Annotated in this window: 55 protein-coding genes (2 of these 55 only partly in view); 18 read left to right on the top strand and 37 right to left on the bottom strand. The window is 43.1% G+C overall.

The genetic code is table 11. The features are described 5' to 3' along the window. Positions 1-15 carry the beginning of a DUF2938 domain-containing protein gene (locus R7Z47_RS06880; RefSeq protein ID WP_047101474.1) on the bottom strand. Its footprint begins 489 nt before the window's first position, so 15 of the gene's 504 nt are visible here — the first part of the coding sequence; its start codon is at positions 13-15; the stop codon falls past the left edge of the window. Between the two features lie 84 nt (positions 16-99). Here R7Z47_RS06880 and R7Z47_RS06875 point away from each other — a divergent pair, with 84 nt between their 5' ends. Beyond that, positions 100-507 carry a helix-turn-helix domain-containing protein gene (locus tag R7Z47_RS06875; protein ID WP_165439075.1) on the top strand — a complete coding sequence of 136 codons (408 nt, stop codon included), beginning with the start codon at positions 100-102 and terminating at the stop codon, positions 505-507. A 72-nt stretch (positions 508-579) separates the two neighbouring features. On the opposite strand, the gene def is transcribed toward R7Z47_RS06875, so the two are convergent. The 8 genes from def to R7Z47_RS06835 all read right to left on the bottom strand — a co-directional run bounded on the left by def (position 580) and on the right by R7Z47_RS06835 (position 7,899). Next, positions 580-1,086 (bottom strand): peptide deformylase, encoded by a 507-nt coding sequence (gene def, locus R7Z47_RS06870; protein WP_262606757.1) that lies wholly within the window; start codon positions 1,084-1,086, stop codon positions 580-582. Between the two features lie 234 nt (positions 1,087-1,320). Further along, positions 1,321-1,785 carry an ABZJ_00895 family protein gene (locus R7Z47_RS06865; RefSeq protein WP_017635325.1) on the bottom strand — a complete coding sequence of 155 codons (465 nt, stop codon included), beginning with the start codon at positions 1,783-1,785 and terminating at the stop codon, positions 1,321-1,323. Positions 1,786-1,817: 32 nt separating this feature from the next. Next, positions 1,818-2,147: a YceK/YidQ family lipoprotein gene (locus tag R7Z47_RS06860; RefSeq protein WP_017820979.1), complete on the bottom strand. Its 330-nt coding sequence runs from the start codon at positions 2,145-2,147 to the stop codon at positions 1,818-1,820. Between the two features lie 392 nt (positions 2,148-2,539). Further along, entirely contained in the window at positions 2,540-3,079 is a 540-nt protein-coding gene (locus R7Z47_RS06855) for a tetratricopeptide repeat protein (RefSeq protein ID WP_064354738.1), read from the bottom strand. 1 nt (position 3,080) lies between these two features. Next, positions 3,081-3,851 carry a hypothetical protein gene (locus R7Z47_RS06850; RefSeq protein ID WP_154204326.1) on the bottom strand — a complete coding sequence of 257 codons (771 nt, stop codon included), beginning with the start codon at positions 3,849-3,851 and terminating at the stop codon, positions 3,081-3,083. Between the two features lie 296 nt (positions 3,852-4,147). Then, positions 4,148-5,593, bottom strand: coding sequence for an AGE family epimerase/isomerase (locus tag R7Z47_RS06845; RefSeq protein WP_262606758.1), 1,446 nt, complete (start codon positions 5,591-5,593; stop codon positions 4,148-4,150). 107 nt (positions 5,594-5,700) lie between these two features. After that, on the bottom strand, positions 5,701-6,243 hold the full coding sequence (locus tag R7Z47_RS06840; protein ID WP_213971532.1) for an AAA family ATPase: 543 nt from the start codon (positions 6,241-6,243) through the stop codon (positions 5,701-5,703). Between the two features lie 312 nt (positions 6,244-6,555). After that, positions 6,556-7,899, bottom strand: a complete 1,344-nt coding sequence (locus tag R7Z47_RS06835; protein ID WP_033906508.1) for a magnesium transporter — start codon at positions 7,897-7,899, stop codon at positions 6,556-6,558. A gap of 215 nt (positions 7,900-8,114) precedes the next feature. On the opposite strand from R7Z47_RS06835, the gene R7Z47_RS06830 reads away from it, so the two are divergent. Next, the gene (locus tag R7Z47_RS06830) at positions 8,115-8,990 is read left to right on the top strand and encodes a universal stress protein (protein ID WP_025767825.1); all 876 of its coding nucleotides are present in this window, start codon (positions 8,115-8,117) and stop codon (positions 8,988-8,990) included. 43 nt (positions 8,991-9,033) lie between these two features. Here the strand turns inward: R7Z47_RS06830 and R7Z47_RS06825 are convergent, their stop codons facing one another. Beyond that, on the bottom strand, positions 9,034-9,423 hold the full coding sequence (locus R7Z47_RS06825) for a MazG nucleotide pyrophosphohydrolase domain-containing protein (RefSeq protein WP_005376487.1): 390 nt from the start codon (positions 9,421-9,423) through the stop codon (positions 9,034-9,036). 26 nt (positions 9,424-9,449) lie between these two features. Beyond that, positions 9,450-9,878, bottom strand: a complete 429-nt coding sequence (locus R7Z47_RS06820; RefSeq protein ID WP_031781242.1) for a PaaI family thioesterase — start codon at positions 9,876-9,878, stop codon at positions 9,450-9,452. Between the two features lie 211 nt (positions 9,879-10,089). On the opposite strand from R7Z47_RS06820, the gene gloA reads away from it, so the two are divergent. Both gloA and R7Z47_RS06810 read left to right on the top strand, forming a co-directional pair. Continuing rightward, a complete protein-coding gene (gloA, locus tag R7Z47_RS06815) occupies positions 10,090-10,476 on the top strand; it encodes a lactoylglutathione lyase (protein WP_053303545.1) in 387 nt (128 codons plus the stop codon). A gap of 11 nt (positions 10,477-10,487) precedes the next feature. Continuing rightward, the gene (locus R7Z47_RS06810) at positions 10,488-11,588 is read left to right on the top strand and encodes an alkene reductase (RefSeq protein ID WP_054866340.1); all 1,101 of its coding nucleotides are present in this window, start codon (positions 10,488-10,490) and stop codon (positions 11,586-11,588) included. A 117-nt stretch (positions 11,589-11,705) separates the two neighbouring features. On the opposite strand, the gene R7Z47_RS06805 is transcribed toward R7Z47_RS06810, so the two are convergent. Next, the gene (locus R7Z47_RS06805) at positions 11,706-11,981 is read right to left on the bottom strand and encodes a nitrogenase-stabilizing/protective protein NifW (RefSeq protein WP_053349151.1); all 276 of its coding nucleotides are present in this window, start codon (positions 11,979-11,981) and stop codon (positions 11,706-11,708) included. A 241-nt stretch (positions 11,982-12,222) separates the two neighbouring features. On the opposite strand from R7Z47_RS06805, the gene R7Z47_RS06800 reads away from it, so the two are divergent. Beyond that, positions 12,223-14,073, top strand: a complete 1,851-nt coding sequence (locus R7Z47_RS06800) for an acyltransferase family protein (RefSeq protein WP_047101455.1) — start codon at positions 12,223-12,225, stop codon at positions 14,071-14,073. Positions 14,074-14,152: 79 nt separating this feature from the next. Here the strand turns inward: R7Z47_RS06800 and R7Z47_RS06795 are convergent, their stop codons facing one another. From R7Z47_RS06795 to R7Z47_RS06780, 4 genes are all read right to left on the bottom strand, one after another. Beyond that, the gene (locus R7Z47_RS06795; RefSeq protein WP_005376497.1) at positions 14,153-14,623 is read right to left on the bottom strand and encodes an RES family NAD+ phosphorylase; all 471 of its coding nucleotides are present in this window, start codon (positions 14,621-14,623) and stop codon (positions 14,153-14,155) included. A gap of 1 nt (position 14,624) precedes the next feature. After that, complete coding sequence (locus tag R7Z47_RS06790; RefSeq protein ID WP_047101449.1) at positions 14,625-15,077, bottom strand: antitoxin Xre/MbcA/ParS toxin-binding domain-containing protein; 453 nt, start codon at positions 15,075-15,077, stop codon at positions 14,625-14,627. A gap of 165 nt (positions 15,078-15,242) precedes the next feature. Next, positions 15,243-17,417 (bottom strand): catalase/peroxidase HPI, encoded by a 2,175-nt coding sequence (katG, locus tag R7Z47_RS06785; protein WP_047101448.1) that lies wholly within the window; start codon positions 17,415-17,417, stop codon positions 15,243-15,245. 186 nt (positions 17,418-17,603) lie between these two features. After that, complete coding sequence (locus R7Z47_RS06780; protein ID WP_025767832.1) at positions 17,604-19,145, bottom strand: glutamate synthase-related protein; 1,542 nt, start codon at positions 19,143-19,145, stop codon at positions 17,604-17,606. 156 nt (positions 19,146-19,301) lie between these two features. On the opposite strand from R7Z47_RS06780, the gene R7Z47_RS06775 reads away from it, so the two are divergent. Next, positions 19,302-19,781: an aminoacyl-tRNA deacylase gene (locus R7Z47_RS06775; protein ID WP_262606759.1), complete on the top strand. Its 480-nt coding sequence runs from the start codon at positions 19,302-19,304 to the stop codon at positions 19,779-19,781. Positions 19,782-19,956: 175 nt separating this feature from the next. Here the strand turns inward: R7Z47_RS06775 and R7Z47_RS06770 are convergent, their stop codons facing one another. The 3 genes from R7Z47_RS06770 to R7Z47_RS06760 form a co-directional block, all read right to left on the bottom strand. Further along, complete coding sequence (locus R7Z47_RS06770) at positions 19,957-21,369, bottom strand: coniferyl aldehyde dehydrogenase (RefSeq protein WP_262606760.1); 1,413 nt, start codon at positions 21,367-21,369, stop codon at positions 19,957-19,959. Positions 21,370-21,494: 125 nt separating this feature from the next. Further along, the gene (locus R7Z47_RS06765; protein ID WP_017635338.1) at positions 21,495-22,067 is read right to left on the bottom strand and encodes a GNAT family N-acetyltransferase; all 573 of its coding nucleotides are present in this window, start codon (positions 22,065-22,067) and stop codon (positions 21,495-21,497) included. Between the two features lie 104 nt (positions 22,068-22,171). Beyond that, entirely contained in the window at positions 22,172-22,630 is a 459-nt protein-coding gene (locus R7Z47_RS06760; RefSeq protein WP_017635339.1) for an NUDIX hydrolase, read from the bottom strand. A 169-nt stretch (positions 22,631-22,799) separates the two neighbouring features. Between R7Z47_RS06760 and R7Z47_RS06755 the strand changes: the two genes are divergently transcribed. After that, complete coding sequence (locus R7Z47_RS06755) at positions 22,800-23,705, top strand: DMT family transporter (RefSeq protein WP_005376505.1); 906 nt, start codon at positions 22,800-22,802, stop codon at positions 23,703-23,705. A 79-nt stretch (positions 23,706-23,784) separates the two neighbouring features. Here the strand turns inward: R7Z47_RS06755 and R7Z47_RS06750 are convergent, their stop codons facing one another. Then, entirely contained in the window at positions 23,785-24,099 is a 315-nt protein-coding gene (locus tag R7Z47_RS06750) for a DMT family transporter (RefSeq protein ID WP_005376506.1), read from the bottom strand. A 394-nt stretch (positions 24,100-24,493) separates the two neighbouring features. On the opposite strand from R7Z47_RS06750, the gene R7Z47_RS06745 reads away from it, so the two are divergent. Then, positions 24,494-25,858 carry an endonuclease/exonuclease/phosphatase family protein gene (locus tag R7Z47_RS06745; RefSeq protein WP_017635340.1) on the top strand — a complete coding sequence of 455 codons (1,365 nt, stop codon included), beginning with the start codon at positions 24,494-24,496 and terminating at the stop codon, positions 25,856-25,858. A 285-nt stretch (positions 25,859-26,143) separates the two neighbouring features. Here the strand turns inward: R7Z47_RS06745 and R7Z47_RS06740 are convergent, their stop codons facing one another. The 5 genes from R7Z47_RS06740 to R7Z47_RS06720 all read right to left on the bottom strand — a co-directional run bounded on the left by R7Z47_RS06740 (position 26,144) and on the right by R7Z47_RS06720 (position 30,333). Beyond that, on the bottom strand, positions 26,144-26,677 hold the full coding sequence (locus tag R7Z47_RS06740; protein ID WP_318129913.1) for a DNA mismatch repair protein: 534 nt from the start codon (positions 26,675-26,677) through the stop codon (positions 26,144-26,146). Further along, entirely contained in the window at positions 26,671-27,057 is a 387-nt protein-coding gene (locus R7Z47_RS06735; RefSeq protein ID WP_005376510.1) for an MAPEG family protein, read from the bottom strand. The genes R7Z47_RS06740 and R7Z47_RS06735 overlap by 7 nt, the downstream gene beginning before the upstream one ends. 209 nt (positions 27,058-27,266) lie before the next feature. Further along, positions 27,267-28,172, bottom strand: a complete 906-nt coding sequence (gene rarD, locus R7Z47_RS06730) for an EamA family transporter RarD (protein WP_025998671.1) — start codon at positions 28,170-28,172, stop codon at positions 27,267-27,269. Positions 28,173-28,274: 102 nt separating this feature from the next. Beyond that, positions 28,275-28,997: a sulfite exporter TauE/SafE family protein gene (locus R7Z47_RS06725; RefSeq protein ID WP_005390054.1), complete on the bottom strand. Its 723-nt coding sequence runs from the start codon at positions 28,995-28,997 to the stop codon at positions 28,275-28,277. 355 nt (positions 28,998-29,352) lie between these two features. Continuing rightward, entirely contained in the window at positions 29,353-30,333 is a 981-nt protein-coding gene (locus tag R7Z47_RS06720; protein WP_025998672.1) for a chemotaxis protein, read from the bottom strand. A 683-nt stretch (positions 30,334-31,016) separates the two neighbouring features. On the opposite strand from R7Z47_RS06720, the gene R7Z47_RS06715 reads away from it, so the two are divergent. After that, positions 31,017-31,625: a response regulator transcription factor gene (locus tag R7Z47_RS06715; protein WP_017821556.1), complete on the top strand. Its 609-nt coding sequence runs from the start codon at positions 31,017-31,019 to the stop codon at positions 31,623-31,625. On the opposite strand, the gene R7Z47_RS06710 is transcribed toward R7Z47_RS06715, so the two are convergent. The 5 genes from R7Z47_RS06710 to R7Z47_RS06690 all read right to left on the bottom strand — a co-directional run bounded on the left by R7Z47_RS06710 (position 31,622) and on the right by R7Z47_RS06690 (position 39,451). Beyond that, positions 31,622-32,509 (bottom strand): LysR family transcriptional regulator, encoded by an 888-nt coding sequence (locus R7Z47_RS06710; RefSeq protein WP_033906494.1) that lies wholly within the window; start codon positions 32,507-32,509, stop codon positions 31,622-31,624. The genes R7Z47_RS06715 and R7Z47_RS06710 overlap by 4 nt on opposite strands. A 157-nt stretch (positions 32,510-32,666) precedes the next feature. Continuing rightward, positions 32,667-34,037 (bottom strand): GGDEF domain-containing protein, encoded by a 1,371-nt coding sequence (locus tag R7Z47_RS06705; RefSeq protein ID WP_213965852.1) that lies wholly within the window; start codon positions 34,035-34,037, stop codon positions 32,667-32,669. 9 nt (positions 34,038-34,046) lie between these two features. Continuing rightward, positions 34,047-34,643: a response regulator transcription factor gene (locus R7Z47_RS06700; RefSeq protein ID WP_017635347.1), complete on the bottom strand. Its 597-nt coding sequence runs from the start codon at positions 34,641-34,643 to the stop codon at positions 34,047-34,049. Further along, positions 34,636-35,802: an EAL domain-containing protein gene (locus R7Z47_RS06695; RefSeq protein WP_017821555.1), complete on the bottom strand. Its 1,167-nt coding sequence runs from the start codon at positions 35,800-35,802 to the stop codon at positions 34,636-34,638. The genes R7Z47_RS06700 and R7Z47_RS06695 overlap by 8 nt, the downstream gene beginning before the upstream one ends. Continuing rightward, positions 35,786-39,451: an ATP-binding protein gene (locus R7Z47_RS06690; RefSeq protein WP_318129911.1), complete on the bottom strand. Its 3,666-nt coding sequence runs from the start codon at positions 39,449-39,451 to the stop codon at positions 35,786-35,788. Before R7Z47_RS06690 ends, R7Z47_RS06695 begins: the two co-directional genes overlap by 17 nt. Before the next feature lie 447 nt (positions 39,452-39,898). On the opposite strand from R7Z47_RS06690, the gene ylqF reads away from it, so the two are divergent. Together ylqF and cqsA are read left to right on the top strand one after the other, a co-directional pair. Next, positions 39,899-40,843, top strand: coding sequence for a ribosome biogenesis GTPase YlqF (gene ylqF / locus R7Z47_RS06685; protein WP_262606764.1), 945 nt, complete (start codon positions 39,899-39,901; stop codon positions 40,841-40,843). Positions 40,844-41,180: 337 nt separating this feature from the next. Next, on the top strand, positions 41,181-42,362 hold the full coding sequence (gene cqsA / locus R7Z47_RS06680; protein WP_262606765.1) for an alpha-hydroxyketone-type quorum-sensing autoinducer synthase: 1,182 nt from the start codon (positions 41,181-41,183) through the stop codon (positions 42,360-42,362). Between the two features lie 103 nt (positions 42,363-42,465). On the opposite strand, the gene R7Z47_RS06675 is transcribed toward cqsA, so the two are convergent. Then, a complete protein-coding gene (locus tag R7Z47_RS06675) occupies positions 42,466-44,511 on the bottom strand; it encodes a response regulator (protein ID WP_262606766.1) in 2,046 nt (681 codons plus the stop codon). A gap of 363 nt (positions 44,512-44,874) precedes the next feature. Here R7Z47_RS06675 and R7Z47_RS06670 point away from each other — a divergent pair, with 363 nt between their 5' ends. Then, positions 44,875-45,492, top strand: a complete 618-nt coding sequence (locus tag R7Z47_RS06670) for an HAD family hydrolase (protein WP_005388227.1) — start codon at positions 44,875-44,877, stop codon at positions 45,490-45,492. 89 nt (positions 45,493-45,581) lie between these two features. Here R7Z47_RS06670 and R7Z47_RS06665 read toward each other — a convergent pair whose 3' ends face one another. After that, a complete protein-coding gene (locus R7Z47_RS06665) occupies positions 45,582-46,130 on the bottom strand; it encodes a GNAT family N-acetyltransferase (protein ID WP_005376525.1) in 549 nt (182 codons plus the stop codon). Positions 46,131-46,401: 271 nt separating this feature from the next. On the opposite strand from R7Z47_RS06665, the gene R7Z47_RS06660 reads away from it, so the two are divergent. Together R7Z47_RS06660 and dcuC are read left to right on the top strand one after the other, a co-directional pair. After that, on the top strand, positions 46,402-47,526 hold the full coding sequence (locus R7Z47_RS06660) for an acyl-CoA desaturase (RefSeq protein ID WP_017821552.1): 1,125 nt from the start codon (positions 46,402-46,404) through the stop codon (positions 47,524-47,526). Positions 47,527-47,885: 359 nt separating this feature from the next. Next, the gene (gene dcuC, locus R7Z47_RS06655) at positions 47,886-49,253 is read left to right on the top strand and encodes an anaerobic C4-dicarboxylate transporter DcuC (RefSeq protein WP_005376528.1); all 1,368 of its coding nucleotides are present in this window, start codon (positions 47,886-47,888) and stop codon (positions 49,251-49,253) included. A gap of 102 nt (positions 49,254-49,355) precedes the next feature. On the opposite strand, the gene R7Z47_RS06650 is transcribed toward dcuC, so the two are convergent. Continuing rightward, a complete protein-coding gene (locus tag R7Z47_RS06650) occupies positions 49,356-49,712 on the bottom strand; it encodes a hypothetical protein (RefSeq protein WP_005376535.1) in 357 nt (118 codons plus the stop codon). A gap of 576 nt (positions 49,713-50,288) precedes the next feature. On the opposite strand from R7Z47_RS06650, the gene R7Z47_RS06645 reads away from it, so the two are divergent. The 4 genes from R7Z47_RS06645 to R7Z47_RS06630 all read left to right on the top strand — a co-directional run bounded on the left by R7Z47_RS06645 (position 50,289) and on the right by R7Z47_RS06630 (position 54,366). Further along, the gene (locus R7Z47_RS06645; protein WP_005388232.1) at positions 50,289-51,521 is read left to right on the top strand and encodes an OFA family MFS transporter; all 1,233 of its coding nucleotides are present in this window, start codon (positions 50,289-50,291) and stop codon (positions 51,519-51,521) included. A 67-nt stretch (positions 51,522-51,588) separates the two neighbouring features. Beyond that, entirely contained in the window at positions 51,589-53,202 is a 1,614-nt protein-coding gene (locus R7Z47_RS06640; RefSeq protein ID WP_318129909.1) for a VRR-NUC domain-containing protein, read from the top strand. Positions 53,203-53,367: 165 nt separating this feature from the next. Beyond that, positions 53,368-54,015, top strand: coding sequence for an AcfA family outer membrane beta-barrel protein (locus R7Z47_RS06635; protein ID WP_005376538.1), 648 nt, complete (start codon positions 53,368-53,370; stop codon positions 54,013-54,015). Positions 54,016-54,030: 15 nt separating this feature from the next. Continuing rightward, positions 54,031-54,366, top strand: a complete 336-nt coding sequence (locus tag R7Z47_RS06630) for a YgiW/YdeI family stress tolerance OB fold protein (protein WP_042520734.1) — start codon at positions 54,031-54,033, stop codon at positions 54,364-54,366. Between the two features lie 81 nt (positions 54,367-54,447). Here the strand turns inward: R7Z47_RS06630 and yegS are convergent, their stop codons facing one another. The 4 genes from yegS to R7Z47_RS06610 all read right to left on the bottom strand — a co-directional run. After that, positions 54,448-55,350, bottom strand: a complete 903-nt coding sequence (yegS, locus tag R7Z47_RS06625; protein ID WP_318118958.1) for a lipid kinase YegS — start codon at positions 55,348-55,350, stop codon at positions 54,448-54,450. A gap of 8 nt (positions 55,351-55,358) precedes the next feature. After that, positions 55,359-56,264, bottom strand: a complete 906-nt coding sequence (locus R7Z47_RS06620; protein WP_005376541.1) for a LysR family transcriptional regulator — start codon at positions 56,262-56,264, stop codon at positions 55,359-55,361. A gap of 172 nt (positions 56,265-56,436) precedes the next feature. Next, complete coding sequence (locus tag R7Z47_RS06615) at positions 56,437-56,862, bottom strand: bifunctional diaminohydroxyphosphoribosylaminopyrimidine deaminase/5-amino-6-(5-phosphoribosylamino)uracil reductase RibD (RefSeq protein ID WP_318118956.1); 426 nt, start codon at positions 56,860-56,862, stop codon at positions 56,437-56,439. Between the two features lie 49 nt (positions 56,863-56,911). Next, positions 56,912-57,671 carry the 3' portion of a BatD family protein gene (locus tag R7Z47_RS06610; protein WP_318118955.1) on the bottom strand. Its footprint extends 542 nt past the window's final position, so the window shows 760 of its 1,302 coding nt (coding positions 543-1,302); its start codon lies off the right edge, out of view; it ends in the stop codon at positions 56,912-56,914.

The raw sequence follows: 57,671 nt of genomic DNA, 5'->3' as shown, positions 1-57,671 counted from the left end.
CATTAAAAGCAGCATTTTTCTCTCCTCAAGTTTTTGATTTGTTAAGGTCTTAGTTGCATGCTACAACTTAAAGCCAACTTGAAGTCAATGGGGAATAATATGGATATTGCAGAAGTGGTTAGAAAATCAGGATTGCCGACTTCAACGCTCAGGTACTACGAACAGCTGGGGTTAATTCGCTCGATAGGAAGGAATGGATTGAGACGCCAATATTCACCAGAGGTACTCAATACACTCAATTTAATTAGTTTGGGGCGTATCGCTGGAATATCGCTTAACGAAATGGCAGAAATGTTGAATCAATCAGAAGTTTCAAAGCCATATATCGATCGTGACTTACTAACGAAAAAGGCACTTGAGATTGATGAGCAAATAAAACGTTTGAAAGCGGTGCGAGACAGCCTAAACCATGTCGCCTCCTGCCCTCATGAATCGCATATGGACTGCTCTTCATTTCAAAGGCTTATGAAAGTCGTAAAGCGTTATGTCCCCCAAAAGCAGAGATGAACCGCTCTCCCTACCGTCCTATTCTTGATTTACAAGGAAGTAACTCGCGGTTGTGAGTTACTTCCTTTCATATTACTTAGCTTGCGATTTTACGTACTTCTTCACTTTTTTCATCGCCATTTTTTGCTTTAACGGTGAAAGGTAATCAATGAACAAGTTACCAGATAGGTGATCAATTTCGTGCTGCATCACAATCGCCAAGAACTCATCGCTCTCGATTGTAATCGGGTTGCCATCACGGTCTAGTGCAGAAACAACAACTGACGTGTAACGCTCTACATCTGCGTAGTACTCAGGAACAGATAGGCACCCTTCTTGACCAAGTGCTTTGTTTTCTCCGCTCACCACTTCTGGGTTAACCAAGATTAAAGGATCATTGCGTTCGTCAGAGATATCGATGACAACAACCGCCTCTTTTCTGCCTACTTGGGTTGAAGCTAAACCGATACCATTGCCCGTTGCGTAAAGTGTTTCTAGCATATCGTCTATCAGCGTTTGTACTGTCGATACATCAGTGACTTTTTCTGCTTTTACTCTAAGCCTTGGGTCTGGAATGGAGAGAATTTCGAGGACTGCCATACTTACCTTTCATATCTATAAATCGTAATTCGTGGCGAATTATACACACGTTTCTCGATACATAAACCTGCTAAGCTATCTTGCGCACAAGGCATAAACCATTAACTCAAACTACAACACAATAAATGGGTTTGCCTTTTAGACAAAAAATCCTACAAACAGGAAACTAAAACGCCAGCACATTATGGCTGACGTCTTGTCATGATCCTAATTGAATCGTTTGTTGTATTTTATCTACTGACTTTCCTTGGCTTTGAGTAATACTCTAATCGCCATTTTCTCACCACTTTTTAAAATTAAGTAGGCGATGCCAATCGTTATTAGCATTATGATAGCAATAAAAATACTTACCCCACCGAGCTCAGATAATAAATAAAACGGAGAAATATCTAACGACATTAAGATAAGAGAGAACACTACCAAACTTGCTAAAGTCCACAGTAAAACAGCATACCATCTTGTTTTTGATGGCATTACATCTCCAGTCTTGTAGCCGAAGTAATAACCAACACTCATGGCTGGGATTAACGTGCTAAGAAAGCCTGTACCACTCATTTCTATCCCAACAATATATTCAATGGCCAACAGCAATGCAGCCCAACAAACGGACGCCAGACACAACAGAGACGTAACAAGAAGTACCGATGGTGGCTGGTTTATTTCTGATTCTGAATAGTTATTTTTTAATTCCACTTTCATTTCCTTCCATTTATTTGAATAAAATAAGCGTTTTAGATCATGCTTCCGCTTGGACAACCTAGAGAAACAACACCGCCATAACTCGTTGTTGGCGTAACTACCATGACTAAATCAACAGGAAGAAACACAACGTCCGTTGCTAACGACAAAGGAATGTCAATCAATGATAGTGGGTATAACGCGATAGAAGTAATATCAGCTCTTAAATAGCAAGGTTGTCGTGCGACTGATAACGCGGTGCCTGAAAACGGCTTTCCGTATCCGCCACCAGCATGCGCATCTATAGACGAACACCCCACCATTAAAGATGCTGACACCACAAGAAATACAACTTGTAGCTTTTTAAATAGTTTTATTTTCATTTAACCTAGATTCCAACTAACTATTATTTTTACAACTAAACCCTCTCTCAAATTGTATGTTCAATGAATTTACTCATATGGGCCAAGTGCAACCATGTTAATACGTTCTATGTATTAGAAACAATTCATTTATTTCCAATGACACTAGTGAGATCATGCGACGTGATTGGAATCTCACTTAAGTTTTCATGGACCTATCGCGCTGAAAATTGAATCCTCTACCTGTCATAGAATAAAAAGCCGTCAAAACCAGTTGGTTCTGACGGCTTTTTATTTTCTATTACACACTCGATTATTGTTGCAGCTTCGCTGTGGCTTCTACTGCTTTGTAGAAGTCCAGCACTCTCTGTTTGAGGTTCGATTAAAACCCTATAAAACATTAAGCCGCAATATTAATTGAGTTGTTCTATATAGCGATTCAGCTCTACCGCATATGTTTTTTGATCAATCGCAGTGTCACCTATTTCTTCATCTAGAAATCCAAGTAGCATTTGTGCACCACCTTCACCATTATTTAACGCTTGCGTCAAGTAATAGGCTGAAAGCACCTTATTTTCAGGTAAACCACAGCCATCATCATACAAACATGATCCTAAATAAAATTGTGCACTAGCCAACCCATCATCAGCAGCCTCTGAGATTAAAGAAAAGCCCCGCTTAACATCCATGACTTTTGGCTCTTTCAGAAGGATTACCCCTAAAAGCTCTTTACTATGAACATCATCCACTTCGATAGCTTTGATCAATAAAGACTTTGCTCCTTGCACATCACCTTGTTCATAAAATTTATTTGCTTCGCTGTACAACTGCTCTGGAGCTTCTCGGTTCTTAGTTAGGAGGCTTTCTGTCGTTTTAGTTGCCTCAAACTTTGACGTAGTATCGTTACATGCCGTAACAAGGAGCACTACGAATAAAACGTTAACAATTCTCATGTTATTCCCATGTACATTTGATAAACAAGACTGCTGTCGAGTATGAATCGTCATACTGACCGCTTACAATTTGAAACTTTGTATTGATCGGAGCTTTAGCACTAGCTTCACACATATTGGCAATTTGACCACGAACATAAGCACTCGAATCAAAGTTATACTTGTCTTCTTGAGAAATTATACTTGCTAATGAAACTCTAGATAGTTGAGGAGCTTTCCCATATTCCCTTTCGACTTTCAAATACTTCACATTAACAATCAAAATGCAGCCAGATGATTCTAGATTTGCATTGTGTACTCGATTAGCTAGTACTCTAACGTTTTGTCGGATAATATCAAAGAGAAGCATAGCTCTGCCTTTCTGTAATACCATCCCTAAGGCCATGGCCCTTCCACTATTTGCTTTCATTGCAGTAGAAGCTAGAGTTGACGACTGTATTGGAGCTAGAGACGAAAATTTACGTGAAGGAATAACAGCTTTATTTTTCCAGTGCATTCGATCTGTTAACATACCAGACTTAACCGCCATGTTGCGATCTATCTGTTCCTTAAGCTTTTGTAACCTTTTCTCACCTGTAATATCATTTGGAAGCTTACGTAATGGTCCCGCAAGAGAAGTATCTTTTATGGTATTAACGGGAATTTTCTCATTATCTAATTTACTTCTTAGTTCGACACAAGAGCTAAATAGTTTGTCAGCTGGATACATGTAATTAATGTAGTTGATTGATAACGGCGTATCTCTCTCGTGCGTTAGTATAGAAATGTACATAATGATTCTCTCAAAACCATTATTATGAACAGGATTGCATAAAGTTCCAAGCTCTAAGTTGTCCTAGTTGTGAGATATACCCTAATCAATGAAAGTTAATTTATAGTTAGATATTTGTTAGAAACACTCAGCGGTCATTACAAATAAACATTCGTTAACTATATGTGTTATCACCATTACATGTAAGATTATTAAAAATAAAGGCTAACCAGTTGGTTAGCCTTTATTTTTATTACTGCTACAATTTTGCTTTGGCTTTTACGCGGACTTTAACTAACACATCACCATCGACCAACCTAAGGTCGAATATTGGTGAATGTCGCGATGGTGACTCCATCACTTTGTGACGACAACGATTTTACGTCTGCGCTAAAGTAATATGGATTAAGTGGCATTTTACTCTCGGCTAGTCGCGCGTAGTAAAGCTTGGCGGGCTGTTTTGCCATTTGTTGCGCGTACAAATACCCGACCAACGCATGTTCAAACTGGTGGTAACCATTTCCCCAATGGAACGCTTTGGTTGACTTAGGACTCAGACCGACGCCTCCATATTGATGATCCACCCATACGTCCATAAAAGTGGGTAACGTGTATTGAAGCGTTTCTTTCATCGAACCATCGACAAGAGAAACTGTCATTGCCGCTTGATCGAGCTCTGCCCATTCCCAAGACGAGCTATAGTGCTTGTATGGTCTTGATTGCCAAGCAGGAATGCTCTCTTGCGTCCATTTACTCTGCCATTCTGGTGAGAAAAGCGCTTTGACTTGCTCAAAGTTTTGCTGGTATTGCGCTTGCTTAAGCGTGTGTTTCATTCCTTTGAAACCAAACTCTGTCCACTTTGAATTTTCCAACAACTGACCTGTCAGATACGTCATCCAATACGCCTTGATGGTGTGTCCAAAATCATTGTGTTTCGCATCTGGCATCATTACTGCTTTGTGGTGTATCGCGCCATAAAAGCGCTGCTCTTTGACGGAATGGTAGTTATCTATCATCACTTGCGTCAGCCATTGCAGATCTTGCTTCCACTTGGCTTGCGCTGGCGGTGGTAAAAGTGGCGCCGTTAACAACAGATAGCCATTGATCTGGTCAAGTTGAGCGACTAGCTCTTGCTGCTTCGCACTTTCCCCATCACCGTCTTTCAAAACCCAAGCCAGACCGCGATCATCGCTTCGTCGGTATTGTTTAAATATAAACGCTTGCTGGTCGATGAGCGCTTGTTCGACCTTTGGATCTTGAGTCAAGTAGTAGTACATCGCCAAACCCACCAAGGCGTAAGCTTGGTCTTGAGAAGTTCGTTGTTGCCACTCCATCCCCGGTTTCCCACTACGCGTAAAGCTCACAAAGCCGCCGTTTTTCTCATCTTGTAGGTGATCAATCAGGTAATAAGCCCCTTTCTTTGCCAGCTCTAATGCTTGCTTGTCACCCGTAAGATGAAAAAGCACGCCATAAGCGTAAGTTTGGCGCGATTTCATGCGGGTGTATTCGCGATCGAAGTGCGGGCTAATCCACCCTTTGTTTAATTCTTCACACGGCTTTTGTGGGTCGAGAATGACACCGTTATCACAACGAAAAGTCGGAAAATTCCCCGCAGGTTGCCCATGCGCGCTTTCCATCACCCAATATGGGGCTAGGCCATTCGTCACATGGTTTAACCAATCATCTCCCGAAGGCAGGCCTACATCAGCAAAGCTGCTCATGCTCGTCGTTGCGAGCAATAAGGTAAGATATTTAAAAGACATAACACTCAGTTAAGTTATTGAATTTTATCCACTATAGATAACTCCCTTTACGCATATTGTTGTCGTGCTCACAATCGCCTTACGCATTTGTTTGCATCAATCATCTTTTAGCCTTGTTCGATAACTGAGCCGAGAATAAACGCTACTCTGTCTTCGACTGACATTTTGGGCACTTCGATCAATTGATAACCAAATTTGTGATAAGCGTTGACCATCTGTTGATACGTAGCCACCGCTTCAGAAAAATCTTGCTTTCGCTCTTCGTCATTGCTGAATATCGATGCCCAAGGTGGAAAAATGAACACTTGAGAATGATAACGAAGCGTCTGGCAATGCGTGATGAGCTCATGCGAGATTGGCAGTTGTTCCAACTTACTGTAGCCATATACGTCCACAATACTGCGATCAAAAAACACATTCCCTTGGTGGACATTGAAAGCTCGGTAATTGCTCACTTCTGCCTTCATCATTTCGTCTCGAAAAGCTTGTTTGTCATTCCAAGGTAATGCTGAACCGTGATTGGCAACCTGCGTTTGTATCACGTGACGGCCGGTTTCTGGCGCGCAGATAAAACCTTGTGTTTTTAGCTGTTCGATTACCGAAGTTTTCCCTGCACCGGGACCACCAGAGAATACGATGAGTTTATTCAAAATTGTTTCCTTATTTTTTGTTTGAGTGAAGTAATGCGTGTACAGCCAAGAAAATGGGCATCATCTGGCGTTTGAAATTGGAATTTGGCACGCCAGCGTTAAGCGAGATCGGTAGTGGGAAATTTGGGGGAATAGAGTGGGAAATTTGGGGGAATAGAACTGAGCAGTGAAGAGATTTACAAAGTAAGAACCGAAACGACGTGTTCATCGGTTATGGAAAACGGAGGAATGCTGAGCGAAGCAAGCTCGCCCAAAATACTGGGTTGGGAAGTGGTGCGATTGGTTCTGATGGTTAACGCGTCAATTGGATATCTATATCAAGAAAATGGCACCTAAGCCTAAGAACGCAAAGAAACCGACGACATCGGTAACGGTCGTCAATACTACCGAGCCAGCCACGGCGGGGTCAATGTTAAACTTCTTCAACGTGAATGGTATCAACGTCCCCGATGCCGCGGCCGCCAAACTATTGAGGAAAATTGCACAACAGATAATAAGCGCCAATGGCCAAGAGTCAAACACCATGTAGACGACACCCGCGATGACTAATCCCATGATCAAGCCATTAATGGTGGCGATTTTTAATTCCTTATTCACCAATAGCTTCAAGTTACTTTGGTGCAAGTGGTTTAGTGCGATACCTCGAATGGCCACCGCTAAGGTTTGGCTACCCGCGATGCCGCCCATACTCGCCACAACGGGCATTAAGATCGCAAGCGCAACGACTTGCTCGACCACATTATCAAAAAGCCCAATGATGGCGGAGGCTACGAAAGCGGTCAGCAAGTTAATCACCAACCAAAGTGCTCTTAGCCTTGTCGCCACGCTTAATGGTGTGAACAAATCTTCTTCGCTTCGTACGTTTTCTGCCACTACAGCTTGTAGGCTGAGTTCACGCAAGGTAATCGCGATGGTCGCCATCGACAAGACGCCCATAATTTTGCCACCAGCCATGATAGGAAACCAATGTGCTCCACCATCAATCGAGACTTGTTTGCTGACGCTTTGAATCGTTTGAATATCTTCTAGAATTGGCGTAACTACGGTCAAGTCGGTAAGTTTGATATGATTTTCGTGCAGCAACAGGGTTTGCGGCTCTATCGTACCAATCACACCACTTGCATCACGCACAATAATCAACCGCACTGGACTTTGCCCACGTTTTAGCAGCTCGGTTTTGATGCCTCCTACGCTGTTTTTAGGGTTTGCGACCAGAAAGTGAGGCTCGGCATAACGTCCAACTTTGTTGTCTTCATACGACAATGCTTGTTGGATATGCGCGACAGACTCTTCACTTTGATCAATAAGGTATTCATCTACAAATTCGGTCGGTAGAAAGTCCGCAAAGATGATCAGTTCTGAATCCGTTATGTACGCCAAGCGTTCATGTTGTAAGTCTTTATTGAGTGATTGATGAATGTGCTTGGCGGTGTCGTATCGGAGCAAATTTAATACCGTCCAATACTTCTCAGGCGGCACTGCTTCTATGACACGCTTACGGTAAGCAATGTTGACCGATTCCAAAATGTTCGCAATCTGTGCTTCTTGATAGTCTTTCAAAAAGCTCAAGTCTTCGGTCGATTCTATCGCTTTAATGATCTCAGCAAGCAAATGTGGCACTTTGCGGTTAATTTGCAATTGGTTGGAATCTATCATTACTTTTACCTATAGCTTTCACTACCACATTCGCCGCATTGACGATATGTGCTATCCGAATGCATGAATTCTTGATGTTAAAATTCTAGGCGATAGTTGACTTAATTGCGGAATTTATATTTCGCTCGCAGAAACAAAACGCCTCTGCATCAGTTCATGGTATAGACTTGAATGTGTGTCAGGCTCATTCGCCTTGTTTGATAATGGAGTAATCAATGGCACCTGTATTTTTTCTGACTCAGCAGGCCGCCTTACCAAGTCGTAAGGTGCTTCGTAAAGTGATTCAATTTTCGACAGCGCTGGCCCAGCCTATTGTAGTTTTAGTGGAAGACCATCGCCGAAGTGAAGATCACGCATTCGCTCATTTTCTCAGTTTCAACTCTGACCATATAGAAAAAAGACAAGCTGAGTTTGAAGCTTGGACCTTAAAGTTCAACGCATTAATTGTCGAACTTTGTGAAGAAGAAGAGCTTGAAACGCCAACGCTCTCTTACGAGCATTTCAAAGGGAGCCATTGGGTTGAGCAAGTTGCGAAACGACTTGTTGACCACACTGACTTACTGCTCGTGGGACACTTTAACAAACACGAGATTCAAACGATGCTCACAGAACTAGCACAACAAGATTGCGACTTGTTGCTACTGAGTGAGCGGTCATGGCCTTCTCACGCCAACATGCTTTGTGCAATCGACCCACTTCATCGAGGGGATGAAAAGTCGATAGTAGATAAAGCCATCGTCTCGCGAGGCTCAAAATTAGAACAAACCTTAAGCGGGAAAATGACGCTCGTTTACTGCCGATACGTCGCACCATATCTCTCTCGCTATCGTGCAGAGATATTAAGCAATCAAAAAGCAGGCATTACAGATTTTATTAGTGCGCAAAAGTTAACGCGAGTTCCATTACTATTACCGGAAGGAAACCCTGAAACGGCGTTACCAAAAGCAGTTAAGCAATCACAAGCAGCGATTTTGATTATGGGGGCATGTAAACGAAGCATGTCATCTCAATTTTGGTCTGGCAGCACTGTAGACACGTTACTTGATCAACCACCTTGTGACCTACTGTTGGTCAACAGCTCCAAGGGCTGACTAGGTATTCTCTATTAACCTATCCTTTCAATACCAAGCGCAGTTATTGGCTCTTTACATCTTCTAACTGCGCGGCTTCATGCTCTGCGTTCAAGGCTTGTTTCTGCTGCTGTTTTATCTCATCCCAACTGCGTCCCGACTCAATCGCAGATACACGCTGATCGTATTTGTTGCAGGCTCTTTCGAGTACTTTCTCAGGATCTATGCCCTTTTCTCTTTCCAGCGCTTTTAATACGTTAAGATAGTTCCACAACACATCGCCTAACTCGTCTTCCAAATGACAAAGGCGATCCTCACGAATCTCTTCGCGGACTTCATCAACTTCTTTGCCAATGGCCTCCAGATAAGTCTCTACGCCTTTAAACCAAGTGTTGGTTTGGTCATATTGAGATTTTCTCGTCGCAATTGCATACAGCTCATCAAATTTCTTCATTGCCTCTCCGTAGAACACGTTTTTATTTATGCCTTTTTAGGACGAATAAACTTCCCTTTAGCCGTCACTCTAACTTCGCTTTCGACCCGCAATTGAGCCACCAGTTGATATATACCGCGTCGTTCACCTTCACAGTGTGCAGTAATCGTGACTCGATCATCTAACTGAATAGGTGCATGGTAGCGCACATCCAACTGCGCCGTAAGGGCTTGAATGTCTCTAGATAACAAACAATGCGTCATTGCACCATCGAGAAGCGAACTGGCAATACCACCATGCAACAGGTCTGTGTAACCTTGATGACGCGGTAAAACGTGAAACTCTCCGACAACAGAGCCATCGGCTAGGTATTGGTAGTTCACGGCCAAAGAGTTCGGATTCACATTAATTGAAGAACAAACCGCACATTGATGATGAGACTCGTGAGTGTAATGACAGTAGCTGTTTGTGGACATGATAGTTACTCGGTTTCTCAAAAGAGTAACTAGCATATGCCAATAATTAAAAAGAAACGGCGAGTAATCTTTGTTTGCATGTTGCAGGGCCAGCAACCTCGCTTTTCATAACAATAAATAATCATTTTAATAATTAACGATAATTTCCAGTTTATTTAGAGTGGCGATATGGTTTGCATAGTGATTACGCAACGTTATGAAAAGGCGACTTATGAAGTTTCTCCACACGATGATCCGTGTAGCTGACCTAGACAAATCTATCGAATTTTATACAAAAGTTCTGGGAATGAGCGTTTTGGATCGTTTTGAAAACCAAGAATACCGTTACTCACTGGTGTTTGTTGGTAACCCTGATCAACCAGATGGCGCGACCATCGAGCTAACTTATAACTGGGATACCGACAGTTACGACTTGGGTAACGCATTCGGACACATGGCACTGGGGTCTGAAGATATTTACGCCGCTTGCGAAAAAATCAAAGCGCTTGGTGGCAACGTTACTCGCGAGCCAGGTCCAATGAAAGGCGGAGAAACTCACATCGCGTTCATTAAAGATCCCGATGGTTACCAAATCGAACTCATCCAAACTCACAAATAACGAGGTTTCCTATGACAGACGCATTATTTCAACCCATTCAACTTGGCTCTCTCTCATTAAAAAACCGTATCGTTATGCCTCCGATGACGCGCTCTCGTGCTTCTCAACCAGGTAATATCGCTAACGACATGATGGCGACCTACTATGCTCAACGTGCTGAAGCGGGCCTAATCGTTGCTGAAGGCACACAAATTTCGCCAATGGGTCAAGGCTATGCATGGACACCAGGCATTTACAGCCCAGAGCAAATTGCTGGCTGGAAAAAAGTAACTGATGCAGTGCACGAGAAAGGCGGCGTTATCTTCGCGCAATTATGGCACGTTGGTCGCGTGACTCACCCTGATAACATTGGCGGTGAGCAACCTATTTCTTCTTCTGCGCTAAAAGCAGAAAACGTGAAAGTATTTGTCGATAACGGCACAGACGAACCGGGTTTTGTCGATGTGGTTGAGCCACGTGAAATGACCAAACAAGACATCAAGAACGTTATTGAAGAGTACCGCCAAGCCGCACTAAACGCGATAGAAGCCGGATTCGATGGTATCGAGCTTCATGCAGCGAATGGCTACTTGGTTAACCAGTTTATCGATTCTGAAGCGAATAACCGCACCGATGAATACGGTGGTTCCATTGAAAACCGTCTGCGTTTTCTTGGTGAAGTGGTAGAGGCGATGACGCAAGCTATTGGCGCAGAGCGTGTTGGTGTTCGTCTTGCACCATTCACTTCGTTAAATGGCACCGTTGATAGTACGCCAGTAGAAACCTACACCGCCGCTGCAGCGCTGCTTGATAAACTCAATGTGGTTTACATTCACATTGCAGAAGTGGATTGGGACGACGCGCCAGACACTCCGCACGACTTTAAAACCGCAGTTCGTGAGGCGTATAAAGGCACACTGATCTATGCCGGTCGTTACAACGCAGAAAAGGCGCAACACGCGATTGAAAGTGGTTTAGCCGACATGATTGGCTTTGGCCGTCCGTTTGTTGCAAACCCAGACTTACCAAGCCGCATCAAGCATGGCTATCCACTGGCAGAACATGACCCTGCCACATTGTTCGGCGGCGGTGAAAAAGGCTTAGTGGACTACCCTGCGTACCACGCGGGTTAATTCATCTACGTAAAGCTGATTCGCAACTCGCGACAAACCAATAGCGAAACCAAAAGAACCTTGCTCTTCCCCCTGTAACGCCAAGATGCAGGGTTCTTTTTAGGCAAGCCACCAGAATTAACGTCTTTGACAAGATGTACAACCTCGACACGCAGAGCGCGTCGTTTTACTGAGCAAACTGCGTTGTACTTTACAGTAAGCATTCTTTAAAGCACGACGACCTGAAAACCAATCATCCGGTTTAGTGAGGATTAAGTAGCCGTTAAACCTCTTAACCAACTCGGTTCGATTGTTTTCGATAAATCGGCTATCAAACTCGATGTCGAAGTAATTCAAAGCCTCTTCGATACAAGTAAAGCTGGCAATTTTTTCCTGAATCGTATTCTCTGTCATCGTTTCTTTAGCGTAATCATTTTCAATGAAGTCTAAGTGCCTCGCGCTTTACGTTCTTTGATTTAGCGCTTCTTAAGATCATTCTTTATGGGGTTTCCATATTGAAATTCAATTTAGGAATTCGTTAACCCACCTAGCATTTTCATTTTGAAAATCACTTTAAGACACTGATTTAAATAAACATTATTTCTGGTTCATATTTTGCTCTACTTCATTAAACGGAATGTTGGAGCAACACGATATGACTTACAGAGCAGAAGTAGACGGATTAAGGGCGATTGCTGTCACGTTGGTGATTTTGTTTCATGCAGGAGTTGAGCAATTCGCTGGTGGCTTTATTGGCGTCGACGTGTTTTTTGTGATCAGCGGCTATTTGATCACCACCATCGTGATTAACGACTTAGAAAACCAGAAGTTCAGCCTTGGTGATTTTTATGAGCGACGCATTCGTCGCATACTCCCCCTCTTACTGGTGGTGATCGCCGTCAGCTATTTGATGTCTTGGTGGCTATTTTTGCCGCAAGCACACAAAGACGTTGGTCAGTTTGCAGTATCTTCCATTCTTTCCTCATCCAACATTCTTCTGTATTTAAAAGGCCACAATTACTTCGGTTTAGAAGATCAAGCCAACCCGCTGTTCCACACATGGAGCTTGGGCGTTGAAGAACAATACTACATTGTCATTCCTTTGCTACTCATGCTACTCGCTCGTGGTAAAAACGCGTTTTACCTGACTTTTTTTATCACGGTATTTGTGCTGAGTTTGATGACTATTGTCTACGCGAGCAACGATCCTGATTTCGCTTTTTACATGATCTTCTCTCGCGCTTGGGAGCTGGCAACCGGTTCATTACTCGCATTAGTGATGAGAAAAGTCCAAGTTCAATCTAACGATACTCTAGCAACCATTGGCATCGTTTTGATATTGGCTTCCGCGCTTTTGTTTGAAAAATCGCAAGATGGCGCGGGCATTACGCTGCTGGTGCCGGTCATCGGTAGCGCGTTGGTGATTTTGTTTGCCTCTAAAGGCAATGTCTGCGGTAGATTACTGAGCCTAAAGTGGGTCGTGTTCGTCGGCTTAATCAGCTACAGCTTATACTTGTGGCACATTCCATTATTTGTCTTTTACCGCTACGTGTTGGACACAACACAAGACGTCAATATCCCGCTTTACGTTATCGCTCTTTTTGTACTGTCTTACTTCACTTGGCGCTTTATTGAAAAGCCGTTCCGTAGCCGAAAAGCCATGAGCATGCGCACTGTGTCCGCGGTTATTGTGTTGTTGACGTTGCCCTTGCTAACGCTCGGCGTTATTGGTCATCAAAACGGTGGTTTTCCAGAAAGAAGCGCATTTTTCGAGGCCATGCGCGTTAACAACGGTTATGGTTTAGATTGCAACGGCAACACCAACGTTAACGATGTGTGCTCGTCTGCGCCGCAGCCCACCATCGCTGTGTTAGGCAATAGTCACAGCATGGTTTACGTGAAGCGTCTATCTGAAGTAACACCAACTGGCGTGGTGCAACTTACTCAAGATTCCTGTGCAGTCGGTTATGTCGACATCCTAGAAGCTGCTGGCTCAATTTCTTGCCGACAGTTCTTCAATGAGGCTGTCGATACCATTCTAAGTACCCCTTCCATTCGTCGCGTTGTTATCTCTTCTAATTTCAATAAAGAGCTTTCACAAGCCGATTATGAAGCATCATTAACCAAATTATTGAATGAACTGAAAGGAAAGGAAGTGGTCGTTTTCGGTCCAACCCCTTCTGCACCGTTTGCGGTAGGAGAATGCCTTTGGAAAGCGCGTTTGTTTGGCGAGACAGAAGAGTCTACCTGCGACTTTTCTCCCAAACAACATCACCCTCAAAACGTGGCGAAGTTAGTGAACTACTTTGAGCAATTTGAGCACGTTGAGTTTGTCGACTTGACCGATGCCATTTGCAGAAATGGCGTATGTCGAATGAGAGTTGGAGCAAACAATGCGATGTATACGGATGACAGCCATTTATCTTACAAAGGTGCTGAGTTGGTGCTTGGGCATTACCACAACAGTACAAATGAAGCGCAACAGTTCACTTACGACCGACAATAACCAAGGGAATAAACTTTTATGCTTCAGCGCTTATCTCAGGTAAGCGCTGAATGCTTTAAAGCAAGACAAAGCTAGGCGTCTATTTGAAAATGCGCGGATCAAACGCGAAATCGAGCTTTTCGGCTTTCTTGATGATCTCTTTCATTTTGGGATGATTTGGATTCACCACGTAGTTTTTATCACGAGGTGAAATCGTTGAAGGCACTTGCAGCGCGGCAAACTCTGGATGAGGATCATTGAGAAACTGATCACCAATGTACTGCGTAGACTCGCTCGCCGGTATTGCTCGCCACGTCACAGGGAGATCTTCTTCATCTAAGGTGGCGATGAGGTATTCTGGCATTTCAATACGATATAAATCGTAAAGTTTGGTGATAGCAGGATCGTTGTTTACGTGAACAAATACTTCCAACGAGCAAAGGGATTCCGATTCAGAGAAGTAGAGGGCTTCGGTTCCTTTTGAATTCCATCGCCCTCCAAACAACTTTGCGCCAACGGGGCTGAATGGCGTGTCAGCGAATTTCTTTTGTGTGAGACGATAGAGCTTCATATTACGAGAATACCCCGTGCTCTAAACGGCCGATCAAATCTTTTACGATTTCAAAATCCACCGTGGTCGAGACCATATCAAGTGGACGTTTTCCACCTAAGCCATACACATTCTCTCTCATCCATTTTAACGCGCGCTCTTCGTCGTCAAACAGTTCTGTCGCGAGTTTCAATAACATCGCTAATCGATAGATTGCATCACTTTCTTGCGTATTGAAGCGTTCATCGTTTTTTAGACGACGCTTGACCGTGCTGACAGGTATCAATGTGACGTTTTGAAACTCACTCTGAGAAAGCTTCACACGCTCAACAATATTGCGATACACCTTTGGCTCAAAGCCTTTGTGAACCGCATCAGTGCGACCTGTTTCAGAGTCTTCAATACCCAACATAAACCAGAAATTGGCTTTATGAGGTTGTTTCGGTTTGAAGCTTTTTAATGCTGCAGTTGCCATATCAAGCTCCTATGGTTCATATGGTCCAGTTATTATGGTTCAAATGAGCTTAACTTTCAATCAAAGTAACAATCAAAGTAAAAAGATAGGTAAAGAAAAAGGCGAGCTTTTCGCCCGCCTCTCTTACTTATTCATCAACCCATCTACCGACGGGCATCGTTTCACTTATTGCAAGTCAAAACGATCCGCGTTCATGACTTTCGTCCATGCGGCGATGAAGTCATGGATGAATTTTTCCTGATTATCATCTTGCGCATACACTTCCGCATACGAACGCAGGATCGAGTTTGAACCAAAGACAAGATCCACTCGAGTAGCCGTCCACTTCACAGCGTCGGTTTTACGATCACGGATTTCATATTGATTAGCACTCACTGGTTTCCACGTATATGCCATGTCAGTAAGGTTCACGAAGAAATCATTCGACAAAGTGCCTACTCGGTCAGTAAATACGCCCTCTTTTCCACCGCCGTAGTTACTGCCTAGAACGCGCATACCACCGATAAGTACCGTCATTTCTGGCGCCGTTAGCCCCATAAGCTGAGCACGATCTAATAAAAGCTCTTCTGGCTTAACCGCGTAGTCTTTCTTCAACCAATTTCGGAAACCGTCAGCAACAGGCTCAAGTACTTCGAACGATTCCACATCCGTCATCTCTTGGGTGGCATCACCTCGGCCTGGCGCGAATGGTACGGAAACATTATGACCTGCGGCACGCGCAGCCAGTTCAATACCTACGTTCCCAGCAAGCACGATAGCGTCTGCAACACTACAGCCCTCTTCTGCTGCTATTTTTTCTAGCACCGCAAGAACACGGCTTAGACGTTCAGGTTCGTTCCCTTGCCAATCTTTTTGCGGAGCCAAGCGAATTCTCGCGCCATTTGCACCGCCTCGGCGGTCAGAGCCACGGTAAGTACGCGCACTATCCCACGCCGTACTTACTAACTCACTAATGGATAGGCCACTTGCTTCAATTTTTGTTTTCACTAAATCGACATCGTAGTCTGTCTTACCTGCGGGCGTTGGGTCTTGCCAAATAAGATCTTCGCTTGGCACATCAGGGCCGAAATAACATGATTTTGGTCCTAGATCGCGGTGTGTCAACTTAAACCAGGCACGAGCAAAAACGTCATCAAAGTACGCAGGGTCATTTTGGAACTTTTCTGCAATCTTACGATATTCAGGGTCCATTTTGAGCGCCATATCGGCGTCGGTCATGATTGGATTGTAGCGCTTAGAACCGTCTTCAACATCGACAGGCTTGTCTTCTTCTTCAATGTCGATTGGCTCCCATTGCCATGCACCTGCTGGGCTCTTTTTCAGTTCCCAGTCATACTTAAATAGTAGGTGGAAGTATCCGTAGTCCCATTGTGTAGGGTGTGTTGTCCAAGCACCTTCAATGCCACTCGTTACCGCGTCACGGCCAATGCCACGTGTTTTGTGGTTAATCCAGCCAAGACCTTGCTCATGAACGTCTGCTGCTTCGGGCTCTGGGCCAAGGTTTGCGGCATCACCATTACCATGACACTTACCCACCGTGTGACCACCAGCTGTGAGCGCGACGGTTTCTTCATCGTTCATTGCCATTCGCGCAAAGGTCACTCGCATGTCATGTGCTGTTTTGAGAGGATCTGGGTTACCGTCTACCCCTTCAGGGTTCACATAGATAAGACCCATCATTACCGCAGCAAGCGGGTTTTCTAAATCTCGCTCACCAGAGTAGCGGCTGTTATCAGCGTCACTTGTGGCTAACCATTCTTGCTCAGACCCCCAGTAAGTGTCTTTTTCTGGGTGCCAAATGTCCTCTCGTCCAAACGCAAAGCCAAAGGTCTTAAAGCCCATGGATTCGTACGCCATGTTACCGGCAAGGACAATCAGGTCTGCCCAACTTAGTTTGTTGCCATATTTTTTCTTGATTGGCCATAAAAGGCGTCGAGCCTTATCGAGGTTGGCGTTATCTGGCCAAGAGTTGAGAGGAGCAAAGCGTTGGTTGCCTGTAGCAGCACCGCCACGGCCATCCGCAATACGATAACTGCCCGCTGCATGCCATGCCATTCGGATCATTAAACCACCGTAGTGTCCCCAGTCGGCAGGCCACCAGTCTTGGCTATCAGTCATTAAATCTTTTAAATCTTTTTTAAGTGCTTCGACATCTAGCTTTTTCAGTTCTTCTTTGTAATTAAAGTCCTGACCAAATGGGTTGGTTTTGGAGTCGTGTTGATGCAGGATGTCTAAGTTCAAGGCATTCGGCCACCAATCCATCACCGACTTATCTGTAGATGTTTGCCCACCATGCATAACTGGACATTTACCTACCGAACCGCCGTTTGCTTTGCTCATATAATGCTCCTTCGTGTCGTGGTTGTGGTAACCACTCTTTGTTATTCAATAAATCGAATATCCACCTCAAACAGCGTAGTTCATACACTGTTTTTTTAGTTAACGCCAAGTCAAAATTTCAAACATTTCAGCGAATAAATAATTGTTATCAAACATGTACCTATATGCAGAAAATATGGATAGAGATCAGTTTAAGTCCATACCTGAATACTTAATCCCAGACAGCCTCGCCATGTTGTGATCCCAGGTCGCTAAATCATGATGACTAAATTCACTCAGAGCGTGATGACCACAAGCCCTCGCCATGACTTTCATGAGCTCGACCGAGGATTCGAAGAAATTTTTCAGTTGCTGGGATGACTTTTCAACGTCGAGACGCTGCCTCAAATCGGCATTTTGTGTCGCAATGCCTGCAGGGCAATTATTGGTGTTGCAGATGCGAGCCGCGACACAACCGATCGATTGCATTGCACTGTTTGCTATCGCTACTCCGTCTGCTCCAAGTGCCAACGCTTTGACAAAATCCGTAGGAACTCGCAACCCACCAGTGATGATTAATGTGACGCTGTCACTTACACCTTTTTCATCTAAGTACTTACGTGCACGAGCTAATGCAGGGATGGTGGGCACACTAATATGATCACGGAACATAGTTGGCGCCGCACCCGTGCCACCACCGCGACCGTCTAAGATGATGTAATCAGCCCCAGCATCAAGCGCAAACTGAATGTCTTGCTCAATATGGTTGGCACTGAGTTTAAATCCAATTGGAATTCCGCCTGTGATGCCACGAACTCTGTCAGCAAACTTTCTGAAATCGTGAGTAGTGTGAAGATCTTTGAACGTTGGTGGTGATATCGCTGGTTGTCCCTCGGGGATGCCTCTCACCTGAGAGATCTTACCTACATTTTTATTTGCAGGCAGATGACCACCCGTGCCCGTTTTTGCTCCTTGCCCGCCTTTGAAGTGAAACGCCTGAACATTAAGAAGCTTAGATTCGTCGTAGCCAAATTGAGCACTAGCAAGCTCATAGAAATACCGTGAATTGGCGGCTTGCTCTTCCGGTAACATGCCACCCTCACCAGAGCAAATCCCAGTCCCTGCCAACTCTGCACCTTTTGCTAGTGCAATTTTCGCCTCTTCAGAAAGTGCGCCAAAACTCATGTCCGACACCAACAAAGGAATGGCGAGTCTGAGCGGCTTACGCGCGTTTGGTCCCACAATCAACTCGGTAGACACAGGAACGTCTTCCAACAACGGTTGTGTCGCCATTTGCGCCACCATGATTTGTATAGCATCCCAATGTGGTAGCAAATGCCTAGGAACCCCCATTGCAGCCATCGGACCATGATGACCGAGTTTAGAGAGTCCTTCTCTCGCTAATTGGTGGATAAACTCGAGGGTTGGTTCTTCTTGAGTAGCAGACGCTGTTGGTTTGTCTCTTTTCTCTCGCTTTTGTTCCGGTCCCTCTTTACCGACTTGCTCTGCGGTAAATCGCTTGTGTGTACCATCACAAAAAGGAGCATTGGCGGTATGCTTACATTGGCAGAGATAGGCATCTTCGTCTTTTTCCGCACTAAAGCTCATTGGCTTTAAGCCGGTTCCCGAATGAGACCCATCGCAGTAAGGTTGATTTTTAGAACGCCCACATCGGCAGAAGTAGTATTCTTGCCCAGCTTTCAACTCTACTTTGATCGGCTTGTTATCAGCGATGATTGGCTTGCTCATGTTGCCCCCTATTTATTATTGTTAACCATGCTTTCTCGCTGGCTTGCAATAAGCGTAGAACAGGAGCGTAAAGAGCGTCAGTGTAGCCGAGTAAAATGCGCGATTGTCGCCCGACTAACCTATACTTTTTATGGGTCTCATACACGTGGAGGCTATATGACGATTGCAACCCGATTAGATGAATATTTGACTGAGCATAACATTCACTTTCAAACCGTGAATCATAGCCACAGTCATAGCTCGCTACAAAGTGGTGTTGCAGCAGGTGTGCCTTTAATGAATATCGCAAAAGGTGTGATTCTTGAGGATCATGAAGGGCGTCATATGATGGCGGTCTTACCTGCCAACAACAAAATCAGTTTGTCGAGATTAAACGACGAGTTTAACGCCACCTTCCACTTGGTGAAAGAGCGTATGGTTTACCGACTCTTCACCGATTGTGAACACGGCGCTATTCCACCGATTGGTAGTCCTTACCACATGTCGACAGTTTGCGATGAAAGATTAGCAAATTTGGAACATGTCTATCTCGAAGCTGGCGATCATGAAACTCTGATTAAGCTGGACAGAAAGGCGTTTAAAGAACTGATGAACGACTGTAGATATCTAAGATTCAGCAGTGAAGTTCAGCATTAAACTTGCCAAAACCTCTCGACATTTCCTGAACAAGGCTCTTTCAACAAGAGCCTTTCTTTGTTTTGTTGGTAGCACGCGAAGGAAGTTTCTCGGACTTTGGTGCTCAGCGTTTCAGAGCACATAGAAACAAAAAACCGCCTATTCGGGCGGTTTTTTATCAATCAAATCATAATTATTATCGAACAAAGATCTTTTGGATCGCTTTTATCGCCATAGCCCTACGGCGCATTAATACGCTCGTTCTTGGCAACCATTTCGGTGTGTGAAGAATGGTTTTCGCATGACTAAAAGTTCTGAATCCTTCCTCTCCGTGATAATGCCCAATACCCGATTCACCAACGCCACCAAAAGGCGCATCTTCAGCGCCAACATGTAAAACCGTATCATTAACGCCGACGCCACCGCTGTGGGTGTTGCGTACAATATGTTTGATAGTCGATTTGTCGTCCGACATAACATACAGCGCAAGTGGTCTTTGGTGCTGATTAATGTAGTCAATCGCTTCATCAACGGCATTGTAGGGCTTAACAGGTAGAAATAGCCCGAAGATCTCCTCTTGCATGATTCGCATATTCGGCGACACATCCGTGACCAAATGAGGATACAGAAGTCGTTCCTCTTGGGGCGACGCCTCAACAGTGTGAAGGTTAGCACCTTGCGCTTTTGCATCCTCAAGTAGTGCAGTCAAACGATCATATTGTCGTTGGTTGACAATATGGGTCAGCTTTTGATTCTTGTTGGATTTTAAATAGAGCTTTTCAAAACGTTTTAAGAATAGCGAAATGAACTCTTCGACACGTTCTTGCGGTACAAATGCGTAGTCAGGCGCGACACAAATCTGGCCTGCATTAATGCATTTACCAAACAAGATAGCATCAACGGCTTTCTTCATGTCTGCATCTTTTGCAATGATCACCGGGGACTTTCCACCCAACTCTAACGTCACCGGGGTAAGGTTTTCCGCTGCCGCTTTTGCCACTGCGCGACCAACACTCGTAGAACCCGTGAACAAAAGGTGATCGAATGGCAGTTGGCTGAATGCTTGTGCGACGTCTGCTTCACCCTCAAAAACTTCGACATACTCAGACAACCCACGGCAAATATCGACGATGACTTTATTGGTTTTTGGCGTAAATTCGCTGAGCTTCATCATCACGCGGTTGCCAGCAGCCAATGCTGTCACTAAAGGCGCAAGGCTCAAAATCACAGGAAAGTTCCACGGTGAAATGATCCCGACGACACCTAACGGTTGATACTGAACGGTGACTTTAGAAGGTGCGAGCAATAAGCCGGATTCGCGCTTGCTGGGTTTGCACCATTTTTTTAGTCGTTTGAGGGTATAATTAATATGCGAGACCGTTGGCAAAACGTCGGTCATAGCGGTATCAAATTCTGAGCGATAGCCAAAATCGTCACTTAACGCTTCAACCAGAGCTTGTTTGTTCTCAAGCAGCGATTTTTTTAACAAAACGAGGCGCTGTTTACGTTCATCTAAACTAGGATAAGGCTCGGCTGCATATGCCGCTTTTAAGCGTTCGAGGCTTTGCTGTAACAAGTTATCTACTTCAACCTCTGTGATTGCGTTCATGATGCTTCTCCTAGCCTAGTTTCTACCAATGACGCCCCAAGTTAACACGAGCGCAACAATGTTACTATTGTAGCGCTCGTGAAGTTAGAGTTCGAACTCTGATTAAAATATCTCTAGGGTGGATACTACGTCAAACGTAGTTCATAAATGCCTAGTCGTTGAGAGCGGTCAAGCATATCGAACTCATGATCAACGTATTCTTTTAATGTGGCGCCTGCACGCTCAGCAATATTGATGCTAGCGATGTTATCTTCCATACAATGGAACTGAATGAATTGTGCGTGCCCTTTCTTCTTCAAGAAAGGGATCAATACTGCGAGTACTTGATCAATCACACGATGGCCTCGCCCATTGTTAGCAAGCCAGTAGCCAATTTCAGTAACACGTGTATGTGAATCCACACCTTTAATGCCAATAACACCCGTAAGCTGCTCATCAAAATAAATTGCACACCAGTGGGAATCCAGCGCGTTACTGTTCACTCGCTGGGAAATGTAGTTCACGGCCTCTCGATGATTCGTGACAGAATCCGTCCAAGGTAGATAGCCCTCAAGGCTCTCTCGGTGAGTGTTCACAACCTCTAGTAAAGCGGACGCGTGTTTCGTATTAAGGGGCTCAATTGAGATCCTTTGCGAGACGGAAAAACGCTTCTGTAAGTGATTTCCTTGATACGTCTCTTGGCATGTGACTTCATCCATAGATGTTATTCCTTTTTATTGTGAACGCTCAGCGCAAATCCTAACGCTTCATTTTATGAGAACAAACCTCTCTATAAAAACTAATCAAAGCCGTTGCCGTTCATTTAGCCCTTTTGATCGATCAGCGTAAATGGCGTTAGTGATGCCACATCTACATAATGCTTCCATACATGTTCATAGAGGTGATGCTGATTGGCAAACGGAGCCAGCTGCTTAGCTTCTTCAATCGTACACCAGCGATACTCTGTATGCTCTTCGTTAAGAACAACTGATTGGTTAGGCGGACAAAATAGCACAAAACATGGGATAACCATGATACGGTTATTTTTTGCTTCGTAGAACTGCTCTAGAAAGTCTGCTGTATGTAACTCAACTTGGTCAATTAGTGTCTCTTCTTTTAACTCTCTTAAAATGGTTTGCCACCCGGCTTCACCCGCTTCGATACCACCTGCAACATGGCACCAATAGCCACCTTTTACGCGTTTGAGTAACAGCATTTTTTCTATGCCATCAATTTTTGAAATGACAACGCCTGAAACATGCGTTGCTTTTATCGGGATCATGTAAGCTCCTTAAATATCGAGTTTTTATTGTTACGCTGAAGAGAGGCAGATTAATTGCTACGTATTCTACTGTTTATTCATCTTGTCGACAGAAGTGTTTGAGTTGAGAGGATTTAATCGCTAACTAAGTATGCTAAAGTGAGATCTGTCGCAACAAATGAGCAGTAAAATGTCCAATTCATTCAACACTATGATTCCCATCGGTGTGCGCTTTATGGTGCTTTCCGCGTTCGGCTTTGCTCTGATGTCGGCTACAGTAAAGCACGTCGGCAACTACGGTATCCCCGTTTTTGAAATCGTTGCAGCAAGAGCGCTCGTTTCACTTATCATTAGTTATTTCGATGTAAAGCGAAAACGAATTTCTGTATGGGGCAATAATAAGCCATTACTATTTGCACGCGGTGCTGTGGGCACGATGGCTCTGATGTGTGTATATTATTCAGTGACCACCTTACCTTTGGCAGAAGCGACGATATTCCAGTATATTCATCCGGTATTTACTGCACTACTCGCCGTATTTTTCTTGAAAGAGCGCATCCAGCCGTCAACTTTCCTTTGTATTGCGTTGTGCTTACTCGGCATCTATATCATGGTAAGCCCAGAAACTGGGCAAGGCTCAGATAGCGCTTTACCAATGTTTAGCGTCATGATTGCGATCTTAGGCGCATTTGGTAGCTCAATTGCCTACGTCATTGTCAGAAAACTGAGTCAGACAGAAGACAGCTCAGTGATCATTTTCTATTTCCCGTTGGTTGCTCTCCCCGCTTCACTCTTACTGATTGGCGACGATTTTGTAATGCCCGATCTATATCTGACTTTCATGTTGGTTCTAGTTGGTGTCTTTACCCAAATTGGGCAATTGGGGTTAACCAAAGCGATGCAAACTCAACAAGCGGGTAAAGCCTCCGCTTATTCGTATATCCAGATCGTATTTTCTGTGTTGTTAGGCATCATTTTCTTTGGCGAGGTTCCGATCATTTGGACGTACGTCGGTGGCGGTCTGATTGTTACAGGCGCATTAATTAATGCGTTTGGTCATCACTTACGGTTACCTTTTATTAAGCGCAACGCTTGATATACCTACCCAGAACCGTAAACACGACATTTAGAAAAACAGCCAGAGTGACTCTGGCTGTTTTGTGTTTAGCCTAACGTTAAGCTGATATTTTTAACCCTGCGATACCAGCGACAATCATTAGCAAGCTTAAGGCTTTGATAAGTGTTGCTGGCTCATTGAACAGATAAATACTCACGACTGCCGTGCCTATTGCGCCAATCCCTACCCATACGCCATAAGCAATGCCTAAAGGCAAGGTTCTTAACGCAATGCCAAGCAACCAAAAGCTCAATAACATAAAGACAATAGTGAATGCCGAAGCACCGAATTTGGTAAACCCTTGTGAATATTTAAGACCGACAGCCCATGCGATTTCACACAAGCCCGCAATGAAGAGAATTCCCCAAGCCATGTCACATTTCCCAACGAGATGGGGTCGTCCCCGAGAAAAGATAGAGCGGTGAGGTCGTCCTCACTTCTGATTGACTGCTTATTATATACAGAAATTTGAACATAAAAAATAAAACACGGCGATAAGCATACAACTCAAACATCTCATGCACGCTTAAATTCTACGCTTTTCTTTTTAACGGTGGCGGACTCTCTATTTCGCATCAATAACGACACCGTTTTTTAACAATTTACATATAACCTTCTGGTGTTGAAAGTGTTGCATTTATTGCACAAATCACACAAAAACTAATTGAACATGTAAATATGAAAACGTTTGTGTGACTAATATCGCTTAAAACAATGACTGATGACTTTAATATTCAGCCGAATTAATTATAAGGTATGACGTACCCATGAAAGCAATCAAAACCTCTATCGCTGTCCTTGTTGGCGCCGCTCTACTATCTGGATGTAATGACGATACTGAATACGTCAATGTTCAGCCTAAAGAAGTAAAAATAGCGACTTACAACCTCTCTTTTGACCGCGCTACCTTCGAAACTTTGGTAGATGAAATGCAAATTGAACCAACGCAGCAAGCTGCGTTGGTCACCTCTTATTTAGACGGTTCAATCGCAGCCGAAGACAAAACCACTGCGGAAAAAGTCATTCAAATTCGTAACGTTGCAGCAATCATTCAAAAGAATCGTCCTGATGTTCTTATGATGGCGGAATACAACAACGACGGAACAGGCGAAAACAAAGCAGCCATTGAAGGATTCCAGAAGAACTACTTGTCTGTCGCGCAAAGTATCGATGGCGCGGGCGGTGAAGCAAACCTTGAGCCTATTGAATACCCTTATGCTGAATCTTATTCAACTAATACAGGGTTGTTGAGTGAGTTTGATCTCGACAACAACGGAACCGCAGGTCAAATGCCAGGTGATGCATGGGGCTTTGGCATGTACCATGGTCAATATGCATTTGCCCTTATGTCTAAGTATAAAATTGACACAGCAAACACACGTACATTCCAAGCATTTAAATGGAAAGATATGGAAGGTGCGACAATTCCAACCATTACTATCTGTGACGGTTCGCAAAAGATTCCAGACGGCATGAAGTGTGGTGATGAATGGTACTCAGCGGAAGAGTGGGATCAAGTGCGTCTATCTTCGAAAAATCACGTCGACGCGCCAATCATCATTCCAACTCGCAATGGCGAGGAAGTTGTACACTTGTTGATGTCTCATCCTACTCCACCAGTATTCGACACCGGTAAAAACAAAGCGCAAAACGCAGCAGAAGTGGAGTTTTGGCATCATTACATTCAAGGCAAAGACTATTTTTACGACGATGCGGGTAAAACAGGTGGCTTAACGAACGGCGCTAAATTCGTAATGATGGGTGATCAAAACCTTGATCCAGTGGCTGGTGACGGCATTAGCTCTGTAATGCAGAAGCTGCATAACGATCCATTAGTTAACCAAACCGTGATGAATGGTGAGCTTTACCCAACAAGCTTTGGTGCAGCTGAACACGCTGTTGACCGCAGTTCAACTCACCCATATCCGAATCGCATCACTTCAACGTTTGGCTTAGGGGTAGACTATGCCTTGCCTTCAGCAAATTTGAATGTAATAGACTCTGGTGTGTACTGGTCAGCGTCTTATGAAGAAGGCCGTAAACTATTTAACGATGCACGTATCGGTAAGTATGGTGATGGTAAGGATGTATCTTCCGACCATCGCATGATCTGGATTAAAGCACAGTTCTAGACTGCATAAAAAAAAAGCCAACCACAAGGAGTCGTGATTGGCTGTATATATTTGTGAACAAGATGGTTCACTAACAACGTCAGTTGGCTAGGTGACCCTCGGCTTAGAAAGGGTCACTCATACTAAAGCATGAGACGTGCCAACTTTTCAGTGCACAAAAACAGGTTGTTATTTAATCACTTTCATTAAAACTTAACCAATAGCTACTGTTTGCTCACAGAATAAATTGCAATTTGCAAACTACCATTGGCATTTCGCAATAAACCTGATCTTTAGCTCTTGCTTTTATTGCTTCCTAGCTAAGTCGCGTGCAAGGATTAACGCAAGTCCGAATACTTGTAAGAAGAGTCCGATATTCTTGTACCAAGCGATCTTTTCATCCTGCTTTGCCATTACCTCATTGAGCTCTACATTCTCAATGTAGTAATTATCGATGCGGTCTCTATACGAAGCTTGTGCCTGATTTATCTTTGATATTAGTTGAGGAAGTTGATCAATTTTTATTTCATCCGACTCGTTATGAACCCAAGAAGATAAATGACCTGCTAATACCTCTTCTAGCTCTAAAGGTATCGCTACGCTCTGACTTATGTGCACATGCAGCAGTAAAGCTTCTCTTTTCCTTTCTAGGGTTTCCACACTGTTCCATGCGAGTTGGATGGAATACAAGTTTTCTGCTGTTTGCTCTGCGAGCTGCGAGTGCTGTTTACCCAACTTATCAAGGACTAAGCTAGTAACGATGATCGCGCCAATATTCAGTACTAATCCAATCAGAACGAGTACCCAAGGTGGTGGAATGTAACGTCGCAGACTTACCATAACTTATCGTATGGCAGGTAAATCATATTTAACACAACCAATGAAAGTATCACCAGAAATGTCACCTGCATCCCTCTAATGCGCTTTTTCAAGTCTTTTTTCAATATGCCTTTAGCATGAATAACTCGACCAATTACAAAAATAATACCGGTGAGATGTATCCATGTTGGGTAAGCACTATTGAATTCTAAAAGTGCCATTAAAATCAGGGTGATGGGGATATATTCTGTCGCATTACTCTGGGCACTACGAGCAATTTGTAGAGCCTCTACCCCACCATCTGCATAAGCAATTTGATTTAAGCGACGTTGCTTAATTACTTGAACAGCCAACCAAATAATGAGTATTGCGAGAATGTTGGCATACAGAGCTGTGATCATATGTCGTCCTTCTTGATCTGGTTTTCACTTATATAAGCGTGTCACTTGGCTATAACTATAGCGGTATCATTATGATAATGCGTCAAATAATCTCAAGTTATGATTTCTATTCGGGCAAAAAACGAAAGCCAATGCTTCATGACATTAAAAATGCCCTCGAATGGAGGGCATAAGAATAAAGAAGCTAATATGTGAGAATATTGAAACCACTATAAGGGGTGTTTGACCAGCTTTTTGCGCCGATGCCCTTTGATAATACTTTCAAAAATTGTGAACAACAGCCCTACCCAAATAAATGCAAAGGTCACCGCTTTCACTTCGTCAAACAACTCGCCAAAAAACATAACTGCCAACACAAACTGCAAGCTTGGCTCGATGTATTGCATTAGACCGACGGTTGATAAATTAGTTATACGTATTGCGATAGAATAAAATACGAGTGGTAAAAGTGTGATAGGTGCACTGCCAAAATACAAAAGCAATGTTGTGGTATCTGTGCCCGAAGCCAGTTCACCAGTTGCCCATTGTTTATAGAGCAAATATGCGAGTGCAACTGGAGTCAGTAACAACGCCTCAACAAACAAGGTTGTACTCCAGTCATAATTTATCTTCTTCTTGTACAGCCCATACAAAGCAAAGAACAACCCCATCGTTAGTGCGATAACGGGTAGCTGACCATAGTGAATCACTTGATACATAACACCAATTGTTGCCAGCACGATTGCAATAAGCTTGCCTATTGAGAGCTTATCCCCAAGAATAAATACGCCCAGTGCAACAGATACTAATGGTCCAATAAAGAAGCCTAAGCTGGCATCGATGACCCGATGATGGGTCAAAGCCCAAGTGAACGCACTCCAAGAAATACACATCAAACTGCTCGCCACAAACGTGTACCACAAGGATTTTTTATCAAGCCAGATTTCTTTCCAATTCAGCCCTCGATGGGTTATCCCAAGTACAATTAGAAACCCGACAGGTACAGACCCAATGATTCGCCATGCTAGCAACTCATCCATAGAAGCATTTGGTAAATAACGATAATAAATTGGTAGCAATCCCCAGATCACAAAGGAGAATGCTGCCATAAAAGTGCCATAACGAGTGTTATTCATAAAACTATCGCCCATCTAAACGACCAATTTGGCGTAAGTAAACAAGTCCGCCATACATAAAAAGGAATGCAATCCCGCAGTGACTTTATGATGCAGATGGCATTATTGGCTCAACGCTTGTACGACGGCGGTAAAGCCACTCACAAAACACAACATAAGTGCCCCAAACCGAATCTTTTCTTTTGGTAACGACTGGGTAGTTTTCATTGCTAGCCAGTAACCAAGCGCCGCAGCAGGTAATAGAGGAATAGTAATGACCAAATGATGCAATGTGAAGAAGCCCACTGGGATTTGTACTATTAGTGAAATAATCGAACTGAAAACAAAAAAAGCCGATAAATTACCGCGTAACTGATTCGCTTCTTGATGCTGCAACAATAACGCCATCGGAGGACCTCCAATCGCAGAACTGGTACCAAACAACCCAGAAAAGAAACCAGCACATGTCATACGCGAAGGCGTAGGCTCAACCCGAAACGGTAAAACACTCACCAAGACTGCAAACAGCACCAACAAACCAATCCAAAGCGTGAGAGTTTGTGTAGATACAAAAAAGAGTAGCAAGCCACCAGCAATTGATCCCGGCACTCGCCCAATCAACGCCATCTTTAAGCCGCCGATCTCAACACTACTGCGGTGCTTCATCGCATTCATCAACGAAATAAATAACGCGACTAAACAGATTGGCGCAGGAACATATTCTGGCGCCCAAAGAATCAGTAAAGGTGCGGCAACAATAGCCAAGCCAAAACCGATTGCGGTCTGGACATAAGAGCCAAGAAATATCAAACCTATTGCAAGGAAGTTTATCGAATCGAATTCCATTTAGATTATTCTTATATTTGAAAAATAAACACAAAACCAAAGCACATTCGCATGATGAATGCCTCAGGCACACTGCGATATGAATTCCGCGTAGCATTCATCAAAGTGAATAAAAAGACAATCCATTTGTGCGGTTCGCCCTCATTTGCATTTTGTATTTCATTCCGCTGATGTACATGTTTGCTTACATCGAAGAGGATTCATGCTCGCCTGTTCACGCAGCATTTCTTCAGCGGAATTTTATATGGGCCACCGCAGACTCCAAACGAGAGTTACACCTTAGATATTCTTCCCTGCCCTCAATAAAAATAAGGCTGCCAATCGGCAGCCTTATTTGTTTCATCTGATCGGTTTTTTACGCAAAGTTAAACACGTATTTATCCATCATATTCACCATGCGGCCAATCTCTGGCTTGGTAATCGTATCATTTGCGCCAAGAGATAGTGCTTTCGCTCGGTTATCCTCACTCATCAATGACGAGAACATAATGATCGGCATTTCATGAAACGCTTCGGTATCGCGTAGTCTCTTCACTAAGTGCATACCATCCATTCGAGGCATTTCTACGTCCGTAACCACCGCATCTAATAGCTCTTTAACTGGCAAGTTTTCTTCTTTCGCGACCTCGATCAAGCTCATCAACTTCTCATGCGCCTCACCACCGTCTTTACATGTGATCACATTGTAACCTGAAGAAGCTAATGTATCTTGGATCAAAGAGCGAATAAATGCTGAGTCATCCACCACCATGATCGTTTTAGCATTACGCTTACCGACCATTCTCTGGTTGAGATCCACCGACTTGTCCCCTTTCACATCGTATTTTTCCATACTCAGTTCTGGGTTGATGTCTGCGATGATTTTTTCAAAGTCGAGAATCATGATCAGGTTGCCTTCTTTACGGACAACGGCTACTACACAATCTTGTTCGCCCGCTTCCAAAAACTGACTTGGTGATTCCACATCATTCCAAGAGATACGATGAATACGCGAAATGCTGTCAATTAAGAAGCCATTGGTCATTTTGTTGAAATCCGTAACGATTACAAACTTGCGCTCCAGATCTTGTCGTGTTGGCACACCTAACCAACCAGCTAAATCCACTAAAGGCGTCAGTACATCTCTGGATGAGAACACACCAATCATATGAGGTTGTGCGTTTGGATAATCGGTTGTTTCTGGCACGCGAATCACTTCTCGTACTTTCGCAACGTTAATGCCGTAATAACAAGTTTTTGTGCTGCCATCTGGCAATGTTTTTTCTAAATGAAACTCGATGATTTCAAGCTCATTGGTACCACTTTCTGTCAAAATGGTGCTGGTTACGTTACTCATAAAGCCAATTATCCAACCAAAAATACGCATCAGAAAAGTTTGATGCAAACGCCATGAGAAGCCGTTCTCTGGCTAAAAATCCAAAAGTCCTTTGTAGTCGTTACAACAAAATTTGTAAACCATCAAAAGGACGGCTAACGCACATTTCCATACCAAACCATGTAAAATTGTCTCATTTTTGAACACGACATTATGAGTGGCCAAAGTGCGAATTAACACCTCCACTTTTAGCGGCAGAGTCAATGAAAAGTTTAGAAATAATTTGAAGTAATGTTCAGCGTCAATAGCCAAACCTATCTAACAGATATCAGTACAAAGTTGGCTACTGTGCTCATGCCTGGTGTATAACAAGCTCTCTTCAAGTGGCATGGTATAAAACTGCGCTTGTGAACACACGGGTTTAAATCGAAGCGCTAGAGGCATCGCAAGAAAATCTGAAGGCATAGAACACTGAAAGAACACTTTCAGTTTGTTAGTTTTCTGTCAGCGTAAGTTTTAAGCAATCATCCTATCACTAGGTATTTCAATACCTGACATCGCTATTCCCATAATCAAGACACTGATTTTCACTTTTGGAAAGAGTCATTTTCCTTCCTCTTAGCAAGGTTTTTCCTACAATCCTATTCATCCAATTGCGCTGTCGCCTGACAGCACACTAGTTGATGTATTAGGTGAGGTTAACTTTGAATAATGTTCTTATTATCGACGCTCAACCATTGTATAGCGAAGCACTTGCTTCTCTAGTTGAATCCGTAATCAACGCAGCTGAAGTGATTCAAACCACTGACAGTGCGGAAGTGATGGATCTTGTTCGAGGCCAAAAGATTGATTTGATTATTCTAGACGTAGTGCTTGGCGACCGCGATGGTATGCGTTTAGCCAAAAACATTTTAGCGACGGGATATCGTGGCCGACTGTTATTTGTTTCTTCACGCGACTACTCGAGTCTTTCTAAAGCAGCGTACGAAATGGGCGCCAACGGCTTCTTAAGCAAACATGAAACAAGAGAGACCATTATCGACGCAATTGTGAGTGTTTCACGCGGTTACTCAATGTTTAAGTCGACTCACACACCATCGTCGGGTAACGTAACACTTTCAAATCGCGAAGCCATGGTGTTCCATTATCTTGTACAAGGCTACTCAAATAAGAAGATTTCTGAACAACTTTCACTCAGCGCTAAAACAATCAGCACCTACAAAACGCGTATTCTGAAAAAGTACCATGCGGACACGTTGATTGAACTTCTGCATACTATTCCTCAGTCAGAAAACATTGAGTTTTGCCGCTAAGCGCTCATGTATTTTGCAATAGCACCGATTAACAACTGGTGCATTGCATCATGTCTTAAGCTTTGCTTCACCTGTACAACCACTTTTGGCCAGCCATCTGGGTAAAAATGCTCTGGCACTCTTATAAATTTATATCCATCAATTGGCGCCTGATATTCAAGTAATACGGTTGCGGCGCTTTTTTGCTTAATTAGCTTCAATACGCTGCTTACGTTGTCTAGAGCCGCAATACGGTTGATGACCATACCGTGGCTTTCCATTGCACGCTTAACGAGCTGCTCTTTCTCTTTCCAACCGATAATCTCTAACATGATAAAGGGAAGTTTGGCTGCTTCTTCCAGGGTGGTAATTCCCAGCTCTTCAGGGACAACTACCACAGCAGGTGCATAGCCGATGAACTTCTGATAAACAGATTTCGGAACATCCTCGTTGAAGTAATGTAACTGCGCATCCACTTTGCCTAGGATTATCTCTTCTATCGTATACTCTGTAATCGTTGCTATCGAAATGTGCGCCTTGGGAAACAGCACCATTAAATCCATTGCAAGTAAATGCCCAAATGAGTATTGAGCGGTTTGCGGTAAACAAATGGTGATGTCTTTTTCGTAATTTTCCGGTTCAAACTCATCTCTAATTAGACAAGTTTCAAGCTTCTCTAGTGCATCGGAAATTTTAGGTAATTGACGTTTTAAATAGTCCGTTGGTTCCATGTGATGAGGATGCCGAATAAACAATTCATCGTTTAGCTGGAGTCGCAATCGGGCAAGGTATTTGCTAATTGACGCTTCACTCTTCCCCATCGCTTTCGCAACGGGCTTGAGCTGACGGTGCTTATCCAGTAAGACAAGTATTTTAAGTAAGTTTAAGTCGAGATCTTTGTTCACGTGCGACACCAGATGTAAGGTCGAGAATAAATAGAGCAATCACTATTTGTTGACTGCTCTAATATAAAAGACCACTCATTCTGTTTGGTCAAATTAATCAAACAGTTATGTCATGGTTATGTTCCGTAACTTAACATTGAGTCAATACCAGACCTGCTTAATGAGACTTTTGTCTGTGTTTTTTCATCTCATAGAGATCTTCATCTGCACGTACAATAACGTCCTGAAGCGTTTCGTGTAATTCATTCGCCGCGATACCAGTACTCACACTAACTTCGATATCCAAGGTTTTTAGTCGGTTATCTTTAACGACACTACGAAGCTTCTTCGCCAATATTGAAGATTGGCTGATACTGCAACCCGGCAGAATCGCAACAAACTCATCACCACCAGTTCGAACTAGATAATCACTATTTCGAAACACTTTAGACATAGCATCAGCAATAATCCCAATAACTTCGTCCCCTACATGGTGACCGTAATGGTCATTGATTCGCTTGATCCTATCGCCATCTATTGCAATGACGGAATATGGCGCGGTTTCCAAACGACGTTTGAATTCGCTATCTTGAAAGACTCTGCGGTTAAACAATCCCGTTAAATCATCTTTCGTCACGTTCGTCAGTGCTTTCGCGAGGCGAAGTTTGCTCTCTTTAGATTCATAAGCTTTGTTGTAATACGCTAAGGTTACGAAAAAGAGGATGATAAACAAGAACACGTAATCCAATACAATTTTGCTGAATGGGTACATGTAAACGATAAGATTGTTGTTGTCTGCGACATATGATTGGGTGTACGCGAATGATGGAAAGGGGTAGCCAGCGAAATAAATCACCATTTGTTTGTTCCCATTCGCTATTTGAACATCCACCGCTTTCCCATCATTATAAAGCGGTGAGAGGTATAATTGTTCCGAGAACTCTCCCACTAACTCACCTTGAAAGTAAACCGGACTCATGATGCTTATCGCCATGTCATCGGAGTATGTCGTTTTAAATGGTAGGGAAAACAATACCCGGTCCGTTAGTTGCTCTTTCCACGCGGCTAACACACAAGAATAGTTACTTTTACACCAATCAACATCAAATGTGGCTTTCACTCCCTCTAGCGCTTCAATCGGTCTCTCTAAGATGAGTTTGTTTCCAGTATAAGAACGAAAATACATAACGGCATTTTGTCGATTGAACGCATTTGATAAATACGCTTCAGCCTGATGAAGCGATTTCCGTGCAACAGCTTCAACGTAATTAAGTTTTTCATAACGTGACAGGGAGTAAATCGCATCTTGAAAGCTCAGCTCTGTTTGCGCTTCTACTTCACTCACGCTCATGCCTTTGTATTGCTCGAGCTGCGCTTCCGTCAATAGCCCCATGAGAATTACTTTTTGTTTTATTTTGGCTAAATTATTCGCGTAAGTGTTGAACTGCTTTACTTCATAAGAAATTAACACCGCACCAATCATTGTGACAGAAGTGACGAATAGTAATGTTGCGATGAAAAGAGACAACGCGATACTTTTAAGTGTCATGATGCGGTCTTACGCCCCCGCCACTCTTGTTAGCTCAACAATGTTCTTTACGTTAAATTTATCCAATAGACGACGTTTGTATGTGCTGACTGTTTTGTCACTTATTGATAGCACTGAAGCGATTTCTCTATTGGACTTTCCTTGTAGTAAATACTTCATTACTGCGCTTTCTCTGCTTGAAAGTTGTGGCATTTCTCGAACGCTGTTAACAACTTGCTTAAATTTGAAGAAGGTATACCCCTTCTCTACCGCTTCTATCGCGTCTTTAAGAATGTCGTGATTTTCCGATTTACACACATAGCCATCAGCGCCAGAACGAAAAGCCATTTGGCTGTACATTTGGCTAGTTTCAGCGGAGAAGAAAATGACTTTGCCTTCATAACCATGGGATTTGATACGTTTGTAGAAATCAAACCCATCGCAATCTGCCAAGTTCACATCTAAGATCAACAGTTGAATTTCTTCCTTTTTCAATATTTGTAATGCCATCTTCGCTGATGTTGCAGTAAATACCCCATTTGTTTTCCCTAACTCTTCCAACAACGACTTGATTGCAACACAAACGAGAGGATGATCGTCAAAGATCAAGTAATTCAATTTATTCATATCTTTCATTTAGTATGGTTATGGCTTCTAGTGGCATGGGTTTATCAATGTAGAAGCCTTGGCAAAGATCAATCCCATACTCACGTATCGCTTGCAATGTGACTTCGTCTTCAATACCTTCCGCGACCAGTCGTATATTCAAACTTTTCGCTAACGCGCAAATAGCAACAACGATGTTGCGTTTTTTGATGTCGCATTCGACACCTTGTACAAACGAACGATCGATTTTTAACTCGTTGAATGGCAGTTGAGCCAGTTTTTCAAACGTTGATGAACCCGTGCCAAAATCATCTATTGAGACAGTGACACCGTTCATCCTCAACTTGAGTAAATTCTTGTACAGGGACGCGCTAGTCTGAAATGTATCTCGCTCTGTAATTTCAATGGTGATTTGTGATGGGTCAATCTCGCTCTCTAAACATTGCTGTAAAAAGTAATGAGAGAACGCCGTATCTTCTAAATTTTCATGGTCTACATTGATGGATACGTTTTGCGTCAATCCGCGGTGTTTCATGTCATAGATAACATTACTCAATACAGCTTGAAACAACTCTCCAGAAAGGCGGCAACGCTCTACAATTGGCAAAAAATAATGAGGGGGTAACACACCATAAATAGGATGATTCCAACGCGCGAGCGCTTCATACCCAAGCACTTCCCCACTTTGCACATCGACTAAAGGCTGGTAATAATTTTTCACTCGCCCTTCAGCCAGAGCAAACAGGAATTCTTGATCTTCCACTTCAATAGGTTGAGCAAAGCTGACTTGTTTCGCTTTTTCATCTTTTATTTTACCCAACAAATCAACGACTTCATTTTCATCGTATGGCTTAGGCAGCTTCCCTAATACTTCAAAGCTAAATCCCTCGCACATGGCTCTTACCGCAGAAATAATGGTCAATTCCATTGCACTGACCAGTACAACTTGCCCCTGGTACTGGACTTTATCGAGCATTTCCATCATATCGATGCCGTCTTTTCCGGGCATTTGGATATCACAAAAAATTACGTCAAAATGTTGTTCCTGCACACTCTGAATAGCGGCATCCACACAGTTAAAAGGGATGACTTGCGCGCAATAGCGATCCAATATTTGCGTAAGTATTGTGGTTTGTAGCGGATGGTCATCAATCACCATCACATTAAATTGTGTATTCATTTGTCTCTACCCAATAGTTTATGTTTTCGATCTCCTGCTCGATTCGTAAAATTAGCTCCGCTGTTCGCCTGTCAAACTCCGCAGCAGTAACTCGTTCTGCCTCAATGCAAAGCTCAGTCAGCATGCTTACCCCTATCGCCCCAACCGCTCCTTTGATGCCATGAATGACCCGTTTTTTGTCTCGCTCAGTCGATGCGGCGTTTAAGTTTTTTATATCTGTAGACATTGATTGACTAAACACGCGCGCAATCTCTTTTGCGTCCTGTGCTTTGAACCGTTTAATCCAGCCGGGCAGCCTACCCCTCTCTTTTTCGCCAATAAATGGAATCAAAACGGTTTTTAATTGATTAAGGTCATAGGGCTTGTAGAGCACATCATCAATGCCGATATCCTGTGTACGTTCAATGGCAAGACGAGCATCTTCTGCTGTCACACCGATGATTGGAATTGCTTTAAATTCGGAGTTTTTCACGTGCCTAACAAGCTCATAGCCATCCATTTCTGGCATATGAAAATCGGTCAGCAGCAACACAACGTTTTCATCTTGGTTGATGTATTCCCATGCTTCACGGCCGTTATTCACAATGACAGGTTCGATTCCAAGTTCATGAAGCTGCATTGCTATCACACTTTGGTTAATGGGATTATCTTCTGCGACCAGTACCGTGCCGAGAACCCAAGAAACCACTTCTTGATTTACGTCACTAAGCTTGGTTTCTTGCTGCGTTTGGCTGAGCAAATTGAACAATGTATCTGGATATTGAATCTCTCTTAGCGTAAGACTGCCAAGTACCCTTTGTTCGTCACGCAGCATTAGGCCATTAAAACTGGCATCGCTGTCGTGTATAGGGTGAAGGTTCGCCACCATTGTTTTTAACGTCGCTGGACGCATTTTCCACGCGTCACACCACTGGCGAATATTAAGTGGTAAGCTCTCGCTATACGTCCAGTTCAAACAAACGTCTGGCTCAGAGTCGCAATGCTCAATTGGCAGTCTGACGGTAATCGTCGTGCCCAAGCCAAATTGTGAATCGATGCAGAGCACGCCGCCCATGCAGTCGATCAATCGGTCAACAATGCTCAGTCCCAATCCAGTGCCGCCATATTTACGCGTAATAGTGTCATCCGCTTGAACAAAAGGATTGAGAATACCTTCGAGTTGGTCATCCGTCATGCCGATACCTGAATCCGCCACTTTCAAAATAAGCTGCTTTTCATGAAGAATGACACTGATTCCAACCTCTCCTTCCGCAGTGAATTTCACCGCATTGGAGAGTAGATTGGTGGTAATTTGCACCAATCGCAGCGCGTCGATTTCAATGAAAGCATTCGAAAATGGTTTGATTGTCACTTTGTAATCCAAACCTTTCGCGAGCGCTCGTGGTTCAAAGCTTCGAAACACATCGCACAAGGTTTTAAGCAAGTCGGTCTTAACTAGGGCGACGGTTAAGTGCCCTGCCTCTAACTTTGAATAATCCAGTACTTCGTCTACTAGCATATTTAAATGATTGAGCGAGCATATGGCTTGGTCAATTAACTCGCGATTTGAATCTGTCGTCACTTGGTGATTTAGCAAATCGAGGATGCCGTGTGCTGCCGACAATGGCGTTCTTAATTCGTGACTCATGGTTGCCAAAAAGTTTTCGCGCGCACGTACCGCGGTTTGCGCTTCTTTTTGCGCATCGATTAACGCCTGCTCACGTTCTTTTTGCTGGGTAATATCTTGAATCACAGTCAGTACAAACTTGTTCTTACCGCTAGGAGAAGCGATGACTTTGCGTTCTCGATATACATGTTTAATATCAAGTTCACAGCCCGACGAGGCAACCTCTTCTGAAATACGCTTTCCAGCAATAACAGTGGTCAGTTCATCAAAATTATTCACTAGAGGAACGTGCGCAGAATCACTTTTCAAACTACATTGTTGGCACTGTTTACTGTTGTAGTTCGCACAATTACTCATCTCCATATGGTTATTTTCACTATGGATAAAAACCAAGCTATTGATCTCTTTGATGATGTCCATCAGCCATTGCTTTTCCGCTTCCTCATTGTCAGCATTAAATTCGGCTAACCTCACTTTAAGTCGCATGTGAGATAAGATGAAATACGCCGCAATTAACATGAGACAGAATATGAATGAACCAGCAACAACAAATGTAGCGATCTGCTCCGAGTCATAGCCATAAGTCAGTTTGAAGCTTCGGTGAGAACGCAGCAGTTTTTCGATCTCGTTAGAATCAATGGTTTCGATGATGCTGTTCAACATGTGTTGCAGTTGTGTATTGTGGTTTGCAACCGCAAATGCATTAGAGAACGTCAAAACGTCCTCCGCATTGATCACCAAGCCATTGACTTGATCTTGTGCAATCATGTTGTGAACGATGTCGTCAGGAATGTAAGCCACATCCAAAACGCCCGATTTCAAATCGGTAAGCAGCTTCTTCAAATCATCATAATGATCAACTTGGCCTTGCTGCCAAGTGCCCAAATGAACTAACCCTTGCTTTTTCAAAGTGAGCAGAATACCCGCTTCTTTCAGTGCAGATTTATCGCGCTTGCTCTGCTCCGCTTGGATAGCCACGTAATTACTGTGCATGAATGGTTTAGTGAACAACCAATCTGACTTAGGTAGCTCACCCACATAAGAGATGGGGACTATATCGGCATCAAATGCCGTTAATCCATTGGAAAGGCTCGACGTCGGTTTCACATACTTAAAGCTCAAGCCAGTACGAGACTGCAATAAGTCGATGAAGTCTGGAAAGAAACCGTCTAACTCACCCGTTTGCGAATCTCGGTAGAGAAACGGATAAGCTTCGTCACTGCTGCTGTAAGTTATCACTAGTTTGTTTTGATGATTACGTCGGTAATCTACCAATAACTTATCACTGATATGGTAAGGATTTTTCGAGGCGACGGAGCGAATGTTTTTTCCATTTTGCTCCCACTGAAGGATTTTGTTGATGTCATCGATCAGACTCTGTTTGTCCAACGAAGCGATAAAACTCACCTCTTCGTTTTTCAACCAACTGGGAATATCGACAACCCCTTTTACAATGTCATTCAAATCCAAATATTGGGTAATACCAACATAAGTGTAAATCAGCGCGTTCGCTTTACCTCGCTTAACTTCATTAAACGCCTCTAAACGTGTTTTAACGTAATGTATCTTATCGATACCGCGTTCAGTGAGGTTGTCACAATACACACTGCCCTCAACACACACCCATTTAAGATCACGCGCATCACTATCTCGGTAAGTGGCATTCCGATACCAAACAGCGATAGTGCTCGAAAAAAAAGGCATCGAAAACAAGAAACGCTTTTCTCTTGCTGCTGTTTTACTAAATCCAACCGCACCATCAATCTTCTTGCTTTCGACATCCGCAAGTAAAGACGGAATATGCTTGTAAGTCCGAAGTTCTAACTCATAATCCAGAGCTTTAGTAATGTTAGACAAATACTCAAGACTAATTCCGTACGAAGGACCAACGCTACCGTCAAACGAGTCTTTAGCTTCGTCTTGCGCAATAACACCAACGATGACCTTCGGTTTAGGACTCTGTTTGGCAGCTGAGCAAAAAGAACTCGCTAAAAAAATTAAGGCGACGGACGATACCGTAATACTTCTAAGAATACTGAGCATGACTGCTTCCTCTGAATGGAAGCTCAGACTAGTTTTTGTCAGATAAAAGTCAAACTTCGCTCAACAGCGAAATAAAAACAAAACTTTGATATAAAAGCAGAAAACCAAAATTCGTCAGAACAATCTGACAACACAATCCACCTTTGACTACACAGCGTTTGCGTTCGGTCTCTCACCCAGACGGATATTCACTGCGAGTCGGTATACATAAAGGATGTGTGCTTTTAGGTTTGCACGCCATAGCTTTTTACTTTCATCTTGAATGATTCATCATCATTCCATGATAAACTGACGTATTAACATGAAAGAAAGCTCAACTCCGCGGTTTCGAGCAGCTTGAAGTAAACACAGTTTTAGAAAATGCATTCTAGTATTGTATTACTCAAGACTCACATTGCTACTTTTACAACCGCTGGAGCATTAGAAAAATTAAGGTATTAAATTCAAATGGTTAATAACTCAATCCAGTGGTTTCCTGGCCACATGCACAAAGCACGTAAAGAGATCGAAGAAGCAATCCCTCAAGTGGATGTGATCATCGAAGTACTGGATGCTCGTATTCCTTTCAGTAGTGAAAACCCTTTGATTTCTCAAATCCGTGGTGACAAACCTGTCGTTAAAGTTTTGAACAAACGTGATTTGGCCGATCCAGAGTTAACTCAACTGTGGATTGAGCACTTGGAGCAAGAGCAACATGTAAAAGCAATGGCGATCACTACTTCTGAACCACAAGAAGTACATCGAATCATGGAGCTTTGCCGCAAACTTGCCCCGCACCGAGAAGAAATTGGTAAAAACATTCGCACCATGATCATGGGTATCCCAAACGTTGGAAAGTCGACGATCATTAACACCCTCGCAGGCCGAACAATCGCTGTAACAGGTAACCAACCCGCGGTTACACGTCGTCAACAACGTATCAACCTGCAAAATGGCATCGTATTATCTGATACTCCAGGGATTTTATGGCCAAAAGTGGAAAATCCACACAGTGGCTTCCGCCTTGCGGCTACTGGCGCGGTAAAAGATACAGCGATGGAATATGACGAAGTCGCATTCTATACCATTGAATACCTAGCAGCTTATTATGCAGACAAGCTTAAAGAGCGTTATCAAATTGAAGAGCTTCCAGAATCAGATATCGAGATCATGGAAGAAATTGGTCGTCGCCGCGGTGCACTACGTGCAGGTGGACGTGTTGACTTGCACAAAGTATCAGAGATCTTATTGCACGAACTTCGTCAAGGCACTTTAGGCCAAATTACATTAGAACGCCCAGAAATGATCACTCAAGAGCTGATTGAAGTCGAGATTGAAACCGCCCGTAAAGAAGAAGAGAAAGCGAAGCGTAAAGAAGAGCGTCGTAAGCGCTATTTACGTAATAAGCGATAAGCTTGTCTCTTATCTACTCATGTTTCAAGGCGCGATTTTCGCGCCTTTTTTGTTATCTAATGCGCCCATTTTTTTCACTTTTCAAACTTTATATTCCTCATCCAAAATCCCAGATATGAAGCACGAAAAAACACCGCAAAATCGCCGTATAAACTTTAAGCACAAACTAGTTTAGACCCCGGGCCCCTATAGAGTTACAGCCACCATCCAACCCTCAAATGTCGAGTTTGCAAGGGTCTGCAAACTTATGCAACCTGGTTAGTGACACTCTCCCCAAAATCCGCAATATGAATAAGTGTCAGCGCTGGCGTTTTTCCATATGAAGAAGAGATTTATTATGAGTGAAACTATACAAAGCAAACCACTTCCCTCCTTTATCGAGGAACGCCTAGATTTTTATATTCAAGATCTAATCGAACCGAATGAGAACAAAAAACACCTTGTTCTTGGTAAACGCCCACCGTGTAATGCCGTTGTCCTGCAAAGCAATGATTACCTTGCACTGTCTCATAATAAGGAGATTCAAAACGCGCATCGTGATGCGATTTCCCAGCACGATGACAACGTCGTGATGTCCGCGATTTTCTTACAAGACGATGAATCGAAACCTGTATTTGAAACGCAACTAGCCAGTTTCGTTGGTATGCCTAGTTGTCTACTTTCTCAATCTGGTTGGTCTGCGAATGTCGGTTTATTGCAGACTATTTGTGCACCGAACATACCTGTGTACATTGATTTCTTTGCACATATGTCTTTGTGGGAAGGCGCACGTATTGCCGGAGCACAAATTCATCCGTTCATGCATAACAACACCAGTCACCTAAGAAAGCAGATTTCACGTCACGGTTCAGGGATCATTGTTGTGGATTCGGTTTACAGCACTATCGGGACCATCGCTCCTCTACGTGATATCTACGAAATAGCACAGGAGTTTGACTGCGGCCTGGTTGTAGATGAATCACACTCTTTAGGTACACACGGTCCACAAGGTGCGGGGATACTGCAGGGTCTTGGCTTAACTCATAAGGTAGATTTTATTACCGTTAGTCTTGCCAAGACATTTGCTTATCGTGCTGGCGCGATTTTAGGCCCAGAAAAACTGGCGAAGACGCTTCCGTTTGTGGCGTACCCTGCAATATTTAGTTCTACCGTATTACCGCAAGAGATCATTCGGCTAGAGAAAACACTGGACGTCATAAGAAAATCAGATGATAAGCGAGATATTCTGTTTGAAAGAGCCAAGTCTTTAGCCGTTGGTTTAAAACGCATTGGATTTACTATTCGCAGTGAATCACAAATTATCTCATTAGAATGCGGCAACGAGAGAAACACTGAGCGAGTCCGCGATTTTCTCGAAGAGCGAAATGTTTACGGCGCAGTGTTTTGCCGCCCTGCAACTGGAAGGAACAAAAACATCATCCGTTTTTCAGTCAATGCCGACATGACAGCTGCTGAAGTTGATCATGTACTCACTGTCTGCCAACAAGCATTTGCACACCCTGACTTAGAGTTTGTATAAGTTAGTGTGTAGATAAAACTAAAGAGCTCAACAGTTTTGCTGAGCTCTTTATTCGTGTTATTCGTTGTGAGCAACTCGCCTCAAGAAAACAAGTCGCGAATGATTAGATCCAGTTTGCGATTTTATCGAACAAGCGATTTTTATCCGCCGGTTTTACGATGAAGTCAGACATACCCGAAGACCCAATTTTGTCCAACGTGACAGGTGAACTATCCCCTGTATGTGCAATAATAGGTACCGACGCATAGTTTTTATCCGAGCTTCGAATTCGCCTAGACGCTTCTACACCATCCATAATTGGCATTTCGATATCCATCAGAATGAGATCAACATCTTCTTGCTCTAGTGTATCCAGAGCCTGCTGCCCATCTTCTTTCTGAATCACTTCAAAGCCTTGCTTTTCAAGTAACATTGCCGTGAATTTACGCAAAGATTCATTATCATCCACGACCATAATTGTGCGCTTATTTGAATTATCTAACGTCACCGAGGCCGTTGGTGTCGATACATAGCTTGAATCATATAAGAGACGCTCAATAGTTAGTTTAGTATTCAATAACCAGGCTTGCGTTTCGATCCAAATAGGTTCATATGCAGCCTTGCGTGCTCTCTGAGTCGGATGATGCTCAAAAAGATAAACGATGCGTGCTTCAGTGAAAGACAAGAGAGATTCTAATCTATCCAATTGGTTTGCTCTTGGATCTAAGCTCTCAAGATCGATAAAAATCAGATCGAATTCGAACTCGTACTCTTTCTTTTTGAGTACTTGGTTGGCATCTAAAATCGTCGAGTCAAAGCCCATAAAACGGCTAATATCTGTTACTTTAGACACCAAGATATCTTGGCTAGTCACCGTTAGAATGGTTTTGAGTTTAGTCAGATCGTTTTTGATTTCAGTAACGGTATCAGATGTCGTTAGTGGGAAAGTTAATGTAAATTGAGACCACTCCCCTAACTGAGATTGACACTCAATGTTCCCCCCAAATGAACGCATGACTTTTTTACAAAACGGTAGACCCAAACCATAACTTCCTGATTTGCCAGTGGTGTAAAAGTCTTGAAAGATATTGCGTAGAACATCAGGAGCAATGCCAGCACCATTATCGGTTACAACAATTTGATTAAAGCGTTCTGAACTTATCATGGATACATGTATGTGAAAATCTTCAGATTTACGGTGATGGAAGGCATTCTTGAAGAGGTTATACATAACGTATTTAAGTAACGTATCACTACCTAGAAACTCAAACTCACTTCTCGCATCCAGCGATATGGCAAATCGATCAGTGGCACGTTTATAACTGAAGCTTTCAATTGCCTGTTCAACGACCGAGTGAACTGAATATTGTTTGAAGCTAGAACGAGAAACTCGATTTTCATCAATCGAAGTTAGCAATAAATCGATGGTTTCATTACCCGATTGGATAATGTTCATTGCATCCTGACTCACTTCACGTAATAAGGTGACATCCTCTACACTCATGACGTACTGCTCTTTTCCTGCCTCTTTCATGTTGGGCAAGATCGACTGGATAACATCTATTGAAGTGCAAAGCCCACTCAACGGGTTACGCATTTCATGTGCAATACCTGCCCCGAATGATTTTGCCAGCGAGACTTTCGCTTCATGTTCAACTTGGTTACGAAAATAGAACAAATTACCGAAGACATAAATAAACAGAAAGATTGGCACATGAGTCCAATCCATGGTCAAGTCAAGATGGAACCCTTTTGCAACCCAAGCGAAGAATGTTGCTAAACCTATCCCAGCAAAGGTTTGAGCAAACATGACCCTAGTAACATGAACCAGTAAAATGTGTAAGAAAATTGCAGACATAAACGACATAACCCATACATTGGACCAGTCATTCATCAGTAACATATAAAAAAAGAAAAACGGTAAGCACAGCGTTATCGTCACTTGGTAGTAAATAGGAACATAATCTCTCCAAGTCGATGATAAGCGGTTTCTAAAAATGATGCCGAAAAACAATAACGAGCAAAACAATCTAAGAGGTAAATTTTCATAAGCCTGTGGAAAGGCAAACTCCCAGACAAAGTAGTACAGCGGAAAGCCAAGAAACCCCATCCAGCCAACGAGAGTTAGGTTTGGTTCTGCATATTGATAAACCTTACGTATCGAGTCCATATAATCTGTTTTGCTTACTCCGCCTGACGCACAACAATGTGATTTTGATTCACTTTTATCATTTTATTATTAACTAATTATATATTAATCATCATTTATAAGCAGCGCGAAATGACGTAAACAGCTCGCAATACTTATCTTTAGTTTCAATCTTTTAAGACAGCTGCACTTGATTTACAACCAAATAAACAAAGTTGCATATAGTTTAGTGTAATTTTGCGATAATCGCTCTGTATCCAATTGGATGTTAATCTCATTTTGTTCTAGAAACTTAAGTCGCGCCTTTGGCACGGCTTTCCAACGATTTAAAAACAGCACTCACCGCATATAGCGCGGTGACAAACAATTGGCTTGGGGTGTGTCATGAATTCTTTCCAGATAAAAAATGTCATTTTTGATGTAGGTAATGTATTGGTACGCTGGTCTCCAGTAGAAATCGTTCGCTTAACATTTGGTGGTTCCGTAGAGTCAGAGAAAATGGCTCAGATGCTATTTTCATCACAAATCTGGAAAGATTTAAATAAAGGGACGATCTCCGAAAGGGAAGCAAAACAGCGTTATCAACGTGAACACCAAGTAACGACGGAAGAAATGGACCGCTTCTTTTATTATGTAAAACACACTCAAATATTACTTTACGGCAGTATAGAGCTGTTAAAACGAGTAAAAAGAGCCGGATATGGCGTATATGCGCTCACAGACAACATCAACGAAATTGTGGAACATCTTCGTACTACCTATGAGTTTTGGCCACTGTTTGATGGAGCAATCATCTCTTCTGAAGTTCAATTACTAAAACCACAAGCGGAGATCTACCAAACTCTACTTTCAAAGTATCAGCTTAACCCCGAAGAGACAGTATTTCTTGATGACATGCCTTACAATGTTGAAGGTGCCCGAGCAGTTGGCATGGCTGCTATTCAGTTTGAAAATGCTCAGCAATGTGAGCTCGAACTAAAAGCCATGGGGGTTAACTTCTAGAAAGCTTTTAATAACACATAACGTTAGGGTGCATAAACAAAAAAGAGCAGTGTTGAGACTGCTCTTATCTAGTGTTTTAGAACGCTAGGTTAGGAGTAAATCACGTTTTCCTCAATCCCACTAACTAATGACTGGGCGTTCTTCCAACGGAATACTTTTTCTAACACCTCTTTGCCATCAGGTGCGCGCCAAGTTCGCTCTTGATCCTCTTGTCCACCAATGTGGCGATAGAATTCAATCGCAGAAATGTTTTGCGACACAACTTCTAAATAAAGACCTGTGTCTTTAAAGTACTGCTGTTGCCATTCGGCGACAGCAAGTAATAGCTGCTTACCAATCCCACGACCACGGTAACTGTCATCAACATGCAATGCGTCAATAAAGGTTCCACGCTCGAAATCATGGTTGCCGAACACACAAACAAAGCCAAGTAGCAAACCTCCCTCCTCCGCCAAGACAATGTGCTGATTGAATGGTGGGTTGGTCAAACGGGTTTGCCAAATCAGTAGTTTGTCGTCAATCGCTTCTTTCTCAAGATAGTTATCACTAAGAATGCCACGGTAATGACGCTTCCAGCTATCCGCATGAAGATGCGCAATGCGCTCGTAATCCTTATATTCCGCTAATCGTAAATCCATTACGTATTCCTATTTTCTTACATTTTTGCTTCTTTATAGAGTCTCGGTATATTCCACCTTTATAACACTTGTTTCTTGGCAGATTTTATACACCTTAAGCCAGAGCTCACTTTTTAATACTACTCATTATTCAATTAAAAGCAAAATATCCCATCAAGTTCCTTAATCTACACCCAAAGGAATAGTCACATTTGTCTAACTTTAATTTGACTTACATGTGTACGCTGATATTCTAGCGAACAGTTGTTAGCTCAAAGTTAGGGATACACCTGTGACTCAAAACAAACCACCTGTTATCTGGTTGAATACATTAATATTTTCTGCCAGTTTTGTTCTGACTTTTATTGTAATGCCTTGGTATGCATATCATTTTGGACTGGGTTGGGAACATCTAATTTGGGGAGTGATTGCATTTAGTTTTACTAACCTTTCTATTACAGCAGGCTATCATCGTCTCTGGAGCCACAAAACGTACGAAGCTCATCCTATTTTGCGCGCCATTTTTGCGATTGGAGGAGCATTTTCTTTGCAAAATAGTGCATTACATTGGTCTTCTGATCATCGTGTGCATCACAAACATGTCGACAATAACGATAAAGATCCGTACTCAGCCAAGCGGGGTTTTTGGTATTCTCACATTGGGTGGATGTTACGTGATTACAATAAATCAAAGGAAAACGAATATACAAACTGCCGTGACCTAAAGCGCGACAAAATCGTCATGTGGCAGCATAAGTATTATGTTCCACTTGCCCTACTGACTAATATTGGTTTCCCAGTCATGCTCGGACTGATCTACGGTGATATCTGGGGGATGTTATTGGTCGTTGGTGCGGCTCGACTCTTTATGAGTCACCATACGACTTTTTTCATTAACTCCCTCGCACATATTTGGGGTAAGCAAACTTTCACAGACAAAAACACTGCTCGCGATAATGGTGTACTCGCCTTTTTCACATTTGGAGAGGGTTACCATAATTTCCATCATATTTTCGAGAATGACTATCGCAATGGCGTGTATTGGTGGCATTACGACCCAACGAAGTGGTTGATAAAGTCATGTTCTTGGCTAGGACTCACATCTAAGTTGCGCACAACGCCTACATTTAGAATTGAAAAAGCCCGTGCGAGTCAACTTTTGAAGAAAGCAAGAGAAAAGCTAGAATCGAAACCGAATACGCAAACGATCCTCGATCAACTACAGCACGAGTTTGATACTCTAGTTCATCACATGCAGGAATACTACGAGATGCGCAAAGAAGTACTCGGTGCCAAAACTGCCAGTGTGGTAAAAAAATACGAATGTTCTGTAACGAAAATGAAGTACCAGCAAATTAAAGCAGAGTTCGAACGGCAGCAACGTAGTTGGAACCTTATGGTTCGTCGATACGCATAGTTTATCCTCATTCTTACGATTACTTAGCTTCGCTTCCGCGAAGCTTTTTTGTTGTGAAGAGTGTTTTCCAATAATTGCTTATTGAGTAAAGTCTTTTTCCTATTGTGAATCAATTCACTCATTATTCATTCACTTTCCTAGTCATATTTTCCTTCCTATAAATAGCTTCAAACCAGCATATAACACTTAGAAAACCAAATTCCAACAATACAATCTAACGAAATTATTTATTAAATTATTATTTGTCTCAGATCATGCAAGCCTCATATTTGTCTCGTGCCACAGCTAAGAATTCTGTAAATTCCTTGTCATAAACTGAAACAGTTTCTTTCTTTTTTACATAACATTCGGAGATCCCTATGTTAGAGCTCTTAATTGGCTTAGTGGTTACCATTGCGGTGGGTTACTTTATTGTCAAAGGCTATAAAGCTGCGGGCGTGTTACTGACCGCTGGTATTGCTTTACTTCTTATGACTGGCGTTTTGGGGCACGACGTGCTGCCGTCAAAAATCACCTCAACTGGTAACATGGTGACAGATGCGCTTGAATACGTGAAATACATGCTTCAATACCGCGGTGGCGGTCTTGGTATGCAAATCATGCTGCTTTGTGGTTTTGCGTCATACATGACTCATATCGGCGCGAACAACGTGGTAGTGAAACAGTTCTCTAAACCGCTTTCTGTCATCAAGTCTCCTTACGTCCTTTTGGTAGCGGCTTACATTGTGGCGTGTTTAATGTCTCTTGCGGTAAGTTCTGCAACAGGCCTTGGCGTACTATTAATGGCGACATTATTCCCAATGATGGTCGCGATGGGCATTTCTCGTCCAGCAGCCGTTGCAGTGTGTGCCTCTCCAGCGGCAATCATCCTTTCTCCTACTTCTGGTGATGTTGTTATCGCAGCAGAAAAGTCTGGTTTAGAGCTTGATGTGTTTGCGGTACAAACTGTGTTGCCTGTTTCTATTTGCGCAATCATCGTCATGGCAGCGGCAGCGTTCTTCTGGAACAAATACTTAGATAAGAAAGAAAATACACCAATGGAAAAAATTGATGTATCAGAGATCAAAGCTGACGCACCAGCGTTTTATGCAGCTCTTCCATTTCTACCTATCATCGGCGTTTTCCTATTCAACGGTCGTACCATTCCAGGACTTAGTCTAGACATCTACACTATTGTGGTTGGTTCGATTTTCCTTGGAGCTCTGATCCATTATGTTGTAAATAAGTTCGATGGTAAGAAATCACTAGAAGATTTAGATTCTTGTTACGCAGGCATGGCTGACGCGTTCAAAGGCGTTGTGATGCTTTTGGTTGCCGCAGGGGTTTTTGCACAAGGTCTGATGTCTATCGGTGCTATCGATAACCTACTTCATCTAGCAGATAATGCTGGTGCAGGCGGCGTTGCTTTAATGCTTATTCTAACTGCATTGACAGTTGCAGCAGCAATTGCAACGGGTTCGGGTAACGCGCCTTTCTATGCGTTCGTGGAGTTAGCACCATCTTTAGCTGCTAAAATGGGATTAAACCCTGCGTTCCTAATTATCCCGATGCTTCAAGCATCAAACCTAGGCCGTACTATCTCACCAGTATCTGGCGTAATCGTTGCGACATCAGGTATGGCAAACATCAGCCCGTTTGAGGTTGTAAAACGCACATCCGTTCCAGTTCTAGCAGGCCTTATCACGGTGATTATTGGTACTATGGTGCTTGTTCCAATGAGTGCCTAGCGGTATTGCCACGATCAAACTAAAAGCAATATCCGAACAAAATTACGTTTAATTAAAAACGCCAGCAAATGTGCTGGCGTTTTTTTATTCTAATGTGATGATTTACGCTGACTTAAATCGGTCAGGAATCTTAGTGATGCTCTCTCTGTAGCTAAACCATAAGTAGGTAACGGCAAGCGAAAAGAATAAATATGAAAGTGCGAATACGATTGGAGACGTGATTAATTCCGCGGACATTCCCCACATCACACCGACTACGGTTATCGTCAACTTAGAAAGCATACCGCAAATGAGTAGGAATAAAGCAAGCTGTGGAAAGCGCGAGCTGCGAAATGCGAAGAAATAACAGCTACCTACCGCTAAAGAAGCAATAGATAAGCCCAACATAAATGAATGGATGTGGTCTGCTGATGCGATACCAGCGGATACCGAAGCCATGAGTAATAGGAACAGTTTCATAAGTCACCTCACAACAAATCTAAAAAGCATCCCTTCATAAATGAAAACTCATTTTTCACCATATTTTGCGCCTAAAATCAGCAATTACAAGTTACTTTTTTGCTCACTTAATGAACACAAAAGCTAATCAGCTTCAATTATTACAAAAGGTTAACAATTAAAAATTAAGAAACCCTTTGCATCTGATACTTACGACAGTCAGATGATAAATCCGCCTTTTTTGTTACAGATGGTTAACATGGAAACATTTTGAATTTTTTTATTTGAAATGTGAACTGTGCACTCAACAGCGTAAAACCTCTCTGTCTTGACTCATCATTCGTTATTAGTGAACAAAAAATGTCACTTTTTTACAACGTTCTTACTACATACAAAACCATGAATTCACATCCACTTTTAATGTTGCAAATTATTTTATCAGTAACCGTAAAAAGAGATTCCAATCACATATTTATTGGTTATAATCCGCGCTCATTGCGTTAAACGTTGAAAAACGCAAACTAATTTTGAGAAAAAACATCTTTAAACCAACCTTCTTTGCGGCATTGCCAATAAGAGGAAAAACTGAGAATAAAAATGAGCAAGATTGATAAAGCTATGCGCATCCTGTTAGCAGGGTTCTGTATCAACCTTTGTCTTGGCATCCTGTATGCTTGGAGTGTATTCAACAAGGCACTGGTAACTGAATCAGGCTGGAGTGCTGCAGAAGCTTCTGCACCTTACGCAACTGCAACCATCACTTTCTCTATCTGTCTTCTTATTGCAGGTATTCTTCAAGACCGCATGGGCCCTCGAATGATCCTTATCCTAGGTACTGTTCTTACAGGTCTGGGCATGATCGCGTCTGGCTTTGTGAACTCTCCACTAATGTTGAACATTACATTCGGTGTGATCACAGGTGCAGGTATCGGTTTTGGTTACGCATGCCTATCACCTTCTGCGATGAAGTGGTTCCACGCTTCGAAGAAAGGTATGGTTAACGGCATTATTGCGGCAGGTTTCGGTCTAGCGGCTATTTACCTTGCGCCAGTAACTTCTGCGCTAATAGACAGCATGGGCATTCAAACTAGCTTTATGGTTCTTGGTGTTGGTATCCTAGCGATTGCAGTTCCTCTTGCAGCAACCATCAACAACCCACCAGCAGACTACACACCTGCTGAGCCTAAAGTAAAAGAAGGCCAAGCACCTAAAGCGGTGAAAAAGTCAGATGACTTAACTTGGAAAGCAATGTTGAAAACGCCACAGTTCTACTCTCTATGGATCATGTACGCGTTTGCAGCTTCTGTTGGTCTAATGATCATCGGTAACATCACGACAATCGCAAGCGTTCAAGCAAACTTGCCAAACGCGGTTTACCTAGCGTCTATTCTTGCTGTATTCAACTCTGGCGGTCGTGTTGCCGCGGGTATGCTTGCAGATAAAATCGGCGGTGTTCGTACGCTTCTACTCGCGTTCGTTCTACAAGGCGTAAACATGGTGCTGTTCGCGACGTTCGACTCTGAGTTTACACTGATCATCGGTACAGCAATCGCAGCGGTAGGTTACGGCACACTTCTAGCGGTATTTCCTACTCTAACGGCTGAGTTCTACGGTCTGAAAAACTACGGCACTAACTACGGCGTGCTTTACACAGCATGGGGTATCGGTGGTGCAATCGGCGCAGCGGTTGTTGGTTTCTCGATGACAAATGGCGACGGCTACACCTTGGCTTACACAATTTCTTCAGCAATGATGGCAGTATGTATCGTACTAGCGTTCATCACTAAGCCATTGTCTGAAGCGAAAGTAGCACAGCTAAAAAACGCATAATTGCGAATTGATTTGATAGCAAAAAGGCTTAACCTATGGGTTAAGCCTTTTTTGTTATCGGTCGTTTATGGAAAGCCCTATCGAACTAGCACCAAACTACTATCTAGAGAACTTCTTTAAGCTGACTCATCACGCAGTAACTTGGTACAGCGATTTACTAACCAAGGAAGAACACGCATGGCTTTGCTCGTTTGATTCTTTGAGCAAACACGCCCAGTGCCTTTTGGTGCGTTTATATAGCCGAAAGGGATGTTGGTTTCGAAGTGATAAGCTGAGTTATCAAGAAATACCTTCTATCAATGAAGCACTGGCAGAATTGAGTCAACATGAGTTTGTAGCCCTTTCCCCTCCCCTTTCTCATCAAGAGTTAGCGGCCAATTTACTGACCAAACCAGAAATCTCTGCGCTTTATCCCGAACTGCCGAAATCACTCAAGAAAGACGCCCTTGTCGAACGTTTGAGTAATGCGGAATTTGATCGTACAGAGAAGCTTGAGTTTACGATCGTCAAACTCAATTCAGCTCATATGATCGACGTGTTGCTCACTCTGTTTTTTGCCAACACCCATCAAGACTTAAGTCAGTTTGTGCTTGATGACTTAGGTTTGCATCAGTTCGAGCAATATCAATTGAGTAAAGTGCGCCGTTTCTTTGATTCACGTGAGCAAATAGACCGTTTAATTGAACTGAGCCAGTTGGCCAACCTGTACTGGCAATTTGACCGAAAAGACAAAGCCAATCTCGACTTATTAATTGAGGCAATGCCTCAGCCCGTTAAACACCGTTACGTAGATCGTAAACGCGAGCACATGTTGAATGACATAGCACGTGATTACGAACGGCTTAATGATCTAGAGACCGCCCTATATCTATTTGGCCAAACTCAACTCACACCGAGCCGAGAACGACGCGCACGTATCTATGACAAATTAAACCATGATGATTTATTTTGTGACATTGTCACAGATATGCTTAACTCACCGATCGATGTGTCTGAGATCGAAGTTGCACAAAAACTTGAGCAACGGTTAAAACGAAAACAAGGCGAGAAAGTGCCAAGAGTGACGAAGCCAACCTGTACGGAATACCGCCTTGAACTGGATTTATCTCAACAGAGAGTCGAACTCGCCAGCAAAGCGTATTTTGAGTCCTTAGGCTGGACTGTATTTTACGCCGAAAATGCACTGCTTAATGCATTACTTGGTCTCACTTTTTGGGATGCGATTTTTGCTCCTATTGAAGGGGTATTCATTAACGCTTATCAACACCGTCCTTTAGATTTATATCACTCGGATTTTGTTACCAAGCGCCAAGCTTTGATAGACACCGCTTTTGCCGAACTAGAAGCGGGCAACACCCAGATGTTATTGACAAAATACGATGAGAAGTTTGGCATCAGTAATCCATTTGTACATTGGAATTTAATAAGTAAAGAGCTACTCGAAACAGCACTCAACACTATCCCAACCAATATGCTGATGGCGCTGTTCAAAATACAATTGAGCGACCTTAAGCTTTACCGTAATGGGATGCCGGATCTCATTGCTTTTAAAGAAAACGAGTTCGAGTGGATTGAAGTGAAAGGCCCTGGCGATAAACTCCAGGATAACCAATGGCGTTGGATCAAAGAGTTTACTCGCCTTAATGTCCCGTTTGCGGTGTGTTACGTCGCAGCAACTTAACTTACTCTATATAAAGAGCTTGGTGTTTGTTCACTCAAACCGCCCCTCGGTTATCGCCCCTTGCTCTTTTTTCTAAACATTTTTTCGTTTCTTCACGATCGCTTCACGCTTCTTCACACAAAATGCGCTTCTACTCACTAAGTTGATTTGAAGAGGCAAAATAAAATGAACAAAACACTTCTTGCGTTACTTGTTACCTGCTCAGTTTCGGTATCTGCGGCTCCTTATGTAGGTCTGGAATATGGACTAGGCACCACTGACCATGATTTGGAACCTCACTTTTCAACTGACAACGTAACACTCAACCCTGAGCTTGAAGACGGTATTTTCTCAGGCTTTGTCGGTTACGCATTTAATGACAACTGGGCATTGGAACTGGGTTACAGCCAGTTTGACCTTGATGATAGTCGTTCAAAAAACCTAGGTATCAAGTCAATCGATGGCAAAGATTACCATCATGAAATGGATTGGGATGCGTCAATCAAAGCCAAGCAAGTGTCGTTGGCTCCTGTGTTTAACTATGCATTAAATGATAAATGGACAACAAAATTCAAAGCGGGTCTAACGTACACGGAATACAACGCCAAGGTTTCTAAACATCAAGAATACGAACTTGTCACGAACGACGATGTGGAAATGACCAACACGCTTTTCCATAGCGCGGAGAAAAACAACGAGCTAGGCGCAATGTTCTCAGTGGGTGCGGAATACAGAATTTTCCCGCAGCTCACCATAGGTGTAAACGCAAAATATCAACTAGACCGATACGCGAACACTGCATCCTTTAACGTAGGCACAACTTATTACTTCTAATATAAGGAGATGATAATGAAAAGAGTATTGTTAACATCCATGCTTGCCCTACTTTCAAGCTCGGTTTTCGCCGCGTTTAATGGTCCAGAAGTCAGTGCAATCAATACGGTGAAAGAGGCGCGCAACGCAACCGACGACAGCGCTGTAGTGCTAACCGGGCATATTGTTCAATCATTTGGTAACGAGACTTACTTGTTCAAAGACAACACTGGTGAGATCGAAGTAGAGATCGACAACGAAGATTGGATGGGTCAAGAAGTGACACCAAAAGATACCGTAATGATTCGAGGAGAGGTTGACGCAGATTGGACAACTACGCAGATAGACGTTGAGACAATTCAAAAACGTTAAGAAGCTGACTGATACCTCAACACAAATAACACAGCCACATTTTAGTGGCTGTGTTACGCAATAATCATGGAAAACGCTCGTTTAGCTAGTCAAGCAAGGACAATCTTGCGGTACGACTAATCGTATACTCTTAGGCTGAACATCAAATCTAATGGTTCTCGAATGATAAGGTTCTCCATCTAAATTAAGAGGCAATGGATTCGGGAAGTCTATCTCCAACCAGCTTGCTCTTGTGTACTTCACAAACTCTCCTTTCTCACTCGGGTTATTGATCTCGTCGATTACTTTAGGCAGCTCATGAGGTAAAAATGGGCGCACCAATGTTAGATCCATCAGCCCATCATTAATCATCGCTTTTGGAGCTAACTCTTGCCCACCTCCAGCAAGGCGCCCATTACAAAACGCACCGAGCAACATTTCTCCCTGATACGCACCACCTTCAATCGTTATTGTTCCGTCATATGGTTTAAAGCCAAGTGCTTTTACAACACCAGTTAGCGTGTAAGCTCCACCGCCAAGAAAGTTTTTGAGTTCAACAGGCGTTTCTGCTGTAACTTCTGCGCCAAACCCTGCTGTTGCCACGTTAATAAAGCAGCGATCGTTCGCTTTGACGCAATCGACCAAAGCGGACTGCCCCTCAACAGCAAGAGATAAAGACGCCTTAATGGAATTAGGTACTTGAATAGAGGTAGCAAAGTCATTGGCGGTACCAAGGGGAATAATGGCTAACTCAGGGCGTTTTTCTTTGTCAATTTGAATAATCGCAGAAGCCGCCTCATTGACGGTCCCATCGCCACCAGCGACAACAATACGTTCAATGCCTTCAGCAACCGCTTCTTTTACTAGCCGTGGCATGTCTTGAGATTCCCACGTCACACGCACCTGTACGTCGATGCCTTTGTCTCTCATTTTCATGATTGCATCTCTTAACTCTGGATTCCCAGCTTTTTTTCCGTTAAGGATGGCACGTATTGTCTTTTTCATTGCACTTCCTATTGGTTGATGACTTTTCCTGCTTGCTTAATCTGTGAACGCAACCACTGATGGGCGCTGTCGTTTGTGCGACTAGGATGCCAGATTGTACAAAGCTCATACATTTGTTCATCAAATGGCATTGATAAAGATTTAACATGATAGGTGTTATTGAACAAGTTGATCATCGACTCTGGCATTAAACCAATGTATTCACTACCACAAATAATTGGGAGCATTTCTAGTACGCCTGAGGCTCGATACTTAATCTTTCTCTTATCCAAGTCGACAATGTCATCGGCGTTTAACAAGCTCTTACGACTCTGCCACTGCGAAACCACTACGTGTTCTTCTTCAAAAAATTGTTCAGCCGTAATCTCGTCATTCAGGCGTGGATGCGCTTCGCTACATACCACCACCAAACGCTCCGTAAGTACAGTTTCCAGTTTTAACACCGTTCTTGCTCTTGGTGTGATATCAATGATCAAATCGTATCGTTGTAACCGCAGATCACTTTCAAAATCTTCCGTAAAAAGCGGATGTACTTCTAATGCAACATTTGGCGCCGACACACGGATTTGTTTCATGACTTGAGGTAGCAACTCAAAGCTTGCAACGGACACACAGGCAATAGAAAACACTCTATTCGACACTTTAGGGTCAAACTCACTAGAGGCCGATAATGTCGAAGTGAAATTTTGTACTGAAGCTAGAAGAGCAGGATAAATATCCATCGCAAACGAGGTAGGCTCGACACCTTTAACGCAACGATGAAACAATGGGTCATCGTAGATATCACGTAGCCTTGCAAGCGCTTTACTCACCGCAGGCTGGGTGATGTTTAAACGCGCCGCCGCCCGAGACAAGTTACGCTCTTCATAGATGGCAGTGAAAATGGGAATAAGATTAAGGTCGGTCGGTTTCATGCTATTAAATTTTTCAAAAGTCACTTTCTCTATTTTAATCTAACAGCATGATCGTTCACGCAGCCAAGTGCAATAAATGGGCGGTATCGCTTGTTTTAACGAGTTTTAACTCAATTTTGACGCACTTCATTCACTACATAAACTGGCACCGTAGTGCAACGTAAAGCTTGACTTAGGCTTTGCCTAGGTAAGGGGTAAGAAACTCGCTGACTTCCTCGCCGCATAAACCAGTTTCTACCTCTATACCTGCTTGTTTTAGAATCTCGATACCTCGACCACTGTTGCGCGGGTCGGGGTCCAATATGGCTACGACGACTTTGCTTATGCCGGATTTGACTAATGTCACCGCGCAAGCTGGCGTGCGACCAACAAACGAACACGGTTCCAGCGTAACGTATGCCGTCACCGATTCTAACGAGCCTTGATACGCATTCAGCGCTTCCACTTCCGCGTGACTGCCACCAATCGCTTGAGTATGACCTTCAGAAACGATTTGATTGTCTTTCACTAACACGCAGCCAACCGGCGGGTTGGGTTGACATTCAGGAAGCGCATTTTTGGACACTTCCAATGCGCGGCGCATAAACTCTTGGCTCATTTGAACTCTATTATCTAATAAAAACGAGGCGCTATATTAGCGCCCCGTTTTATTCATTGCCATCTCTTCCAATGACTTTGTCCAGTTCTGGTAACGCTCGCGGAATACGGAATTTAAAGCGTTTTTGTTTGGTCTGGACTTTGCGCCACATCGACTTCAGTAAATGAGCGCTATTTTCACCATTTTGCATTCGCGACGCACTTTTTTGCCACGATTCACTCGTATCGGCTTTGGTCATTTCTAGCTCGGCCGTATTTAAACGCAATTGTTTGTACAATATGGTCCTTGCTTCAGACCAACGTTTAGCCTTTAACAAACGGTGGAACGTCAGCCATGCTGGTGTCGGTCTGTTGCGGTAGTAACGTTTAATGGCTACCAATGAAATAATCACAAAACCCAGCAACACAAGCGTGGAAACAATCCATGCAAAGTACGTTCTGATAAAGGACTTCAACGTGTGCTTCGCGGCAAAAGTTTTGCCCTCTAACATCACCGTTTCCACTTGCTGAGTCTTACTGTTCCACCAACGGAACTCATAATCTGGCAGGGTTAATTCACCACCTTGTTGAATCACGTACACGCTCTCTTCTGTGCGTGTTGACTGGTAATCACCACGTGTTTGCGTATCTGTCAAACGGTGGGGTTGAGGATACGCTTGATAACGGGTTGTTGATTCTCCTTTCAACAAGTCTGGTAGCAATACAGATAGTGAATCTTGAGCCGAAATGGTGATTTTACGCGTGATTGCATCCCCAACTTTGAGTGACTCAGTGGAGGTATCCCACTCTTGCTTTACCTCTACATCTGTT

It is taken from the genome of Vibrio sp. 1641, from assembly GCF_033339995.1.
GTDB lineage: Bacteria > Pseudomonadota > Gammaproteobacteria > Enterobacterales > Vibrionaceae > Vibrio > Vibrio alginolyticus.
Note: the sequence above shows the minus strand (reverse complement) of the source record. Positions and strands in the feature narration are given on the sequence as shown.

Excerpts from the sequence above, each read along its gene's own strand:
- R7Z47_RS06875 (WP_165439075.1), top strand. The coding sequence starts at position 100 with ATGGATATTGCAGAAGTGGTTAGAAAATCAGGATTGCCGACTTCAACG.
- def (WP_262606757.1), bottom strand. The coding sequence starts at position 1,086 with ATGGCAGTCCTCGAAATTCTCTCCATTCCAGACCCAAGGCTTAGAGTA.
- R7Z47_RS06865 (WP_017635325.1), bottom strand. The coding sequence starts at position 1,785 with ATGAAAGTGGAATTAAAAAATAACTATTCAGAATCAGAAATAAACCAG.
- R7Z47_RS06860 (WP_017820979.1), bottom strand. The coding sequence starts at position 2,147 with ATGAAAATAAAACTATTTAAAAAGCTACAAGTTGTATTTCTTGTGGTG.
- R7Z47_RS06855 (WP_064354738.1), bottom strand. The coding sequence starts at position 3,079 with ATGAGAATTGTTAACGTTTTATTCGTAGTGCTCCTTGTTACGGCATGT.
- R7Z47_RS06850 (WP_154204326.1), bottom strand. The coding sequence starts at position 3,851 with ATGTACATTTCTATACTAACGCACGAGAGAGATACGCCGTTATCAATC.
- R7Z47_RS06845 (WP_262606758.1), bottom strand. The coding sequence starts at position 5,593 with ATGTCTTTTAAATATCTTACCTTATTGCTCGCAACGACGAGCATGAGC.
- R7Z47_RS06835 (WP_033906508.1), bottom strand. The coding sequence starts at position 7,899 with ATGATAGATTCCAACCAATTGCAAATTAACCGCAAAGTGCCACATTTG.
- R7Z47_RS06830 (WP_025767825.1), top strand. The coding sequence starts at position 8,115 with ATGGCACCTGTATTTTTTCTGACTCAGCAGGCCGCCTTACCAAGTCGT.
- R7Z47_RS06825 (WP_005376487.1), bottom strand. The coding sequence starts at position 9,423 with ATGAAGAAATTTGATGAGCTGTATGCAATTGCGACGAGAAAATCTCAA.
- R7Z47_RS06820 (WP_031781242.1), bottom strand. The coding sequence starts at position 9,878 with ATGTCCACAAACAGCTACTGTCATTACACTCACGAGTCTCATCATCAA.
- gloA (WP_053303545.1), top strand. The coding sequence starts at position 10,090 with ATGAAGTTTCTCCACACGATGATCCGTGTAGCTGACCTAGACAAATCT.
- R7Z47_RS06810 (WP_054866340.1), top strand. The coding sequence starts at position 10,488 with ATGACAGACGCATTATTTCAACCCATTCAACTTGGCTCTCTCTCATTA.
- R7Z47_RS06805 (WP_053349151.1), bottom strand. The coding sequence starts at position 11,981 with ATGACAGAGAATACGATTCAGGAAAAAATTGCCAGCTTTACTTGTATC.
- R7Z47_RS06800 (WP_047101455.1), top strand. The coding sequence starts at position 12,223 with ATGACTTACAGAGCAGAAGTAGACGGATTAAGGGCGATTGCTGTCACG.
- R7Z47_RS06795 (WP_005376497.1), bottom strand. The coding sequence starts at position 14,623 with ATGAAGCTCTATCGTCTCACACAAAAGAAATTCGCTGACACGCCATTC.
- R7Z47_RS06790 (WP_047101449.1), bottom strand. The coding sequence starts at position 15,077 with ATGGCAACTGCAGCATTAAAAAGCTTCAAACCGAAACAACCTCATAAA.
- katG (WP_047101448.1), bottom strand. The coding sequence starts at position 17,417 with ATGAGCAAAGCAAACGGCGGTTCGGTAGGTAAATGTCCAGTTATGCAT.
- R7Z47_RS06780 (WP_025767832.1), bottom strand. The coding sequence starts at position 19,145 with ATGAGCAAGCCAATCATCGCTGATAACAAGCCGATCAAAGTAGAGTTG.
- R7Z47_RS06775 (WP_262606759.1), top strand. The coding sequence starts at position 19,302 with ATGACGATTGCAACCCGATTAGATGAATATTTGACTGAGCATAACATT.
- R7Z47_RS06770 (WP_262606760.1), bottom strand. The coding sequence starts at position 21,369 with ATGAACGCAATCACAGAGGTTGAAGTAGATAACTTGTTACAGCAAAGC.
- R7Z47_RS06765 (WP_017635338.1), bottom strand. The coding sequence starts at position 22,067 with ATGGATGAAGTCACATGCCAAGAGACGTATCAAGGAAATCACTTACAG.
- R7Z47_RS06760 (WP_017635339.1), bottom strand. The coding sequence starts at position 22,630 with ATGATCCCGATAAAAGCAACGCATGTTTCAGGCGTTGTCATTTCAAAA.
- R7Z47_RS06755 (WP_005376505.1), top strand. The coding sequence starts at position 22,800 with ATGTCCAATTCATTCAACACTATGATTCCCATCGGTGTGCGCTTTATG.
- R7Z47_RS06750 (WP_005376506.1), bottom strand. The coding sequence starts at position 24,099 with ATGGCTTGGGGAATTCTCTTCATTGCGGGCTTGTGTGAAATCGCATGG.
- R7Z47_RS06745 (WP_017635340.1), top strand. The coding sequence starts at position 24,494 with ATGAAAGCAATCAAAACCTCTATCGCTGTCCTTGTTGGCGCCGCTCTA.
- R7Z47_RS06740 (WP_318129913.1), bottom strand. The coding sequence starts at position 26,677 with ATGGTAAGTCTGCGACGTTACATTCCACCACCTTGGGTACTCGTTCTG.
- R7Z47_RS06735 (WP_005376510.1), bottom strand. The coding sequence starts at position 27,057 with ATGATCACAGCTCTGTATGCCAACATTCTCGCAATACTCATTATTTGG.
- rarD (WP_025998671.1), bottom strand. The coding sequence starts at position 28,172 with ATGAATAACACTCGTTATGGCACTTTTATGGCAGCATTCTCCTTTGTG.
- R7Z47_RS06725 (WP_005390054.1), bottom strand. The coding sequence starts at position 28,997 with ATGGAATTCGATTCGATAAACTTCCTTGCAATAGGTTTGATATTTCTT.
- R7Z47_RS06720 (WP_025998672.1), bottom strand. The coding sequence starts at position 30,333 with ATGAGTAACGTAACCAGCACCATTTTGACAGAAAGTGGTACCAATGAG.
- R7Z47_RS06705 (WP_213965852.1), bottom strand. The coding sequence starts at position 34,037 with ATGACACTTAAAAGTATCGCGTTGTCTCTTTTCATCGCAACATTACTA.
- R7Z47_RS06700 (WP_017635347.1), bottom strand. The coding sequence starts at position 34,643 with ATGAATAAATTGAATTACTTGATCTTTGACGATCATCCTCTCGTTTGT.
- R7Z47_RS06695 (WP_017821555.1), bottom strand. The coding sequence starts at position 35,802 with ATGAATACACAATTTAATGTGATGGTGATTGATGACCATCCGCTACAA.
- R7Z47_RS06690 (WP_318129911.1), bottom strand. The coding sequence starts at position 39,451 with ATGCTCAGTATTCTTAGAAGTATTACGGTATCGTCCGTCGCCTTAATT.
- ylqF (WP_262606764.1), top strand. The coding sequence starts at position 39,899 with ATGGTTAATAACTCAATCCAGTGGTTTCCTGGCCACATGCACAAAGCA.
- cqsA (WP_262606765.1), top strand. The coding sequence starts at position 41,181 with ATGAGTGAAACTATACAAAGCAAACCACTTCCCTCCTTTATCGAGGAA.
- R7Z47_RS06675 (WP_262606766.1), bottom strand. The coding sequence starts at position 44,511 with ATGGACTCGATACGTAAGGTTTATCAATATGCAGAACCAAACCTAACT.
- R7Z47_RS06670 (WP_005388227.1), top strand. The coding sequence starts at position 44,875 with ATGAATTCTTTCCAGATAAAAAATGTCATTTTTGATGTAGGTAATGTA.
- R7Z47_RS06665 (WP_005376525.1), bottom strand. The coding sequence starts at position 46,130 with ATGGATTTACGATTAGCGGAATATAAGGATTACGAGCGCATTGCGCAT.
- dcuC (WP_005376528.1), top strand. The coding sequence starts at position 47,886 with ATGTTAGAGCTCTTAATTGGCTTAGTGGTTACCATTGCGGTGGGTTAC.
- R7Z47_RS06650 (WP_005376535.1), bottom strand. The coding sequence starts at position 49,712 with ATGAAACTGTTCCTATTACTCATGGCTTCGGTATCCGCTGGTATCGCA.
- R7Z47_RS06645 (WP_005388232.1), top strand. The coding sequence starts at position 50,289 with ATGAGCAAGATTGATAAAGCTATGCGCATCCTGTTAGCAGGGTTCTGT.
- R7Z47_RS06640 (WP_318129909.1), top strand. The coding sequence starts at position 51,589 with ATGGAAAGCCCTATCGAACTAGCACCAAACTACTATCTAGAGAACTTC.
- R7Z47_RS06635 (WP_005376538.1), top strand. The coding sequence starts at position 53,368 with ATGAACAAAACACTTCTTGCGTTACTTGTTACCTGCTCAGTTTCGGTA.
- R7Z47_RS06630 (WP_042520734.1), top strand. The coding sequence starts at position 54,031 with ATGAAAAGAGTATTGTTAACATCCATGCTTGCCCTACTTTCAAGCTCG.
- yegS (WP_318118958.1), bottom strand. The coding sequence starts at position 55,350 with ATGAAAAAGACAATACGTGCCATCCTTAACGGAAAAAAAGCTGGGAAT.
- R7Z47_RS06620 (WP_005376541.1), bottom strand. The coding sequence starts at position 56,264 with ATGAAACCGACCGACCTTAATCTTATTCCCATTTTCACTGCCATCTAT.
- R7Z47_RS06615 (WP_318118956.1), bottom strand. The coding sequence starts at position 56,862 with ATGAGCCAAGAGTTTATGCGCCGCGCATTGGAAGTGTCCAAAAATGCG.